At 72.3% G+C, this 55,951-nt stretch carries 53 protein-coding genes and 1 pseudogene; 26 read left to right on the plus strand and 28 right to left on the minus strand.

All coding sequences use genetic code 11. The annotated features are described in order from the left end of the window. Positions 1-98 precede the first annotated feature (98 nt). Positions 99-434, plus strand: coding sequence for a DUF6332 family protein (locus AB0C62_RS01855; protein WP_362969126.1), 336 nt, complete (start codon positions 99-101; stop codon positions 432-434). Here AB0C62_RS01855 and AB0C62_RS01860 read toward each other — a convergent pair. The 3 genes from AB0C62_RS01860 to AB0C62_RS01870 all read right to left on the minus strand — a co-directional run bounded on the left by AB0C62_RS01860 (position 395) and on the right by AB0C62_RS01870 (position 3,181). Further along, complete coding sequence (locus AB0C62_RS01860) at positions 395-1,060, minus strand: response regulator transcription factor (RefSeq protein WP_362969127.1); 666 nt, start codon at positions 1,058-1,060, stop codon at positions 395-397. The two genes, AB0C62_RS01855 and AB0C62_RS01860, sit on opposite strands and share 40 nt — an antisense overlap. Beyond that, the gene (locus AB0C62_RS01865; RefSeq protein WP_362969128.1) at positions 1,057-2,292 is read right to left on the minus strand and encodes a sensor histidine kinase; all 1,236 of its coding nucleotides are present in this window, start codon (positions 2,290-2,292) and stop codon (positions 1,057-1,059) included. Before AB0C62_RS01865 ends, AB0C62_RS01860 begins: the two co-directional genes overlap by 4 nt. A 178-nt stretch (positions 2,293-2,470) precedes the next feature. Then, on the minus strand, positions 2,471-3,181 hold the full coding sequence (locus tag AB0C62_RS01870; RefSeq protein WP_362969129.1) for a TetR/AcrR family transcriptional regulator: 711 nt from the start codon (positions 3,179-3,181) through the stop codon (positions 2,471-2,473). 227 nt (positions 3,182-3,408) lie between these two features. Between AB0C62_RS01870 and AB0C62_RS01875 the strand changes: the two genes are divergently transcribed. Further along, positions 3,409-3,858 carry a nitroreductase family deazaflavin-dependent oxidoreductase gene (locus AB0C62_RS01875; protein WP_362969130.1) on the plus strand — a complete coding sequence of 150 codons (450 nt, stop codon included), beginning with the start codon at positions 3,409-3,411 and terminating at the stop codon, positions 3,856-3,858. A 15-nt stretch (positions 3,859-3,873) separates the two neighbouring features. Here AB0C62_RS01875 and AB0C62_RS01880 read toward each other — a convergent pair whose 3' ends face one another. Continuing rightward, the gene (locus AB0C62_RS01880; RefSeq protein ID WP_362969131.1) at positions 3,874-5,196 is read right to left on the minus strand and encodes a geranylgeranyl reductase family protein; all 1,323 of its coding nucleotides are present in this window, start codon (positions 5,194-5,196) and stop codon (positions 3,874-3,876) included. Positions 5,197-5,379: 183 nt separating this feature from the next. Here AB0C62_RS01880 and AB0C62_RS01885 point away from each other — a divergent pair, with 183 nt between their 5' ends. Then, on the plus strand, positions 5,380-6,735 hold the full coding sequence (locus tag AB0C62_RS01885; RefSeq protein WP_362969132.1) for a dipeptidase: 1,356 nt from the start codon (positions 5,380-5,382) through the stop codon (positions 6,733-6,735). A 264-nt stretch (positions 6,736-6,999) separates the two neighbouring features. On the opposite strand, the gene AB0C62_RS01890 is transcribed toward AB0C62_RS01885, so the two are convergent. Both AB0C62_RS01890 and AB0C62_RS01895 read right to left on the minus strand, forming a co-directional pair. Then, complete coding sequence (locus AB0C62_RS01890; RefSeq protein WP_362969451.1) at positions 7,000-8,043, minus strand: NUDIX domain-containing protein; 1,044 nt, start codon at positions 8,041-8,043, stop codon at positions 7,000-7,002. Positions 8,044-8,176: 133 nt separating this feature from the next. Then, on the minus strand, positions 8,177-8,374 hold the full coding sequence (locus AB0C62_RS01895) for a hypothetical protein (RefSeq protein WP_355883619.1): 198 nt from the start codon (positions 8,372-8,374) through the stop codon (positions 8,177-8,179). A 328-nt stretch (positions 8,375-8,702) separates the two neighbouring features. Between AB0C62_RS01895 and AB0C62_RS01900 the strand changes: the two genes are divergently transcribed. Continuing rightward, positions 8,703-10,712: an NPCBM/NEW2 domain-containing protein gene (locus AB0C62_RS01900; RefSeq protein WP_362969452.1), complete on the plus strand. Its 2,010-nt coding sequence runs from the start codon at positions 8,703-8,705 to the stop codon at positions 10,710-10,712. Positions 10,713-10,784: 72 nt separating this feature from the next. Here AB0C62_RS01900 and AB0C62_RS01905 read toward each other — a convergent pair whose 3' ends face one another. After that, positions 10,785-11,738 carry an ROK family protein gene (locus AB0C62_RS01905; protein WP_362969453.1) on the minus strand — a complete coding sequence of 318 codons (954 nt, stop codon included), beginning with the start codon at positions 11,736-11,738 and terminating at the stop codon, positions 10,785-10,787. Positions 11,739-11,981: 243 nt separating this feature from the next. Between AB0C62_RS01905 and AB0C62_RS01910 the strand changes: the two genes are divergently transcribed. After that, on the plus strand, positions 11,982-13,064 hold the full coding sequence (locus AB0C62_RS01910; RefSeq protein ID WP_362969133.1) for a LacI family DNA-binding transcriptional regulator: 1,083 nt from the start codon (positions 11,982-11,984) through the stop codon (positions 13,062-13,064). A 119-nt stretch (positions 13,065-13,183) separates the two neighbouring features. Here the strand turns inward: AB0C62_RS01910 and AB0C62_RS01915 are convergent, their stop codons facing one another. The 5 genes from AB0C62_RS01915 to AB0C62_RS01935 all read right to left on the minus strand — a co-directional run bounded on the left by AB0C62_RS01915 (position 13,184) and on the right by AB0C62_RS01935 (position 17,911). Beyond that, a complete protein-coding gene (locus AB0C62_RS01915; RefSeq protein WP_362969134.1) occupies positions 13,184-14,488 on the minus strand; it encodes an aldolase/citrate lyase family protein in 1,305 nt (434 codons plus the stop codon). Positions 14,489-14,681: 193 nt separating this feature from the next. After that, positions 14,682-15,644: an electron transfer flavoprotein subunit alpha/FixB family protein gene (locus AB0C62_RS01920; protein ID WP_362969135.1), complete on the minus strand. Its 963-nt coding sequence runs from the start codon at positions 15,642-15,644 to the stop codon at positions 14,682-14,684. Between the two features lie 99 nt (positions 15,645-15,743). Next, on the minus strand, positions 15,744-16,529 hold the full coding sequence (locus tag AB0C62_RS01925; RefSeq protein ID WP_362969136.1) for an electron transfer flavoprotein subunit beta/FixA family protein: 786 nt from the start codon (positions 16,527-16,529) through the stop codon (positions 15,744-15,746). A 216-nt stretch (positions 16,530-16,745) separates the two neighbouring features. Then, positions 16,746-17,255 carry a flavin reductase family protein gene (locus AB0C62_RS01930; RefSeq protein ID WP_362969137.1) on the minus strand — a complete coding sequence of 170 codons (510 nt, stop codon included), beginning with the start codon at positions 17,253-17,255 and terminating at the stop codon, positions 16,746-16,748. A gap of 242 nt (positions 17,256-17,497) precedes the next feature. Then, a complete protein-coding gene (locus tag AB0C62_RS01935; RefSeq protein WP_362969138.1) occupies positions 17,498-17,911 on the minus strand; it encodes a thioredoxin family protein in 414 nt (137 codons plus the stop codon). Positions 17,912-17,986: 75 nt separating this feature from the next. Between AB0C62_RS01935 and AB0C62_RS01940 the strand changes: the two genes are divergently transcribed. Together AB0C62_RS01940 and AB0C62_RS01945 are read left to right on the plus strand one after the other, a co-directional pair. After that, entirely contained in the window at positions 17,987-18,403 is a 417-nt protein-coding gene (locus AB0C62_RS01940; protein ID WP_362969139.1) for a DUF4395 domain-containing protein, read from the plus strand. Positions 18,404-18,589: 186 nt separating this feature from the next. Further along, entirely contained in the window at positions 18,590-19,318 is a 729-nt protein-coding gene (locus tag AB0C62_RS01945) for a lysophospholipid acyltransferase family protein (protein ID WP_362969140.1), read from the plus strand. 40 nt (positions 19,319-19,358) lie between these two features. Here AB0C62_RS01945 and AB0C62_RS01950 read toward each other — a convergent pair whose 3' ends face one another. The 5 genes from AB0C62_RS01950 to AB0C62_RS01970 form a co-directional block, all read right to left on the minus strand. Beyond that, entirely contained in the window at positions 19,359-20,051 is a 693-nt protein-coding gene (locus tag AB0C62_RS01950) for a phenylalanine--tRNA ligase beta subunit-related protein (RefSeq protein WP_362969141.1), read from the minus strand. A gap of 13 nt (positions 20,052-20,064) precedes the next feature. After that, positions 20,065-20,637, minus strand: a complete 573-nt coding sequence (locus tag AB0C62_RS01955) for a transglutaminase domain-containing protein (protein ID WP_362969142.1) — start codon at positions 20,635-20,637, stop codon at positions 20,065-20,067. A 94-nt stretch (positions 20,638-20,731) separates the two neighbouring features. Next, positions 20,732-21,805, minus strand: coding sequence for a low specificity L-threonine aldolase (locus tag AB0C62_RS01960; protein WP_362969143.1), 1,074 nt, complete (start codon positions 21,803-21,805; stop codon positions 20,732-20,734). Further along, positions 21,802-22,557 (minus strand): SDR family NAD(P)-dependent oxidoreductase, encoded by a 756-nt coding sequence (locus AB0C62_RS01965; RefSeq protein ID WP_362969454.1) that lies wholly within the window; start codon positions 22,555-22,557, stop codon positions 21,802-21,804. The genes AB0C62_RS01960 and AB0C62_RS01965 overlap by 4 nt, the downstream gene beginning before the upstream one ends. 41 nt (positions 22,558-22,598) lie before the next feature. Next, on the minus strand, positions 22,599-23,996 hold the full coding sequence (locus AB0C62_RS01970; RefSeq protein WP_362969144.1) for a DUF6421 family protein: 1,398 nt from the start codon (positions 23,994-23,996) through the stop codon (positions 22,599-22,601). Positions 23,997-24,484: 488 nt separating this feature from the next. Here AB0C62_RS01970 and AB0C62_RS01975 point away from each other — a divergent pair, with 488 nt between their 5' ends. Next, on the plus strand, positions 24,485-25,168 hold the full coding sequence (locus AB0C62_RS01975; protein ID WP_362969145.1) for a glycerophosphodiester phosphodiesterase family protein: 684 nt from the start codon (positions 24,485-24,487) through the stop codon (positions 25,166-25,168). Positions 25,169-25,201: 33 nt separating this feature from the next. On the opposite strand, the gene AB0C62_RS01980 is transcribed toward AB0C62_RS01975, so the two are convergent. Beyond that, entirely contained in the window at positions 25,202-25,741 is a 540-nt protein-coding gene (locus AB0C62_RS01980; RefSeq protein WP_362969146.1) for a GNAT family N-acetyltransferase, read from the minus strand. Positions 25,742-25,811: 70 nt separating this feature from the next. Here AB0C62_RS01980 and AB0C62_RS01985 point away from each other — a divergent pair, with 70 nt between their 5' ends. Beyond that, positions 25,812-26,198: a VOC family protein gene (locus tag AB0C62_RS01985; RefSeq protein ID WP_362969147.1), complete on the plus strand. Its 387-nt coding sequence runs from the start codon at positions 25,812-25,814 to the stop codon at positions 26,196-26,198. 34 nt (positions 26,199-26,232) lie between these two features. Here AB0C62_RS01985 and AB0C62_RS01990 read toward each other — a convergent pair whose 3' ends face one another. Further along, complete coding sequence (locus AB0C62_RS01990; RefSeq protein WP_362969148.1) at positions 26,233-26,799, minus strand: MarR family transcriptional regulator; 567 nt, start codon at positions 26,797-26,799, stop codon at positions 26,233-26,235. After that, a complete protein-coding gene (locus tag AB0C62_RS01995) occupies positions 26,796-28,439 on the minus strand; it encodes an FUSC family protein (protein ID WP_362969149.1) in 1,644 nt (547 codons plus the stop codon). Before AB0C62_RS01995 ends, AB0C62_RS01990 begins: the two co-directional genes overlap by 4 nt. 359 nt (positions 28,440-28,798) lie before the next feature. Here AB0C62_RS01995 and AB0C62_RS02000 point away from each other — a divergent pair, with 359 nt between their 5' ends. The 4 genes and pseudogenes from AB0C62_RS02000 (at position 28,799) to AB0C62_RS02015 (ending at position 32,065) form a co-directional block, all read left to right on the plus strand. Continuing rightward, the gene (locus AB0C62_RS02000) at positions 28,799-29,404 is read left to right on the plus strand and encodes a DUF5134 domain-containing protein (RefSeq protein WP_362969150.1); all 606 of its coding nucleotides are present in this window, start codon (positions 28,799-28,801) and stop codon (positions 29,402-29,404) included. 106 nt (positions 29,405-29,510) lie between these two features. After that, a complete protein-coding gene (locus AB0C62_RS02005; RefSeq protein ID WP_362969151.1) occupies positions 29,511-30,446 on the plus strand; it encodes a M56 family metallopeptidase in 936 nt (311 codons plus the stop codon). 220 nt (positions 30,447-30,666) lie between these two features. After that, positions 30,667-31,370: pseudogene (locus tag AB0C62_RS02010) on the plus strand (phosphatase PAP2 family protein). Further along, positions 31,367-32,065 (plus strand): HAD-IA family hydrolase, encoded by a 699-nt coding sequence (locus AB0C62_RS02015; protein WP_362969152.1) that lies wholly within the window; start codon positions 31,367-31,369, stop codon positions 32,063-32,065. Before AB0C62_RS02010 ends, AB0C62_RS02015 begins: the two are co-directional and overlap by 4 nt. Positions 32,066-32,086: 21 nt before the next feature. Here the strand turns inward: AB0C62_RS02015 and AB0C62_RS02020 are convergent, their stop codons facing one another. Then, positions 32,087-32,332, minus strand: a complete 246-nt coding sequence (locus AB0C62_RS02020; RefSeq protein ID WP_081222954.1) for a DUF2630 family protein — start codon at positions 32,330-32,332, stop codon at positions 32,087-32,089. A 249-nt stretch (positions 32,333-32,581) separates the two neighbouring features. On the opposite strand from AB0C62_RS02020, the gene AB0C62_RS02025 reads away from it, so the two are divergent. Together AB0C62_RS02025 and AB0C62_RS02030 are read left to right on the plus strand one after the other, a co-directional pair. Further along, entirely contained in the window at positions 32,582-32,827 is a 246-nt protein-coding gene (locus AB0C62_RS02025) for a hypothetical protein (protein ID WP_362969153.1), read from the plus strand. A 160-nt stretch (positions 32,828-32,987) separates the two neighbouring features. Beyond that, the gene (locus tag AB0C62_RS02030) at positions 32,988-33,665 is read left to right on the plus strand and encodes a helix-turn-helix domain-containing protein (protein ID WP_362969154.1); all 678 of its coding nucleotides are present in this window, start codon (positions 32,988-32,990) and stop codon (positions 33,663-33,665) included. Here the strand turns inward: AB0C62_RS02030 and AB0C62_RS02035 are convergent. Next, a complete protein-coding gene (locus AB0C62_RS02035; RefSeq protein ID WP_362969155.1) occupies positions 33,653-35,155 on the minus strand; it encodes a hypothetical protein in 1,503 nt (500 codons plus the stop codon). The genes AB0C62_RS02030 and AB0C62_RS02035 overlap by 13 nt on opposite strands. A 193-nt stretch (positions 35,156-35,348) precedes the next feature. Between AB0C62_RS02035 and AB0C62_RS02040 the strand changes: the two genes are divergently transcribed. Next, positions 35,349-35,999: a DUF305 domain-containing protein gene (locus AB0C62_RS02040; RefSeq protein WP_362969156.1), complete on the plus strand. Its 651-nt coding sequence runs from the start codon at positions 35,349-35,351 to the stop codon at positions 35,997-35,999. 27 nt (positions 36,000-36,026) lie between these two features. Here the strand turns inward: AB0C62_RS02040 and AB0C62_RS02045 are convergent, their stop codons facing one another. Continuing rightward, positions 36,027-36,494: a DUF6214 family protein gene (locus tag AB0C62_RS02045; RefSeq protein ID WP_362969455.1), complete on the minus strand. Its 468-nt coding sequence runs from the start codon at positions 36,492-36,494 to the stop codon at positions 36,027-36,029. 213 nt (positions 36,495-36,707) lie between these two features. Between AB0C62_RS02045 and AB0C62_RS02050 the strand changes: the two genes are divergently transcribed. Together AB0C62_RS02050 and AB0C62_RS02055 are read left to right on the plus strand one after the other, a co-directional pair. Then, positions 36,708-38,054, plus strand: coding sequence for an FAD-dependent oxidoreductase (locus AB0C62_RS02050; protein WP_362969157.1), 1,347 nt, complete (start codon positions 36,708-36,710; stop codon positions 38,052-38,054). Between the two features lie 185 nt (positions 38,055-38,239). Further along, entirely contained in the window at positions 38,240-39,595 is a 1,356-nt protein-coding gene (locus AB0C62_RS02055; protein WP_362969158.1) for a nucleobase:cation symporter-2 family protein, read from the plus strand. Here the strand turns inward: AB0C62_RS02055 and AB0C62_RS02060 are convergent. Further along, positions 39,581-39,940 carry a helix-turn-helix transcriptional regulator gene (locus AB0C62_RS02060; RefSeq protein WP_362969159.1) on the minus strand — a complete coding sequence of 120 codons (360 nt, stop codon included), beginning with the start codon at positions 39,938-39,940 and terminating at the stop codon, positions 39,581-39,583. The genes AB0C62_RS02055 and AB0C62_RS02060 overlap by 15 nt on opposite strands. A 153-nt stretch (positions 39,941-40,093) precedes the next feature. Between AB0C62_RS02060 and AB0C62_RS02065 the strand changes: the two genes are divergently transcribed. The 4 genes from AB0C62_RS02065 to AB0C62_RS02080 all read left to right on the plus strand — a co-directional run bounded on the left by AB0C62_RS02065 (position 40,094) and on the right by AB0C62_RS02080 (position 45,805). Beyond that, positions 40,094-41,173 carry an NADH:flavin oxidoreductase/NADH oxidase gene (locus tag AB0C62_RS02065; RefSeq protein WP_362969160.1) on the plus strand — a complete coding sequence of 360 codons (1,080 nt, stop codon included), beginning with the start codon at positions 40,094-40,096 and terminating at the stop codon, positions 41,171-41,173. Between the two features lie 178 nt (positions 41,174-41,351). Continuing rightward, on the plus strand, positions 41,352-41,654 hold the full coding sequence (locus AB0C62_RS02070; RefSeq protein ID WP_362969161.1) for a hypothetical protein: 303 nt from the start codon (positions 41,352-41,354) through the stop codon (positions 41,652-41,654). A 209-nt stretch (positions 41,655-41,863) separates the two neighbouring features. Continuing rightward, positions 41,864-43,609, plus strand: a complete 1,746-nt coding sequence (locus AB0C62_RS02075; protein ID WP_362969456.1) for a phosphatidylglycerol lysyltransferase domain-containing protein — start codon at positions 41,864-41,866, stop codon at positions 43,607-43,609. A 120-nt stretch (positions 43,610-43,729) separates the two neighbouring features. Continuing rightward, on the plus strand, positions 43,730-45,805 hold the full coding sequence (locus AB0C62_RS02080; RefSeq protein ID WP_362969162.1) for a HEAT repeat domain-containing protein: 2,076 nt from the start codon (positions 43,730-43,732) through the stop codon (positions 45,803-45,805). Positions 45,806-46,002: 197 nt separating this feature from the next. Here AB0C62_RS02080 and AB0C62_RS02085 read toward each other — a convergent pair whose 3' ends face one another. Continuing rightward, entirely contained in the window at positions 46,003-46,581 is a 579-nt protein-coding gene (locus AB0C62_RS02085) for a hypothetical protein (protein ID WP_362969163.1), read from the minus strand. A 273-nt stretch (positions 46,582-46,854) separates the two neighbouring features. Here AB0C62_RS02085 and AB0C62_RS02090 point away from each other — a divergent pair, with 273 nt between their 5' ends. The 4 genes from AB0C62_RS02090 to AB0C62_RS02105 all read left to right on the plus strand — a co-directional run bounded on the left by AB0C62_RS02090 (position 46,855) and on the right by AB0C62_RS02105 (position 50,915). Beyond that, entirely contained in the window at positions 46,855-47,940 is a 1,086-nt protein-coding gene (locus AB0C62_RS02090; protein ID WP_362969164.1) for an exo-alpha-sialidase, read from the plus strand. 153 nt (positions 47,941-48,093) lie between these two features. After that, positions 48,094-48,771 carry a uracil-DNA glycosylase gene (locus AB0C62_RS02095; protein ID WP_362969165.1) on the plus strand — a complete coding sequence of 226 codons (678 nt, stop codon included), beginning with the start codon at positions 48,094-48,096 and terminating at the stop codon, positions 48,769-48,771. Next, on the plus strand, positions 48,768-49,865 hold the full coding sequence (locus AB0C62_RS02100; RefSeq protein WP_362969166.1) for a BadF/BadG/BcrA/BcrD ATPase family protein: 1,098 nt from the start codon (positions 48,768-48,770) through the stop codon (positions 49,863-49,865). Before AB0C62_RS02095 ends, AB0C62_RS02100 begins: the two co-directional genes overlap by 4 nt. 129 nt (positions 49,866-49,994) lie before the next feature. Further along, a complete protein-coding gene (locus tag AB0C62_RS02105; RefSeq protein ID WP_362969167.1) occupies positions 49,995-50,915 on the plus strand; it encodes a hypothetical protein in 921 nt (306 codons plus the stop codon). 196 nt (positions 50,916-51,111) lie between these two features. Here AB0C62_RS02105 and AB0C62_RS02110 read toward each other — a convergent pair whose 3' ends face one another. The 3 genes from AB0C62_RS02110 to AB0C62_RS02120 all read right to left on the minus strand — a co-directional run bounded on the left by AB0C62_RS02110 (position 51,112) and on the right by AB0C62_RS02120 (position 55,740). Beyond that, entirely contained in the window at positions 51,112-52,158 is a 1,047-nt protein-coding gene (locus tag AB0C62_RS02110) for a lactonase family protein (protein WP_362969168.1), read from the minus strand. A gap of 253 nt (positions 52,159-52,411) precedes the next feature. Beyond that, positions 52,412-53,479, minus strand: a complete 1,068-nt coding sequence (locus AB0C62_RS02115) for a nitric oxide synthase oxygenase (protein WP_362969457.1) — start codon at positions 53,477-53,479, stop codon at positions 52,412-52,414. Between the two features lie 773 nt (positions 53,480-54,252). Continuing rightward, complete coding sequence (locus AB0C62_RS02120; RefSeq protein WP_362969458.1) at positions 54,253-55,740, minus strand: FUSC family protein; 1,488 nt, start codon at positions 55,738-55,740, stop codon at positions 54,253-54,255. Positions 55,741-55,951 lie beyond the last annotated feature (211 nt).

The following is a 55,951-nucleotide window of genomic DNA, read 5'->3' on the forward strand; positions in this document are numbered from 1 at the left end:
CCGCAACCGACTGGGTTCGTGAGGACGCGGGTGCAAAAGACCGGTGCTGTGTCGCGGGGGGGCAGGCCCCGCCGGGCACCGCACGGTTGACTCGGGGGATGAGCAACAACGGGGAGCCCGACGACCATTGCCGCGGCACCGCGGACGGCGCGGGCGGGCGGCGCGGCCAGGCCGAGCGCGACGCCGTCACCGTCGAGATCGGATACGCCCTGGCCAGCGCGGCGTTCGTCGCAGCCGTCGCCTTCGGGGTCGTCGCCGGACCCGCCCTCTTCCTGGACCTGTCGCGGGGCACCGTACGCGCGCTCGTCACCTCGGGCGGCGGCCTGGCCGCCGCCGTGTTCGCGCTCCGGGTGGCCACGGTGCTGTTCCGTTTCCACGGCGCGGGCGCGGCCGCTCAGCCCAGCCAGCCCGGGCGCACCAGGCCCGACTCGTAGGCCAGGACGACCAGTTGCGCGCGGTCGCGGGCGCCCAGTTTCACCATCGTGCGGCTGACGTGGGTCTTGGCCGTGAGGGGGCTGACGACCAGACGGCGGGCGATCTCGTCGTTCGAGAGACCGATGCCCACCAGTGCCATCACCTCCCTTTCGCGGTCGGTGAGTTCGGCGAGCGAGGCGACCGATTCGGGTTCCTTCGAGCGCGCCGCGAACTCGGCGATCAGCCGCCGCGTCACGCCGGGCGAGAGCAGGGCGTCGCCGCCGACCACCGCCCGCACGGCGCGCAGGAGTTCCTCGGGCTCGGTGTCCTTGACGAGGAAGCCGGAGGCGCCGGAACGGATCGCCTCGAAGACGTACTCGTCGAGTTCGAAGGTGGTGAGCATGACGACCTTCACGTCCCGCAGACCGGCCTCTCCGGTGATGCGACGGGTCGCGGCCAGGCCGTCCAGAACGGGCATCCGGATGTCCATCAGAACGACGTCCGGGCGCAGTTCCCGCACGGTACGCAACGCCTCCTCACCGTCGGCTGCCTCCCCGGCCACCTCGATGTCCGGCTGCGCGTCGAGCAGGGCCTTGAACCCGGCCCGGACCAACGACTGGTCGTCGGCGAGCAGTACGCGGATCACCGGGCCTCCTTGGCCTTCCAGGGCAGCACCGCCAGCACACGGAACCCTCCGTCGTCGCGCGGTCCCGCCTCGATCGTGCCACCCAGGGCCGCCGCGCGCTCCCGCATCCCGGCCAGGCCGTTGCCGCTGCCGCCCGCTTCCACGCCGGTGGCCGGCCCGTCGTCGTCGATCAGCAGCCGCAGCACGTCCTCCACGTGATCGAGCCGCACGCGCGCGTGCCGCGACCCCGAGTGCCGTACGACGTTGGTGAGTGCCTCCTGGACGATGCGGAACGCGGCCAGGTCGGTCCCGGGCGCCGACGCGGGAGCCTCCCCCCGGACGTCGACCGTCAGGCCGGCACGCGCCGCCTGCTCGACCAGCTCGGGCAGCCGGTCGAGTCCGGGCGCCGGAGTGCGTGGTGCCTCGCCCGGCGCGCGCAGGGTGCCGAGCACCTGGCGCACCTCGCCGAGGGCCTCCTTGCTGGCCGCCTTGATGGTGGTGAGCGCGGTCCGCGCCTGCTCGGGGTCGGAGTCGAGGAGGGCGAGACCCACACCGGCCTGGACGTTGATCACCGAGATGCTGTGGGCGAGTACGTCGTGCAGTTCCCGGGCGATCCGCAGCCGCTCCTCGTCCGCGCGGCGCCGGGCCGCCTGCGCCCGCTCGGCCCGTTCACGGGCCCACTGCTCACGGCGCACCCGGACCAGTTCCGACAGGGCCACGACGGCCACCACCCAGGTCGCGACGCCGACCTCCTGCATCCAGGACGGCGGACGGTCACCCGTCGGCGGCAGCCAGCGGTACAGCCAGTGCGACACCAGCAGGTGCCCCGCCCAGAGCAGCCCGATGGCGGTCCAGGCGGCCTTGCGGTGGCCCGCGACGACCGCACTGAAACAGCCCACGGCGACGGGCAGGAAGACCGGCCCGTACGGGTAGCCCGCGGCGACGTAGACCAGGGCGACCGCGGCCGTGCCGAACGCGACCGCCACCGGGTACCGCTGCCGCCAGAGCAGCAGACCGGAGCCCGTCACCAGCAGCACCCGCGCGAAGACGTCCAGACCGAGCCGGTCGCCGTGCTGGGCGTGGGCGGCGAAGGTCGAACCGAGCAGCACGAAGGCGGTCAGCAGCAGCGTGGAACGCCACGGCCACCGCGCGCCGCGCCCCTCCTCGCTCCAGCGGTCCCACCCGGGCGGTCCGTGCCACCGCCACGGCGGACCACCCCCCGTCGGGGCCTCGGGCGTGCGCTGCTCTTCCATGACCGTCACGCTAGACGGCCGGGCACACGGGCGGCGTCCGCCGGGCGAGGTGATCACCCGTACTCCCCCAGGAGTACGGCACGACGCCCGACGGGAGTGCGACACCCGGGAACCGCCTCGACGGACGCTGGGTCGGCACCGGGTACGGCCCCGGCCCGGATCAGCCGTCCCGGGCGGTTCAGGCGGCGGTGCCCGGCTCCGGATGGACGAGGCCCACGTCGTGCGCGAGCCTCCCCACCGCCTGCCGGAAGAACGGCTCGCGGTCCTCGACGACCCGGTTGAACTGGCCGAACAGTTCGAAACCGATCAGCCCGTAGAGCTGCGCCCACGCGGCGACCAGCGGGACGATCACGTCGGGCGGCAGGTCGGCCGCGAGATCCGCCGACATCCGCCGCGCCTCGGCCGTCAGATCCGCGGGCAGCTTGGTACGGGCCACTCCCTTGCCTCGGTAGGCGTCCCGCACCACTCCGATCAGCAGCAGACCGACCCGGGAGGCGGCCGGCACGGTCTCCTGCGGCGCGACGTAACCGGGGACGGGCGACCCGTAGATGAGCGCGTACTCGTGCGGATGCTCCAGCGCCCAGCGCCGGGCCGCCAGACACACGGCGATCCAGCGGTCCCGGGGGCCGGCGTCGGCAACGGCGGCGTGCGCTCCCTCGGCAGCCTCGCCGAGGGAGTCGTAGGCGTCGATGATGAGGGCCGTCAGCAGGTCGTCACGGCTGGGGAAGTAGCGGTAGAGCGCCGAGGAGACCATGCCGAGTTCGCGGGCCACGGCCCGCAGGGAGAGCTTTGCGGCGCCGTCCGCGGCAAGCTGTCTGCGTGCCTCGTCCTTGATGGCCGCGGTGACCTCGATCCTGGCTCGGGCGCGTGCCCCTCGTGCGGTACTCATGTCGGGCAGTCTCCCACGTTTTCAGAGCAGTGCACACAAACGAGAGCAGCGCTCCGTGAGGGGATCACCGCTCCAGATCAGAACGGGCGCTCTAAATCGAGAGCGGTGAACAAAAACGAGAGCGGTGCTCTTGCTTTCGGTCACCCTTCTCCTGCAGACTTACCTCAAGCGAGAGCAGTGCTCACAAAAGAGAGCGGCGCTCCCACCATCGATCTCGAGGGGTCACCGTGTCGACACATGTCCAGAAGCCCGGCTGGTTCACCGTCAACGTCCTCAACCGTGCCGTGGCCTGGACGACCAGGCGGGGCCTCAGCGTCTGGGGTTCCCGGGTGCTGGCCGTCCGTGGCCGCAAGAGCGGTGAGTGGCGCACGACGCCGGTCAACCTGCTCACCGTCGACGGGAAGCAGTACCTCGTGGCTCCCCGCGGTCACGTCCAGTGGACGCACAACATGCGGGCGGCGGGCGGCGGTGAGCTGCGCCTCGGCAAGAAGGTGGAGCCCTTCACCGCCGTCGAGGTCACCGACGACGAGAAGGTCCCGCTGCTGCGCGCCTACCTCAAGCGCTGGAAGGCCGAGGTCGGTGTGTTCTTCGGCGGTGTCGGCCCCGACTCGTCCGACGAGGAACTGCGCCGCATCGCTCCCGACCACCCGGTCTTCCGGATCGCGGTCGGGAGCTGACGCCGGCCGACGCGACTATCCCTCCGCGGCCTTGGGCTCCGCGTCCTGGCCCTCGGCGTCCCGGCCCTCGGCGACCTTGGAGTCCGCGTCCTTGGCCTCGACGCCCTGCGGCACGCGGTCGAGAGCGCTCAGGGCACGCCCGACCATCGGACGCGACCGCACGATCTCGCCCAGCGTCGTGGAACCGCGGGTGATCCCCGCGAAGGCCTTCCACACGGGGCGGACACCGGTGAGCCCCGCGTGGAACACGCCGGGGCGGCGCTCGAAGGCGGCCAGCAGACGCTTGCCGACGCTCATCTCGACGCCGAGACCCGCCTTGATCGCGAACGCGTAGTTCAGTGCCTGGCGCCGGGCGTCGACGGCGTCGTGCGCCTCGGCGATCCGCACCGCCCACTCCCCCGCCAGCCGGCCGGAGCGCAGCGCGAACGAGATGCCCTCGCGGGTCCACGGTTCGAGCAGTCCCGCCGCGTCGCCGCAGACGAGCACCCGGCCGCGCGACAGCGGCGAGTCGTCGGCGCGGCAGCGCGTCAAGTGACCCGAGGAGACGGACGGTTCGAAGCCGGCGAGGCCGAGCCGGGCGATGAAGTCCTCCAAGTACCGCTTGGTGGCGGCCCCTTCACCGCGGGCGGAGATGACGCCGACGGTGAGGGTGTCCCCCTTGGGGAAGACCCATCCGTAGCTTCCGGGCATGGGGCCCCAGTCGATCAGGACGCGGCCCCGCCAGTCCTCGGCGACCGTCTCCGGCACCGGGATCTCGGCCTCCAGGCCCAGGTCGACCTGGTCGAGCTTCACCCCCACGTGTGCCCCTATGCGGCTGGCACTGCCGTCGGCGCCGACCACCGCGCGCGCCAGGACGGTCTCGCCGCCCTGCAGGACCACGGCGACGGTGCGCCGGTCCGGCACGGCCGAGCCGTGCTGCTCGACGCGGGACACCGTGGCGCCGGTGCGCAGTTCGGCGCCCGCCTTCTGGGCGTACTCGACGAGCTGCTGGTCGAACTCGGGCCGGTTGATCAGCCCGAACAGCATCTGCCGGGATCGCCGCGTACGGGCGAACCTGCCGTCCATCGAGAAGGTGACCGCGTGTACCCGGTCCTTGAACGGCAGCTCGAAGCCGGGTGGCAGGGCGTCCCGGGAGGGACCGATGATGCCGCCGCCGCATGTTTTGTAGCGGGGCAGTTCGGCTTTCTCCAGGAGCAGGACACTGCGTCCCGCGACCGCTGCCGCGTAGGCGGCCGAAGCGCCCGCGGGCCCCGCGCCGACGACTACGACGTCCCACACCTGCTGCCCGTCGTCCGCCGCACGCCGCACGTCGTCCGCCGAAGAGTTCTCGCTGCTCACGTTGGTCTACTGCTCCCAGTCCAGCCGTCTGCCGCACCTGTCCCCCGCATCCTACGGCGGGCATCGCCGCAGGCCACTGTGGGAGGATCGGCAGCGCACCCGTCCTGCACACCAGGACGTGTGCACGCATCACCGATCACTTGTACACAGAAGTACAACGTCGCACCTACGAGGAGCGTGCCCATGTCGTCGAATCCGGTCGCCGAGACCGTCGCCTCGCTCATGCCCCGGGCGAAGGCGGAGCTCACCGAGCTGGTGGCCTTCAAGTCGGTGGCGGACTTCGACCAGTATCCGAGGAGCGAGAGCGAGGGTGCGGCGAACTGGATCGCCGACGCGCTGCGTTCCGAGGGCTTCGAGGACGTGGCGCTGCTGGACACCCCGGACGGCACCCAGTCCGTGTACGGCTACCTCCCGGGCCCGGAGGGCGCCAAAACGGTTCTGCTGTATGCGCACTACGACGTGCAGCCGCCGCTGGACGAAGCGGCCTGGGCGACCCCGCCGTTCGACCTGGTGGAGCGCGACGGCCGCTGGTACGGGCGGGGCAGCGCCGACTGCAAGGGCGGGGTCATCATGCACCTGCTGGCCTTGCGCGCGCTGAAGGCGAACGGCGGCGTGCCCGTGCACGTCAAGGTGATCGTCGAGGGGTCCGAGGAGCAGGGCACCGGCGGCCTGGAGCGGTACGCCGAGGAGCACCCCGAGCTGCTCACCGCCGACACCATCGTCATCGGCGACGCGGGCAACTTCCGGGCGGGTCTCCCGACGGTCACCGCGACCCTGCGCGGCATGACCCTCGTACGGGTTCAGGTGGACACCCTGGAAGGGAACCTGCACTCGGGCCAGTTCGGCGGTGCGGCACCCGACGCCCTGGCCGCGCTGATCCGCCTACTGGACTCGCTGCGGGACCAGGACGGCTCGACGACCGTCGACGGTCTCGACGCCGACTCCGTGTGGGACGGTCTGCAGTACGAGGACCAGGCGTTCCGCGAGGACGCCAAGGTCCTCGACGGGGTGGAGCTGATCGGCTCCGGCACGGTCGCCGACCGCCTCTGGGCCCGTCCGTCCGTGACCGTCCTCGGGATCGACTGCCCGCCGGTCGTGGGCGCGACGCCGTCCGTGCAGGCGGGCGCCAGGGCGCTCGTGAGCCTGCGGGTGCCGCCGGGCGTGGACGCCGGCGAGGCGACGAAGCTCCTCCAGGCGCACATCGAGGCGCACACGCCGTGGGGCGCGCGCGTCAGCACCGAACAGATCGGCCAGGGCCAGGCGTTCCGCGCCGACACCTCCAGCCCGGCGTACGCGTCGATGGCCGCGGCCATGGCCGTCGCCTACCCGGGCCAGGAGATGCAGTCCTCGGGCATGGGCGGCTCGATCCCGCTGTGCAACACCCTCGCCTCGCTGTACCCGGAGACGGAGATCCTGCTCATCGGCCTGAGCGAGCCGGAGGCGCAGATCCACGCGGTGAACGAGAGCGTCTCCCCGGACGAACTGGAGCGGCTGTCCGTCTCCGAGGCCCTGTTCCTGCAGAACTACGCGGCGAGCTGACCCACGCGCCGGGACCGGAGGGCCCGCACCACACACCGCGGGCCCTCCGCGTTGCCTCGGCGGAGCACCGGACCGGCACCGGGGCAGCGCGCCGCGCCAACCGGCCGCGGCTGAGCCGCCGTTGCCGGCCGCCGTCCGTGCGGCGGCACCTCACCACACCGGGACGACGGCCCCGCCGCTCTGCCGTCGGGTCCCGGCGGGGGGCGGGGGCGGGATGCCCACGGCGATCCGGCCGGGGTGGCGGCCGGGGGCTCTCGTGCGGTGTCAGCCGAGGGGGATGCCGGCCTCCAGGTAGAGCGCGGCGCCGCGCTCGCGGGCACGCAGCGCCCAGCGGAGCCGTTCGTAGCGGACGGGCGGCAGGAGGTCGGCCGCCTCCTGCTCGGTGACGAAGCGCCACTCGCGCAGTTCGGGGCCCGGCAACAGCAGCCCGCGCGCGGCCTGTTCGTCGAGGCGGCCGCCGTCGAAGAGGAGCCGCAGGCCGCCGTAGCCGGGCGGCGCGGGAGACTCCCAGTCGATGACGAGGAGCGTGGGCACCTCGTCCAGGACGAGACCGGTCTCCTCGGTGACCTCGCGCATCCCGGCGCGGGCGGGGGCCTCTCCGGCCTCGACGACCCCGCCGGGGAACTCCCAGCCGGCCTTGTACGTGGGATCGACGAGCAGGAAGCGGTCGTGCTCGTCGAAGAGGAGCACCCCGGCGGCGACCGTCTCGGCGGTGGGTTCCGGGGTCTGCACGATGTCGCACACGGGCGCGTCCCCGGCGCGCACGGCGTCGGCGATACGGACGGCGGTGTCGTACGGGGTGAGCGCGCTGGTGTCCACGGGGTGGGCGTCGGCGGTGAGCCAGCCGAGCGCGGCCCGGTAGGGCTCGATGTGGTCGTAGGACCACTGGCGCACACGCGTCTCCCCCTCCCCGTCGGGCTCGGGGGGCACCTCGCGCCCGGCTATTCGCTCGCGCAGGATCGTTTCCGCCGGGGCGAGGAGCACGTGGTGCACGGGAATGCGGCGAGCGGCGAGGCCGCCGAAGATCTCGTCCCGGTACTCCTGGCGGAGCAGGGTCATGGGGACGACGAGGACGCCCCCCAGTTCGGCGAGCATCGCGGCCGCCGTGTCGACCACGAGTCGGCGCCAGATCGGCAGGTCCTGGAAGTCGCCGACCTCGGCGAGGTGTTTGGCGGGGAGCAGGTGCGTGAGTGCGCCCCCGACGACCTCGGGGTCGAAGAGCGTGCTGTTCGGGATCAGCTCGATCAGTTCCCGTGCGGTGGCGGTCTTTCCCGCACCGAACGCACCGTTGATCCAGACGATCACGATTCCCCCTCTTCTGTTGGCCCCCTGAGGCTTGCCCGCTCCACCCTGCCACGGAAACCAGCCGCTGATGAGGGGCCCAGACGGCGTGGCGCCGGTGTCCCCGCCCTGGGGACACCGGCGCCTGGGATCCGGGTGTTCAGCTGTTCTGGCCGCCCAGGGCCCCTTCGTCGACCGCCAGGCTGTCGCTGCCGACGGTGTGGTCGACGGCGCTGAGCGTGTCGTTGACGTTGAGGTCGCTCAGGGCGTCCGCGTCCAGGGCGTGCGACGGGGTGATCGCCGCGACGACGAACCCGGTGGCGAGGGAGGCGATGGCGAGCATGCTGCGCTTCTTCATGCCCGGTTCAACTCCGAAGGCGGGGAGGGGGTCACGGGTGGATCACCTTCCGCGTCCGGCCCCGGTGGCGATCGACGCGCGCCCTCGGCTCATCGGGTGATGCGATCACACACCTTCCAACAGAGTCCGACAGGTCCTACCGTAAACGCGCACCATTGTCGCGGACATGAAGAGACCCCAACTGTCGCGAGTTCGGAGGAACGTAACGATGCGTCACCTTCACACCCGCACCACCCCCACACCCACCCCCACGCCCCCGCGCACCCCCACGCCCACGAGAGCCCGAACAGCCCGCGCCGCTCGCGCGCCGCACCTGGGCCGCACCAGACTGGCCGCAGCGCTGGCCACGGGTCTGTTGTGCGCGGCCGGCCTGACCACGCCCGCGCTCGCCGCGCCGGGCGGCGCGACCTCGGCGGCCCCCGCCGCGCGGACCACCTCCCCCACGTCCGCGGACGGGCTCGCCCTCACCCCGCCGATGGGCTTCAACAACTGGAACTCCACGCACTGCCGGGCCGAGTTCGACCAGGACATGGTCGAGGGGATCGCCGACCTCTTCGTGGAGAAGGGGCTCAAGGACGCGGGCTACCAGTACGTCAACCTGGACGACTGCTGGGCGCTGCCGTCCCGGGACGCGAACGGCAAGCTCGTGCCGGACCCCGTGCGGTTCCCGGGCGGGATCAAGGCGGTCGCCGACTACGTGCACGCCAAGGGGCTCAAGCTGGGCATCTACACCAGCGCCGGCACCAAGACCTGCGACAGCGTCGGATTTCCCGGTGCCCTCGGCCATGAGTACAGCGACGCGCAGCAGTTCGCGGACTGGGGCGTCGACTACCTCAAGTACGACAACTGCAACAACCAGGGCGTGGACGCGAGATCGCGGTACACCACCATGCGCGACGCGTTGCGGGCCACGGGCCGGCCGATCGTCTACAGCATCTGCGAATGGGGCGAGAACAAGCCCTGGGAGTGGGCCTCGGACGTCGGGCACCTGTGGCGCACGACCGGTGACATCAGCGACAGCTGGGGCTCGATGCTCTCGATCCTCAAGCAGAACCTGCCGCTCGCCCCGTACGCCGGACCGGGGCACTGGAACGACCCGGACATGCTGGAGGTCGGCAACGGCGGCATGACGGACACGGAGTACCGCTCGCACTTCTCCCTGTGGTCGGTCATGGCGGCACCGCTGCTCATCGGCTCCGACCTGCGCACCGCCTCCGCCGCGACCTTCGACATCCTCGGCAACAAGGAGGTCGTCGCGGTCGACCAGGACCCACTGGGCAAGCAGGGCGCGGTCGTCTCCTCGACGGAGGGGCGCTGGGTCGTCGCCAAGGAGATGCGGGACGGGAGCCGTACGGTGGCGCTGTTCAACGAGTCGGGCACGGCGCAGCGCATCGCGACGACCGCGGCCGCCGTCGGGCTGCCGGGTGCGGACGCCTACACGCTGCGCGATCTGTGGCGGCACCGAAGCTCGAACACTGCGGGCACGATCGCGGCCACCGTCCCGGCGCACGGCACCGTCCTCGTCCGGGTCTCCGCGGACCCCGCATGGGCCAAGAACCCGCCCGCCGTCGAACTGGGCCTGGAGGGACGCCCGTTGGTCGAGGCGGGCAGAACGGCCACGCTGACGTCTGTGGTGACCGACCTCGGACGCACGTCCGCGACCCGGGTGGCGGTGACGCTGCGCGGCCCCGCCGGCTGGACGGTCGCCGCGACGGGTCCGACGACCGCGGCCTCGCTGCCCACGGGGCGCTCCCTGCGGACGAAGTGGCGGGTCACGGCGCCCGCGGGGACGGCGGCCGGGTCGTACGACCTCACCCTGAAGGCGGTCCACCGCTCGCCGACCGGGATCGTCGCCGACACCGAACTGCCGGTGCGTGCCTCCGTGGTGGTGGCTCCGCCGTCGGGCACCTCCGGGCTCGGGGACCTGCCCTGGCTCTCGACGACCAACGGCTGGGGGCCGGTCGAGCGCGACACGAGCAACGGCGAGGAGGGCTCGGGCGACGGAGGGACCCTCACCATCGACGGCGTGAGCTACGCCCGAGGACTGGGCGTGCACGCCGAGAGCACGGTCGAGTACTACACCGGCACGGCCTGCGAGCGGGTCACCGCCGACGTCGGGCTCGACGACGAGAAGGGCGCCAAGGGCACGGTCGCCTTCGAGATCTGGGCCGACGGCACGAAGGTCGCCTCCACCGGCGTCCTGACCAACGCGATGCCGGCGCAGGCTCTCACCGCGGACGTGACCGGCGCCCAAGTGGTCCGGCTGGTCGTCACGGACGGCGGCGACGGCATCGACTCGGACCACGCCGACTGGGCCGACGCGAAGCTCAGTTGCTGAGGTCCGTCGCCCTGTCCGGCCCAACTCCCCTATGCGAAGGGTGTCGTGGTCCCGGTGACGGGACCACGACGGTCAGACGTGGGCCGCGCCCGTGCTCGCCTTGCGGGTGAGCGCGGCCGAGGCGGCGCCGACCAGACCGGCGTCCGTGCCCATCAGCGCGGGCGCCACGGTCAGCCGCTGGACGAAGGAGAGCGTCGCGTAGTCGGCCAGCGCCTTGCGCAGCGGGGTGAACAGCACGTCGCCGGCCTTGCCGACGCCGCCGCCGATCACCGCGATGTCGATCTCCACGAGGGTCGCGGTCGCCGCGATACCCGCGGCGAGGGCCTGCGCGGCCCGCTCGAAGGAGGCCACGGCCACCGGGTCGCCCGCACGGGCCGCCTCGGCCACCGCTGCGGCGGAGGTGTCACCGTCGGGGCCGGGCTGCCAGCCGCCCTCCATCGCACGGCGAGCGATGTTGGGGCCGCTCGCGATGCGCTCGACACAGCCGCGGGAGCCGCAGGGGCAGAGATCGCCGTCCAGGTCGACGCTGATGTGCCCGATGTGACCGGCGTTGCCGGTGGGGCCGGGGTGCAGCCGGCCGTTCAGTACGAGGCCGCCGCCCACGCCGGTGGACACCACCATGCAGAGCGCGTTGTCGTGACCGCGGGCAGCGCCCTGCCAGTGCTCGGCCGCGGTGATGGCGACGCCGTCGCCGATCAGCTCGACGGGGAGTCCTCCGGCCGCCTTGGCGGCCCGCTCGACCAGCGGGTAGCCGCGCCAGCCGGGCACGTTCACGGGGCTCACCGTGCCCGCCGAGGCGTCGACCGGACCCGCGCTGCCGATACCGAGGGCACCGGCCCTGCCCCACAGCGGGGAGTCGGACAGCTCGCCGATCACGTCCTCGACGGCCCGCATCACGGTGTCGCCGTCCTCCTGCGCGGGCGTCGCGCGCTGCGCGCGCACCAGGATCCGGCCGTGGCCGTCCACCAGCGCTCCGGCGATCTTGGTGCCGCCGATGTCGAGCGCGGCCACGAGGTCGGTGTGCATCAGAGTCAGATCTCCCATGGGGTGTCGTGACGGACCCGCCGCGCCGCGGGTCCGGGTGCCTGTCTCCGGCCGAAAACCGAGCAGGATCGGACCCCGTCGTTCGCCGCGCGGCAGGCGTCCGCGGACGACGGGAACCGTGCGCCCTGGGGAAGACGCAGGCCGGAGATTGCGGTGGACAGTGTCTCCCGCATCTGACAACGTTGTCCAGGCTCTATGCTCGACGCCACATCCTCATACAACCCCATGGACCTACGCATCCCCGTGGACGACAGGACAGGACAGCACATCGTGGCCGAGACCGCCCGCCGATCCGAGAACCGCTACGGCAATCGTCCGACCATGAAGGACGTGGCGGCGCGTGCGGGAGTCGGCCTGAAGACGGTCTCCCGTGTGGTGAACGGCGAGCCCGGCGTCACCCCCGACACCGAGCGGCGTGTCCAGGAGGCCATCGACGCCCTGGGGTTCCGGCGCAACGACAGCGCACGGGTGCTCCGCAAGGGCCGCACCGCGAGCATCGGTCTCGTCCTGGAGGACCTCGCCGACCCCTTCTACGGACCGCTGAGCCGCGCGGTCGAGGAGGTGGCCCGGGCCCACGGCGCTCTGCTGATCAACGGTTCCAGCGCCGAGGACCCGGACCGCGAGCAGGAACTGGTCCTCGCCCTGTGCGCGCGCCGTGTGGACGGGCTGGTCGTCATCCCGGCCGGCGACGACCACCGCTACCTGGAGCCGGAGATAAAGGCGGGCGTCGCCACGGTCTTCGTGGACCGCCCCGCCGGGAGGATCGACGCCGACGTCGTCCTGTCCGACAGCTTCGGCGGGGCCCGCGACGGCGTCGCCCACCTCATCGCGCACGGACACCGCAGCATCGGCTTCATCGGCGACATGCCGCGCATCCACACGGCGGCCGAGCGCCTGCGCGGCTACCGGGCCGCCATGGAGGACGCCGGGATAGTCGTCGAGGACGGCTGGATGTCCCTCGGCGTCACCGACCCGCAGCGGGTGCGCGAGGCGGCCGAGACGATGCTCTCGGGCCCCTCCCCCGTCACCGCGGTCTTCGCCGGCAACAACCGTGTCACCGTGACCGTCGTCCGCGTGATCGCCGAACGCGGCCGTCCCGTGGCGCTCGTCGGCTTCGACGACATCGAGCTCGCCGACCTGCTGGAGCCGGGCGTCACGGTCGTCGCCCAGGACGCCGCCGCCCTCGGCCGCACGGCGGCCGACCGCCTCTTCCGCCAGCTCGACGGCACCCTGCTCGCCCCGGAGCGGATCGAACTCCCGACGCGGCTCATCACCCGCGGCTCGGGGGAACTGCGGCCCGTGCGCTGAGGGCGACGACGTCGAGCGGGACACGGCGAAGGCGCGGCACCTCTGGAGGTACCGCGCCTTCGGTGTCAACGGGGTTCACACCGGGCGGCCGATCGCACGCATGGGGGACCGTCCGCCTCCTACTGCCCCGAGATCGTCAGGTCTCCCCGTCGCGGCGACGCGAAGGCCTCCAGGTCGGCTCGGGTCTGACCGGTCGCGCGGGCGACCTCGGCGATGTCGAGGGCGCCGCAGTCGAGACCGCGCAGCAGGTAACCGCTGAGGGCCTTGGCGGTGGCGGGCTCGTCCATGACGTCGCCGCCCGCGTGGTTGGCGTAGCGGGCGAGGCGGGCGGCGGCCTGCTCGAAGCCCTCCCGGTAGAAGGCGAAGACGGCCGCGTAGCGGGTGGGGATGTGACCGGGGTGCATGTCCCAGCCCTGGTAGTAGGCGCGGGCCAGGGCGCGCCGGGTGAGGCCGTAGTGCAGGCGCCAGGCGTCGTGCACCTTCTGGGTGGTGCCGACGGGCAGGACGTTGGTGGAGCCGTCCGAGACGCGGACCCCGGTGCCCGCGGCGGCGACCTGCATGATCGCCTTGGCGTGGTCGGCGGCCGGGTGGTCGCTGGCCTGGTAGGCGGCGGAGACGCCGAGGCAGGCGCTGTAGTCGAAGGTGCCGTAGTGCAGGCCCGTGGCGCGGCCCTCGGCGGCCTGGATCATCCGGGCGACGGTCGCGGTGCCGTCGGTGGCGAGGATGGACTGGCTCGTCTCGATCTGGATCTCGAAGCCGATCCGGCCGGGCTCCAGGCCGCGCGCCTTCTCGAACTGCTCCAGGAGCCGGACCATCGCGGTGACCTGCTCGGGGTACGTCACCTTGGGCAGGGTGAGGACCAGCCCCTCGGGCAGGCCGCCGGCCTCCATCAGGCCGGTCAGGAAGATGTCGAGGGTGCGGATGCCCCGGTCGCGTACCGGTGCCTCCATGCACTTCATACGGATGCCCATGTACGGGGCGGCGGTGCCGTTCTCGTAGGCGTCGGCGATCAGCCGGGCGGCGCGGGCCGCCGTGGCGTCCTCCTCGGCGTCCGGGCGCGGGCCGTAGCCGTCCTCGAAGTCGACGCGCAGGTCCTCGACGGGTTCACGCTCCAGCTTCGCGCGGACGCGGTCGTACACGGGCCCGGCGAGTTCGTCGGACAGGCCGAGGACCGCGGCGAAGGAGGCGGCGTCGGGGGCGTGTTCGTCGAGGGCCGCGAGGGCGCGGTCGCCCCAGCTGCGGAGGGTGTCGGCGGCGAACGCGTCGCCGGGGACGTACACGGTGTGGACGGGCTGGCGGGTGCCGGGGTCCCCGGGGTAACGGCGCTCCAGTTCCGCGTCGACCGGGGCGAGGGAGGCGCTGATCTCCTCGCTGACGGCTCCCGCGAGGCTCGTCGCCACCTTCTCCTGCTGGCCCTGACCCATTCCACACCCTCCTGTTTTCCGCACTACGGAATCAACAATCCGTAGAGCGAAGTTATCCGGCGAGCTTCTCGCGGGTCAACACCCTCTTGGATCCTGGGACACGGCCGCGGCCCGCGCGCCCGGCCTCCCCAGGATGCACCGAGGCCCCCGGGACCGGCGCGCGGTCACGGGGGCCTCGTGGAGCACGGAGCGATCAGCCCTTGCGGGACTTGATCTCCTCGGTGAGCTGCGGGACGACCTCGAAGAGGTCGCCGACCACGCCGTAGTCGACGAGGTCGAAGATCGGCGCCTCGGCGTCCTTGTTGATCGCGACGATCGTCTTCGACGTCTGCATGCCCGCGCGGTGCTGGATCGCGCCGGAGATGCCGGAGGCGATGTAGAGCTGCGGCGAGACGGACTTGCCGGTCTGGCCCACCTGGTTGGTGTGCGGGTACCAGCCGGCGTCGACCGCGGCACGCGAGGCGCCGACGGCGGCACCGAGCGAGTCGGCGAGGCCCTCGATGACCGAGAAGTTGTCCGCGCCGTTGACGCCACGGCCGCCGGAGACGACGATCGCGGCCTCGGTCAGCTCGGGGCGGCCGGTCGACTCGCGCGGGGTGCGCGAGGTGACCTTGGTACCGGTGGCCTTGTCGGAGAACGAGACCGCGAGGGCCTCGACGGTGCCGGCGGCCGGCGCGGCCTCCACGGCGGCCGAGTTCGGCTTGACCGTGATGACCGGGGTGCCCTTGGAGATGCGGGACTTGGTGGTGTACGAGGCGGCGAACGCGGACTGCGTGGCGACCGGGCCCTCGGCGCCGGCCTCCAGGTCGACGGCGTCGGTGATGATGCCGGAACCGATACGGACCGCGAGGCGGGCCGCGATCTCCTTGCCCTCGGCGGAGGACGGCACGAGCACGGCGGCCGGGGAGACGGCCTCGTACGCGGCCTGGAGCGCGTCGACCTTCGGCACGACCAGGTAGTCGGCGTACTCGGCGGCGTCGTGCGTGAGGACCTTCACCGCGCCGTGCTCGGCGAGCGCGGCGGCGGTGTTCTCGGCACCGGAGCCGAGGGCGACCGCGACGGGCTCACCGATGCGGCGGGCCAGCGTCAGCAGTTCCAGGGTGGGCTTGCGGACGGCACCGTCCACGTGGTCGACGTAGACGAGAACTTCAGCCATGGGGATGCTCTCCTGCGGATTGCGAAGTCTGAGGGGCGGTAAGCGGGGTGGGCCTCGGCCGCTGTGCCGGTCCGGGGACGCGCCCCGGACCCACGGCGACTAGATGAACTTCTGGCCCGCGAGGAACTCGGCGAGCTGCTTGCCGCCCTCGCCCTCGTCCTTGACGATCGTGCCCGCGGTGCGCGCGGGACGAGCGGTGGCGGTGTCGACCTTGGTCCAGGCGCCTTCGAGACCGACCTCGTCCGCCTCGATCTCCAGGTCCTCGAGGTCCCAGGACTCCACCGGCTTCTTCTTCGCGGCCATGATGCCCTTGAAGGACGGGTAACGCGCCTCGCCCGACTGGTCGGTCACCGACACGACCGCGGGGAGGGAGGCCTCCAGCGACTCGGAGGCGGTGTCGCCGTCACGGCGGCCCGTGACCACGCCGTTCTCGACCGACACCTCGGAGAGCAGCGTGACCTGCGGGACACCGAGACGCTCGGCCAGCAGCGCCGGCACGATGCCCATCGTGCCGTCGGTGGACGCCATACCGGAGATGACCAGGTCGTAGCCGGCCTTCTCGATGGCCTTGGCCAGCACCAGCGAGGTCCCCACGGCGTCGGTGCCGTGCAGGTCGTCGTCCTCCACGTGGATGGCCTTGTCGGCACCCATGGACAGCGCCTTGCGCAGGGCGTCCTTGGCATCCTCGGGGCCGACGGTCAGCACGGTGATCTCGGCGTCGTCCGCGCCATCGGCGATCTGCAGCGCCTGCTCGACGGCGTACTCGTCGAGTTCGGACAGCAGGCCGTCCACGTCGTCACGGTCGACGGTCAGGTCATCGGCGAAGTGCCGGTCGCCAGTGGCGTCGGGCACGTACTTCACAGTGACAACGATCCTCAAGCTCACGCCGGCTCTCCTACTGCATCGTCATTTCTGGGCTGCCTTCTTTCAGGCAGCATAGGCGCCTGAAGCGGGCGATCCCGGTCGGGGCGGCCCGCGCTCCGAACGAAATATTACTCGCCAGTACATCCATTGGGTGCCCACTAAGCAAGCGCTTTGAACTGTGACCTTCGCAACGCTGTGTAACCGGTGAGTAGAACCGGCGAGTAGCGCTGCCCGACCTCAGTCGCGCAGGCCGTTGAAACGCCCCTGGTGGTAAAGGAGCGGGCCGCCCTCGCCCGAGGCGTCGCCGACGACGACCTCCGCCAGCACGATCCGGTGGTCCCCGGCCGGCACCCGCGCCACGACCCGGCACACCAGCCAGGCCAGGACACCGTCGAGGACGGGAACTCCCTCGGGGCCCTTACGCCAACGGGTGGGCGCGCCGAACCGGTCGGCCCCGCTCAGCGCGAAGGTGGCGGCCAGGTCCTGCTGGTGCTCGCCGAGTATGTGGACGCCGACGTGGTCGGACTCCGCCACCGCGGGCCAGCTGGAGGCACCGGTGCCGATACCGAACGAGACGACCGGAGGCGCGGCCGAGACCGAGGTGAGCGAGGTGGCGGTGAAGCCGACCGGGCCCCGTGGACCGGAGGCGGTGATCACGGCCACTCCGGCCGCGTGCCGACGGAAGACGGAGCGCAGCAGGTCCGGGGAGGCGAGACGGGCGGTGCCGAGGCCGGGGGTGGCCGACATGGAGTTGTCCTTCTGCGAGGGCTGACGTGGAAGTCCCACCGCCCGGGCGGAGCCGGGTGCGGGGAGGGGTCCGTGGCTGCTCAACAGCCCGGACAGCGCGCACTCGCGGTGCGGGCCAGATCCACTGGGAGACACTCGTGGAGAAGGAGTTCCGGGGGCATACGGTCAGGCTGACGATAGGTGGTGCGTGCAGTCAAGTGCGCACGGGGATCTGCGAGATGCCTCACCATGATCGCCACCGTTCAGACGGCCTCTCCCAGCGCGGCGATGACGTCCGCCTTGCGCGGCTGTCCCGTCGCCCGCCGCACGATCCGGCCGTCCGCGTCGAGGACGAGGACGGTGGGCGTCTTGAGGATGCCGAGATCGCGTACGAGGTCGAGGTGGTCCTCCGCGTCGATCTCGACGTGCGACACGCCGGGGACCATGTCGGCCACCTCGCCGAGGACCCGCCGGGTCGCCCGGCAGGGGGAGCAGAAGGCGCTGGAGAACTGCACGAGGGTGGCCCGTTCGCCGAGCCCCTCCCCCAACTCCGCCGCGCCGAGCAGTTTTCCGTCGTCGCGCCCGCGCACTGTCACCCTCCCGCTCCGCCGCCGGTGCAGCACTCCGTACACGCTCGCCAGCGCGAGCACCGCCAGGCACACCACAAGTCCGGTCATCACATGCACAAGCATTCATGAGACCGCATTGATTCCCGGCGTCGAGCACTGCCCGGCATACGGAATCCTTGAATCATGGACATTGATGTGAGGGGACCGCGTTTCGGCGCGGTCGTGACGACGGTCGTCCTGGCGGCCACGCTCATCACCGGGAGCACGTGGCTGCTGGCCTGGCAGACGCTGGCGTTCGCGCTGGGCGCCTCGGGCGGCGTGGCGCGCTCTCCGTACGGCTGGCTCTTCCGGAAGGTGGTGCGGCCGCGGCTCGGACCGCCGAAACAGTTCGAGGCGCCGGAGCCGCCGCAGTTCGCGCAGGCGGTGGGACTCGTCTTCGCGGTGGTCGGACTGATCGGCTTCACCGCCGGCCCGCAGTGGCTGGGTCTCGCGGCGACCGGGTGCGCGCTCGCGGCGGCGTTTCTCAATGCGGCGTTCGGGTACTGCCTGGGGTGCGAGATGTACCTGCTCGTGCGGCGCGTGACGGTACGCGCGGAGTAAAGGCGGGTTAAAACCCCGAGGTGGATCATGTGCGCGACGTGACAAGGATCTCGCCGTTCTCCGGCACCAGGACTGGCCACCCGTCCGTTCTTCGGGCACGATCTGCGCAATGCCGTAAACCTACGGCTGCGTAACTTTCCCGCCGGGAGCCCCCTTCCCAGGCAGAGAGAAGGGTCCACCCCGTCCATGGCAGAGCTTGTCTACCGTCCCGTCGTCGCCTTCGCCCAGACGCTGTTCAAGGCCTGGGACCTCAAGATCGACTGCCAGGGATCGGAGAACATTCCGCGCTCGGGCGGCGCTGTGCTGGTCAGCAACCACATCAGCTACCTGGACTTCATCTTCGACGGCCTCGCCGTCCTGCCGCAGAAGCGCCTGGTGCGCTTCATGGCGAAGGAGTCGGTGTTCCGGCACAGGATCTCCGGGCCGCTGATGCGGGGCATGAAGCACATCCCCGTGGACCGCGAGAAGGGCGAGACGGCCTATCAGCACGCGCTGGAGTCGCTGCGTTCGGGTGAGATCATCGGCGTCTTCCCCGAGGCGACCATCTCGCAGTCCTTCACTCTGAAGAGCTTCAAGTCGGGTGCCGCGCGCATGGCCCAGGAGGCCGGCGTTCCGCTCATCCCCATGGCGCTGTGGGGCACGCAGCGACTGTGGACCAAGGGGCACCCGCGCAACTTCAAGCGCAGCCACACCCCGATCACCATCCGGGTCGGCGAGCCGATGGAGGCCCCGCAGGACCAGTACGCGGGCGCCATCACCCGGCGACTGCGCGAGCGGGTCCAGGAGTTGCTCGAAGCGGCGCAGCGCGCCTATCCCGTACGCCCCAAGGGGCCGGACGACACCTGGTGGATGCCCGCTCATCTCGGCGGGACCGCGCCGACCCCCGAAGAGGTGCGCGCGGCCGAGGCCCGCTGAGCGGTTCTCCCGCGCGGTGCTCCCGCCGCGCGCCGAGGCGTCACTCCGGGGCGTGGACGGTGATCCGCGCCCCGGGGCTGAACTTCGCCAAGAGCTCGGCGAGTTCCGCGCCCGCGCTCTCGACGTCCGCGACGGGCATCGGAGCGAGGCTCTCCAGCAGGAAGACAGCCGAGGTCGACCGTTCGGTGAGCCGGGTGCGCGGTCCCTGGCGCCAGTTCCAGCGGCGGCAGGTGACGCCGGTGTCGTCGCGCCACACCACTTCGCCCGCGTCGGGGTGTTCGACGGTCTCCTCGCCGCCCGCCACGGTCACGAAGTCCTCGTCGCCGGTGGCGCGCACGAGGCGCATCGCACCCCGGATGTGGTCGGTGTCCTCGCCGCCGACCGGGATCAGGTGGGCCACGCTGATCGCGTTGTAGACGTCCACGAGGACGTTGATCCGCGGCAGGCCGGCGTCCGAGAGGGCGCGCTTGGCCAACGCCTCGGCGGAGTTGCGGGTGCGTGAGGGCTTGGAGCCGAACGCCGTGTACGTCTCCCGCCAGGCCGCCATGTGCGGGTCCTCCTGCGCAGGCCGTCCCCCCAGACGCTCGGCCAGCCTCCGGGCGGCGTCGTCGAGAAGAGCCGAAGTGCCGTCCGTGCTCGGCCCGTTCACCAGTCCGTCCGCCTCCACGGCGAGGTGGGTGAAGCCGGGCGCGAGCGCGCGCACCTCGTCGGACACGGTGAGCGTGAGAGTCATCGTCTGCCTTGCCTCAGAGTGCGGTGGGAAGCGTCCGCCACAGGGACGGCCGGTCCGGGGCTGCCTTCAGGACGCCGAGCACGGCCGGGTGAGGTTCAGCGTACAACACCGGGTAGTCCAGCTCATTGGACTCGGGATCGGGCGTGAAGGCCAGCCGTTCACCGTCGAGGGAGAACCGGGCGTCCACGCCCGGCTTGTTGCCGCGGGGGTCCTGACGGTGCCAGGCGCCGTGGAAGCGGACGGCGACCAGTCCGTGCACCTCGCCGAGCCGCTGATAGCAGAAGGCGGTCGGGATGTCCTCGGCGCGCAGCAGGGCGGCCAGCGCGTGGGCCTTGGCGTAGCAGATGCCGGTGCGCCGCTCCAGGACGTCGGAGGCGCGCCAGGTGACCCGCGGATCGCCGGAGTCCTGCGAGTGCGGGATGGTGTCGCGCACGAACTCGAACGCCGAACGCGCATAGGCATACGAGTCGTCCGCCCCGACGGCGAGCCGTGCCGCTGTCTCGCGGACGAGCGGATGGTGATGGTCGACGACCTCGTCAGCGGCCAGATAGGCGGACAGGTCGCTGGTTTCCTGGATCAGCTCCATACCCGCAGAGCATAGGAAAGCGATCACCCGCGAGTCAATGTATTTCCGGGTGACCGCATACCTATGCAATCTGAGGGAGGGGCGGACAGCCCGTCTAGCGCTGGGCCATCTCCTCTTTGAGCGCGGCGACGAAGCCGTCGACGTCGTCCTCGGTGGTGTCGAAGGCGCACATCCAGCGGACGTCGCCGGCGGCCTCGTCCCAGAAGTAGAAGCGGAAGCGCTTCTGGAGACGCTCGGTCACGTCGTGCGGCAGGCGGGCGAAGACCGCGTTGGCCTGCACCGGGTGGAGGATCTCCACCCCGTGCACCGCGCGGACGCCCTCGGCGAGTCGCTGGGCCATCTCGTTGGCGTGCCGGGCGTTGCGCAGCCACAGGTCCTTGGCGAGCAGCGCCTCCAACTGCACGGAGACGAACCGCATCTTGGAGGCGAGCTGCATCGACAGCTTGCGCAGGTGCTTCATGTGGCGGACGGAGTCGTGGTTGATGACGACGACCGCCTCACCGAACAGCGCGCCGTTCTTGGTGCCGCCGAGCGAGAGGATGTCGACGCCGACCGCGTTGGTGAACGTCCGCATGGGGACGTCCAGGGAGGCCGCCGCGTTGGATATCCGGGACCCGTCCAGGTGCACCCGCATGCCGTGCGTGTGGGCGTGGTCGCAGATCGCCCGGATCTCCTCGGGCGTGTACAGCGTGCCCAGTTCGGTGCTCTGGGTGATCGAGACGACCTGCGGCATCGCACGGTGCTCGTCGTCCCAGCCGTACGCCTGCCGGTCGATCAGTTCGGGCGTGAGCTTGCCGTCGGGCGTGGGCACCGTGAGCAGCTTGAGGCCGCCCATGCGCTCGGGGGCGCCGCCCTCGTCGACGTTGATGTGCGCGCTCTCCGCGCAGATCACCGCACCCCAGCGGTCGGTGACCGCCTGGAGGGCGACGACGTTCGCACCGGTGCCGTTGAAGACCGGGAAGGCCTCCGCGCCGGCACCGAAGTGGCTGCGGATGATGCCCTGGAAGTGCTCCGTGTAGTCGTCCTCGCCGTAGGCGACCTGGTGCCCGCCGTTGGCCACGGCGAGCGCGGCGAGCACCTCGGGGTGGGCCCCCGCGTAGTTGTCACTGGCGAAACCGCGGACGGCCGGGTCGTGATGACGCCGGGCGTCGGTCTTCGGAGGGTTCACGGCTTCTCGGTCAGCCACAGACGGTTTCCGTTCACTTCGGCGGCGGGCCGGTTCCAGACGTCGACGATGGACTCGGCCAGGTCCTTGACGTCCGTGAAGCCCGCGAACTTCGCGTTCGGTCGCTCGGCGCGCATCGCGTCGTGCACCAACGCCTTCACCACCAGGATGGCAGCAGCGGACGTCGCGCCCTCGCCGCCCTCGGCGATTCCGGCCTTGCGGAAGTAGTCCGCCATGGCGAGCGTCCACGCCTCGGCGGCGGCCTTGGCGGCGGAGTAGGCGGCGTTCCCCGCGGTGGGGTTGCTCGCGCCGGCGGCGCTGATCAGGACGTACCGGCCGCGCTCGCTGCTCTGCAGCGCCTCGTGGAAGGCGAGGGTGGTGTGCTGCACGGTGCGGATGAGCAGCAGTTCGAGCAGGTCCCAGTCGTCGAGGACCGTCTTGGTGAAGGTCTCGCTGCCCCGCCAGCCGCCGACGAGGTGGACGAGGCCGTCCACCCGACCGAAGTCCTTCTGGATGCGCGTCGCCCAGTCACGGGTCGACTGGAGTTCCAGCAGATCCACCGTGTCCCCGACGACGGTTGAGCCGCCGTGGGCGTAGCTGGCCGCGTCGACGGCCTCGGCCAGCCGCTCCGCGTCGTTGTCCGCGCCGATGACGGTCGCGCCGGCCTCGGCGAGCCGGAGCAGTGCCGCCCGGCCGGCGGGTCCACCCGCTCCGGCCACCGCGATCACCGCACCGCTGAGAGCCCCGTTCCCCATGGTCTTCGCCTCCTGAGCAATGATCTCGGTACCGCGGTCGGTCACGCGGCGATCCGCTCGGAGTCCGCCGCCGTGATGCCCTTGGTGGAGGCGATCACGTTCTTCAGCTTCTTGGCGAGCGCCTCATAGAACATGCTCAGGGGAAACTCGTCCGGAAGCACGTCGTCCACCAGCTTGCGCGGCGGCTGGGACAGGTCGAGGGCGTCCGGACCCTTGGCCCAGCGCGAGCCGGGGTGGGGTGCGAGGTAGGTGGAGACCAGCTCGTAGGCCTTGAACCAGTGGACGAGCTTCGGGCGGTCGATGCCGGCCCGGTAGAGGTCCTCGATCTCGCCGCACAGCTGGTTGGTGACCTGCGGGGCGCGCTGCCAGTCGATGTGCAGCTTGTTGTCGGTCCAGCGGACGACGTCGTGCTTGTGCAGGTAGGCGAAGAGGAGCTGGCCGCCGAGCCCGTCGTAGTTGCGGACGCGGTCGCCGGTGACCGGGAAGCGGAACATCCGGTCGAAGAGCACGGCGTACTGCACGTCACGGCCGTGCTGGTTGCCCTCGGCCTCCAGCTTCACGGCCTCCTTGAAGGCGGTGAGGTCGCAGCGCAGCTCCTCCAGTCCGTACATCCAGAACGGCTGGCGCTGCTTGATCATGAAGGGGTCGAAGGGCAGGTCGCCGTGGCTGTGGGTGCGGTCGTGGACCATGTCCCACAGGACGAAGGCCTGCTCGCAGCGCTGCTGGTCGTCCACCATGGCGGCGATGTCCTCGGGCAGTTCGAGGCTCAGGAGGTCCACGGCGGCGTCGGTGACGGCGCGGAAGCGGGCGGCCTCGCGGTCGCAGAAGATGCCGCCCCAGGAGAAGCGCTCGGGCGCCTCACGGACCGCGATGGTCTCCGGGAAGAGCACGGCCGAGTTCGTGTCGTACCCCGCGGTGAAGTCCTCGAAGGTGATGCCGCAGAACAGCGGGTTGTCGTAGCGCGTGCGCTCCAGCTCGGCCAGCCAGTCCGGCCACACCATGCGCAGGACGACCGCCTCGAAGTTGCGGTCCGGGTTGCCGTTCTGCGTGTACATCGGGAAGACGACGAGGTGCTGGAGACCGTCCTCGCGGGCCGCGGCGGGCTGGAAGGCCAGCAGCGAGTCCAGGAAGTCGGGCACGTGGAACCCGGCGTCGGCCCAGCGGCGCAGGTCCTTCATGAGCGCCTCGTGGTACGCCACGTCGTGCGGCAGCAGCGGGGAGAGCCGCTCGATCGCGTCTATAGCGCGTCGGACGGCCAGGTCGACGTCGGAGGCGTCGGGCGCGTCGTCCGCGTCGAAGTCGATGGAACCGTCCTTGGACTGCCAGGGCCGGATCTCCTCGACGGCATCCTTGAGCACGGGCCACGCCGGGTGCTCCACCACCCTCGCTACGGGAGGAACTCGATCCTCCACACCCACCTGCACAAGCATTTCCGTCATGTCCCACCCTCCACAGGAGAACCTCGCGTATGGACACCGTATGTTTGCGAGGTTCCTTCCCGCAAGAGGGAATCCGACAGATTATCCTGCGCACCCCTACCTTCACCGCTCTTTTTCCTGTCCGACACGACAAAGACGGCCGCATGTGCTCCAGCTTTCCGGCCGGCGGAACGGACCCGGCCACGGTCCTCGGAGGGAGCCGGGCGGCCAAGGCGCGGGGAGCCGAACTCCTCGGCGCGGCGCGGGAGTCGAGGGACGCGGGCGGATCTTCCGGGGGCGCGCGGGGCGGGCCCCGACAGGACGCGACCGGCGCCCCGGTGAGCCGTCCGCGGATCTGGGCAGTGTCTCCCCCGTCCGACACCCTCATTGCCCGGCGTAGGAACGGGTACATCGCACAGTCAGGCCATTAGGCTGCGGCCTTGCCGCGTGGGCGTCCCCGTCGGAACCACGCGCGAGCCGAGCCGCCGTCGACGGAAGCGAGTCGCATCTTGAACTTCCTCACCATCGGTCACCGCGGAGTGATGGGTGTCGAACCCGAGAACACTCTCCGTTCCTTCACCGCCGCGCAGGAAGCGGGCCTCGACCTGATCGAACTCGATCTGCACCTGAGCAAGGACGGCGCCCTCGTCGTCATGCACGACGCCGACGTGGACCGTACGACCGACGGCTCGGGGCCGATCGCCGAGAAGACCCTCGCGGAGCTGCGTGCGCTGGACGCGGGGCGCGGCGAGCGCGTCCCGGTCTTCGAGGAGGTGCTGGACGCCGTCACCTCGCCGCTGCAGGCCGAGATCAAGGATGTCGCGGCGGCTCGGGCGCTCGCCGAGGTCATCCAGCGGCGTGACCTGGTCGGCCGGGTGGAGGTGTCGTCGTTCCACGACGAGGCGGTCGCCGAGATCACCCGGCTGGTGCCGGGCGTCCGCACCGCGCTGATCGGCAGTCGCTACGGCGTCGACGTCGTGGACCGCGCCGTGGAGGTCGGCGCCGAGACCGTCTGTCTCAACATCCGCAGGCTGAGCCTGGAGGTCGTCGAGAAGGCCCGCGAGGCCGAGCTGCGGATCATCGGCTGGGTGGTCAACACCCAGGACCACCTGCGGCTGGTGCGCGCCCTGGAGCTGGACGGCGCGACCACCGACTACCCCGAGATCAAACGCACCGGCCGCTTCACCGCGTGAGGCCCGGGCTTCGGGCCGGCCGTCGGACAGGCCCTAGGCGAGGGGCTTGACCAGCAGTTCGAAGCACAGGTCGTCACGCTGTGGAACGCCGAAGCGCTCGTCGCCGTACGGGAACGGGGTCGTCCGTCCCGTACGGCGGTAGCCGCGCCGCTCGTACCAGGCGATGAGGTCCTCGCGCACGGAGATCACCGTCATGTGCATCTCGGTGACGCCCCAGGTCTCGCGGGCCGTGCGCTCCGCCTCGGCGATGATCACCTTGCCGAGTCCGCCGCCCTGGAGCGCCGGGCTGACCGCGAACATGCCGAAGTAGGCGTGGTCACCGCGGTGCTCCAGCTGGCAGCACGCGACGACCGTGCCGTCCCGCTCGACCTTCAGAAACCTGCTGTCGGGCGACTTGATGACGTCGAGGACACCCTCGGGATCGGTTCGCTGCCCCTCCAGGATGTCGGCCTCCGTGGTCCAGCCGGCCCGGCTGGCGTCACCCCGGTACGCCGATTCGATCAGCGCGACCAGGACGTCCACGTCGCTCTCCGTGGCGTCGCTGAAGGTCAGGCTGGTGGAGGCGGTTTCCATGGAGCGGTTCTCCGTTCGGTGGTGCGGCTCGTGCACGCCCGAGCGTAACCCGCCCCTATGATCCCGCTGCATGGTGCACGTACTGAGCAGCCGTATCCTTCTGCGCCCCACCGACCCCGAACGCTCACGCGCCTTCTACGGCGAACGCCTCGGACTGGCCGTCTACCGCGAGTTCGGCACGGGGCCCGAGCGGGGGACCGTCTACTTCCTCGGCGGCGGTTTCCTGGAGGTCGCAGGACGGTCCGAGACACCGCCCTCCCCCGCCCTGAAACTGTGGCTCCAGGTCGCCGACGCGGCGGCGGCCCACCAGGAGCTGGTCGCCGCCGGCGTCGAGGTGGTGCGGCCTCCGGTGCGGGAGCCGTGGGGACTGATCGAGATGTGGATCGCGGATCCGGACGGAACGGAGATCGTGCTCGTCGAGACGCCGGCCGACCATCCGCTCCGGTACCGGCCCTGACAACGCTGGGAGGGCTGCCGCGGCGCGGGTGGTCTCAGGCGCGCGGCAGACCCAGCCGGCCTTCGAGCTGGCCGAGCAACTCCCCGAGGAGCCCGGCCAGTTCACGCTGCCGTTCGGCGTCGATGCCGGACAGGACCGTGGTCTCGTAGGCGAGCTGGTCGGGGAGGATGTCGTCGACGAGGTCACGCCCCTCGTCCGTCAGCCGGACGTGCGCGACCCGGCGGTCACGGGTGTCGCCGCGGCGCTCGACCAGTCCGCGCTCGGTCAGCGCCTTGAGCCGCTTGGTGACGGCGGCACCCGAGGAGAACGTCTCGCGGGCGATGTCGCCGGGAGTCAGCTCGTGCCCGGTGCGGCGCAGTGTGCCGAGCACGTCGAACTCGGGGCGGGTGAGCCCCGCCCGGCGCAGCGGCGCGTCCTCTGCCTGCTGGAGGAGCGCGGCACAGCGGTTGACACGCCCGATGACCTCCATGGGTCCCGTGTCGAGATCCGGCCGCACCGTCTCCCACTGGCGCACGACGGCGGCCACCGTGTCGACGGGTACCGGCGGCGGTCCCGCCCCCGGGTCGCCGTCCGCCGCGCTCCGTCCGTCCGCTCTCGTCATGCCTGTGCGCCCTCCCGGCCGTGCAGTCCCTGGCGTCGTACCGTCGCCGCGAGGGTACGGTGTCCGTCCTGCTCGGCACGCATCACGCGCTCCTCGGGCAGGGCGCGCTGCCACCACTCGCCGGCCGCGGCGTCGGCCGTGGTGCGCAGGTCCACGACGGCGGCGGCCAGGTCGCGGCGGGCCGACTCCAGGGCGCCCGGGCCCGGCCGCTCACCGGTCAGCAGTCCGTCGGCGTGTTCCCGGGCGTGCTCGACGGCCGACAGCGCGTCCTCGATCCGGTCGCCGGCCCGCCGGTTGGTGACGGCGATCGCGGCGACGAGGCCGACCAGCGCGCCGACGAGGGTGTCCACGACCCGGTCGGTCATCAGGGCGGCGGTCTGCTGCGTGCCGGCGAACTCGGTGATCAGCAGGGCCATGGGCGTCACACAGATGCTGCCCAGCCAGTAGTTCCGGCCGATCAGCGCCTCGGCACCGAAGTTCAGCGCCAGACAGCACAGGACGAGCGCCGCCCGGCCGACGTGGGCGAGCGGGACGAGCGCGGCGAAGACGAGCACGCCGACGAGGTTGCCGACGACGCGCTGCACACCCCGGTTCCAGGTCAGGGTGACGTTGGCCTGGTAGAGCGAGGCGGCGGTGACCAGCGCCCAGTAGGGGCGGCCGACACCGAGGGCGAGCGAGGCGTAGCCGGCGAGGGCACAGCCGACGGCCGTGCGCAGGGCGACGGGGGCGAGCGGGCCGAGGCGCCCGAGCAGTGACCGTTCCCCGAAGGAGAGGGCCGCCTCCACACCGAGGAGTTCGTCGGCCGCCTCCCCGAGGTCGTCCGGGCGCGGTACGGGACCGGTGCCGGACAGTTCGCGGGCCAGCGCGCGCAGCCGTTCGGAGTCGGTGTCGGCGGGAGCGGCGAGCGCTACCTCGGCGCGGACGACGAGCCGTTCGAGGGCACGGCGGGGTGCCGAGCGCGCTCCCGTCGACAACAGCGACTGCCATGCGGCGTGCACGGCGGCGGCACCTGCGGCACGGGCCCGGGGGTCGTCCGGGGTCTCGGCGTACGCCGCCGCGGCGTTCAGCGCGTGCGCCGTGGCGCGTCGCTCCGGACCGTGCGGGCGGACGAGTCCCGGCGCCATACCGACGATCCAGGCCCAGGCTCCCGCGGCCGCGCCCAGCGCGAGGTGACCGGGCACCTGGCCGAGGTGCTGCGGCACGAACAGGGACGCCGAGGAGATGAATGCGAGGACCACGTGCCCGGGCGGGCCGACGCGGGTCGCGTCGCACAGCGTCTTCTGCGCGGCGGCGAGCAGAGCGCCGACGGTCACCAGCACGACGGCGTTCGCGGTGAGGGAGGCCGTGAGGAGCGCGACGCCCAGTCCGCCGAGCATCCCCAGCACCACCCGGGCGAGCACGCGGGCACGGGCCGCGTACGGGCGATTGTGGGCGTAGAGCGCGCACAGCGACCCCGCCATCGTGTACATCGCGAGATCCAGGCGCCCGAGTGCCAGCAGCGTGAGGTTCGGCGGGGCGACCGCGACGACGACGCTGAGGGCGGGCTTGAACCAGATGTCGGAGGGTCTGCCGAGGCGCAGGACACCGGCGAGCGGGAGGCGGGGGAAGCGTGAGGAGGTGGGGCGGGGCGCACTGCTCATGCCATAACCTTAACAGGTGTTTTACCTGTAAATTATCTGCATCGGGCCTCCCCCGCCCGCCTCCCGGCCATCTCCCCGCTCTGCTTCCACCGGGTCCGTCGGGCGCCCTGGGCTGCAACAAGCCCATCGGGGCGGGTCCGCGCACCCCCTGCGCGCTCCCCCTCGTACACCCTTGCGCTTGCTTGCGCCCCGGCCGGCCTGGGCATGCCCTGACCGACCAACCGTCTGTCTGCCTGCCTGTCTGCCTACCTATCCGTCCGTCCGTCCGATGCTGTGGCGCGGTGTCCGCCGTCGCGCCGCCCGGCGTCGGGTGTCCATCGTCCGTCGTGTGTGGCGTCGTCGAGCGGGGAGGCTCCACGGTGTACGAACCGGCTTCGCCCGGCTGGCTGCTCGTCGCGCTGTGTGCCGCCACCGGGGCCTACTGCCTGCTGCGGATGCGCAGCCCCGTCGAGGAACAGCGGCGCACCGCGGGCACCGAGGCGCTCATGGGGTTCGGCATGGCCGCGATGGCCGTACCGGCCGCGGTCGTGGAACCGCCGCGCTGGGCCTGGCTCGCCTATGTGACGGTGTTCGGCGCCGCCGCGCTGCGGAGCCTCTGGACCGCCCGGAGCAGCCCCCACCAGTTGCACCATCTGATGGGCGCGGTCGCCATGGTCTACATGGCGGCCGTGATGACCGTCGCGCCGGCCCACCACGCACACAGCCACGGCGGCGCGGGCGTCCCCCTCCTCACCGGAGCACTTCTCCTCTACTTCACCGGCTACGTCCTCCGGTCGGGCGTCCGGCTCCTGCCGCTGGCTGCCGCCGGTGGTGGCGGGTCCGGCGCCGGTGGCCCCCGGAGCCCCTCCGGCGCCGAGGGGTGGGGCGCGCGGCGTGCCGTCCGATGGGGGGACCGGCCCGAGCTCTCGCGGGCCTGCCGTCTGTCGATGGGGATCGCGATGCTGGCCATGCTGGTCACGCTCTGAGAGGCATGGTCCTGCGTCCGGCCGACGCTGTACGAAACCGTGGCGTACGTCACTTGCCGTCGCTGACCGTATCCAGCGGCGACGCCCCGCTCATAGGCTTCGGCCCATGATGGTCCCCGCGGCACTGTTGCTGCTCGGCGCCCTGGTCGCCGTGGTCGCTCCGCGACTGCTTGCCCGGGCGGACTGGCCGGACCGAGAACCGGTGGTCGCCCTGTGGGTCTGGCAGTGCGTGGTGGCGGCGGTTCTGCTGTGCTGCGTCCTGTCGATGACCCTGTCCGCGGCCGCCGCCTGGGCCGCCGTGCGCGGCCATGTCTTCGACGGCGCACCGGCCCCTGTCGTGGACGCCTACGCGCTGAGCGCGGGCAGCCCCTGGGCCGCGACGACCGCTGTGGCCCTCGCGTGCGGTGGCGCCTGGACCGCCGCGATGCTGGCCCGGGAGATCTTCCGGGCGCGGCGGAGGCGCCGGCAGAGCCGTCGCGAACTCCTCGTGCGGGCGCCGCTGTTGCCCGGTGAGGAGCCCGGTGCGGATCGTCTCGTCGTGCTGGAGGGGGAGCGTCCCGACGCCTGGTGGCTGCCCGGTGCCGCGCCCCAACTGGTCATCACCACTGCCGCGTTGCGGCGCCTGAAGGGGCGCCAACTGGACGCCGTGCTCGCTCACGAGCAGGGGCACGCGCGGGCTCGTCACGACTGGTTGCTGCACTGTTCGGGGGCGTTGGCGAACGGGTTCCCGCAGGTGCCGGTGTTCGCGGCGTTCCGCGACGAGATGCACCGGCTGGTGGAGCTCGCCGCGGACGATGTCGCGTCACGACGCTTCGGGCGCCTGACGATCGCGCTCGCGCTCGTCGAACTCAACGAGGACCGCGGGGTGTTCGGGCCGTGCCCGACCCCGGGGGCGCACGTTCCCCAGCGCGTGGACCGCCTCCTCACGCCTCGGCACCGGCTCACGGCGACACGTCGCCTCCAGTTGACCGCGGCCGCCGCGTTGGTGCCGGTGATTCCGGTGCTGGTGGCGTTCGTTCCGGGGTTGCGGGCGCTGGGCTGAACCCTTCCTTCGCCCCCTCCGCCCCTGCCCTTCCCCGTACCTGGGACTCCGCCCCAGACCCCGCTCCTCGAACGCCGGAGGGGCTGATTTTCTCTTCTCCGGTTTTCCCTCTGGGGCGAACCGGCCCAGGGCGACCCGTAGCTCCGGTGGCGAACGTGGCTCCGCCCCGGCGGGGTGCGTCGAGGTGAGGGTGAGGGACGTCGTCGGCGAGGATCGGTGGATGCGTCTCCCGCCCGACCCCCCGACCCGCACGGCGCTGATCACGGCGGCAGCACTGACCCCGCCCACGGTGGCCCTGCTCCTCGTGGCCGGGCCCTCTCGTGGAGGCCCCTCATGACCCTGGACGAGACCATCGCCCGCACCACGCACCGGTGGGCGGTCGACTCACCGAGCGCCACGCACGCGTGCCGGATCCTGACGGACTGGGTGTGGGATCCCTGGACCATGCGGGCGTTGTGCGCGGTGGCCGTGGTCTGGCTGGTCCGGCGCCACGCGGCCTGGGGGCTCGCGCTGTGGCTGGTGGCCACGTGCGTGGTCGGCACGCTGCTGCAGCAGGGGCTGAAGTGGGCGGTCGGACGCGAGCGGCCCGTCTGGCCCGACCCGGTCGACTCCGCCCGCTACGCCGCCTTCCCCTCCGGCCACGCCCTCACGGCCACCGTCGTCTGCGGCCTGCTGCTGTGGCTGCTCCACCGCTACCACGCCGGAAGCGCCGTGCGGCGTACGGCGCTGGCCCTGGCCGTCGTCAGTGTCGTGGGAGTCGGTCTGACCCGCGTATGGCTAGGAGTGCACTGGCCGTCCGACGTGGTGGGCGGGTGGCTCATCGGGGCCCTCGTCGTGGCCCTCGCCGGGGGCGCGTACGGGCGGTGGGGCGACCCGGGGCCTCTTGACCGGAGGAGACGACTCCCCGAAGGATTCCCCCCATGACCGTCAAGGGCGTGCTGTTCGACTTCTCCGGGACCCTCTTCCGTATCGAGTCCGCCGGCTCCTGGCTGCGCGCGGCCCTCGCCGAGACAGGGCACGAGTGGTCCGAGGAGGAACTGGCGCGCACCGCACGGGAACTGGAGTCGGCGGGAGCGCTCCCCGGTGGCGCCAAGCCGTCCGTGCCGGTGCCGGCGCATCTCGACGCCGTGTGGGCCGCCCGCGACCGGAGTGCCGCCGAGCACAGGGCGGCGTTCACCGGTCTCTCCCAACTGGTGTCCCTGCCCGGGCCCGGTCTCCACGACGCTCTGTATGAGCGTCACATGGCGCCGGCCGCCTGGACCCCCTACGCCGACGCGGCCGACGTGCTGGGCGCGCTGCGGGAGCGAGGTGTCGCGGTCGGCGTGGTCAGCAACATCGGCTGGGACCTGCGCCCCGTGTTCCGGGAGCACGGCCTCGACCGTTACGTGTCGGCCTACGTGCTGTCCTACGAGCACGGCGTCCAGAAGCCGGATGCCCGGCTCTTCGCGATCGCCTGCTCCGCGCTCGGCGTCGCGCCCGAGGACACCCTGATGGTCGGCGACGACCGGCGGGCGGACGGTGGTGCGGCGGCCCTGGGCTGCGCGGTGCACTTCGTCGACCCTCTGCCCGTCGCGGACCGCCCGGACGGGCTCCGCGCGGTGCTCGGCCTCGCGGACTGACGGACCGCCCGGAAGCCGGCCTCAGCCCAGATAGCCCTCGACCTGCGACGACGGCCTCGACTGTGCCTCGTCCGGGTTCTCGCCGAACTCGGACTTGGCGCGCCTCTGGCGCAGCAGGTCCCAGCACTGGTCGAGCTCGCGCTCCAGCTCCGAGAGGCGCGCGTGCTCCGTGGAGCTGTCGATCTCGCCCGCCGCCACGGCGTCGCGCAGCCGTCGCTCGTCGTCCACCATCGCCGTGATCCTGCTCAGGATCTGCTCTTGATCCATGTCCGTACGCCTCCTCAGGGCTCCAGGCCACTCTATGGAGGACGCGCGGGCTCGGCGAGCGATAGAAGTGGCCTCGGGCGACCTTCCCGAGTGCCAGGCGTCCCATCTGGGGCGATCGGCCGCGCAATGGATCACTCTCGGGCTTGATCGGCCAGCGATGGTCAAGCTTGGACCAAGACGGGTCAAATGACCCTAAATGCGGGAGACGTGGCTAGGTTGGCGCCTCCACCGCACTCTCATGAGGTCTCTTTGAAGACAGCACTCTGGATCCTCCTCGCCGGGCTGCTCACGTACGTCACCGGCGCCGCTCTGTACAACACCGCTCTCAGCCGTGACAGGGAATCCCTCGTCGGCAACGTGCTGCTGAGTCTGTCCATGGGCTGGTACACGGTCGGCAGTTGGCGGCGCGTCCTGCGCGGCGGCGGGTCCGCGGAGGAGGAGCCGATTTCGACCCCGGCGCAGACCGCCCCCGCGATGCAGGAAGTCGGTTCATGAGGGCACCGAAGGCGCGGCGCAGGTCGCTGCCGCGTCCGACCTGAGGCGATCCCCCGCGTCGCCCCAGGTCGGCGGCAGCCCGGAAGCGGCCCGCGGAGGGCCTCGGTCCGGACGCGTTGAGTATAGTTGGCTGGCAGCCAGTCAACGCAGGAGTTACAGCATGTCCCCGCGAAGCGCCTCGGTCAATGAAGAGTTGCGTCGGCGTTCCCGGGAGCGGCTGCTCCAGGCCGCCGTGGAGCTGGTCAGCGAGCGCGGCTACGACGCGACGACGCTCGGGGACATCGCCGACCGGGCGGGATCGGCCCGCGGACTGGTGTCGTACTACTTCCCCGGCAAGCGACAGCTCCTCCAGTCAGCCGTGCACCGACTGATGCACCGCACGCTGGAGGAGGCACTCGAACGCGAGCCGCGCACCGAGGACGGCCGGGAGCGGATGGCTCGGGCCATCGACGCGATCCTCGGTCTCACCCGGGACCAGCCGGTGCTCATGCGCCAGCACATGGCCGGACTGCTCCAGGCCGAGGGGTTCGTCCAGTGCCCGGAGCAGCGCCGGCTCTCCGAACTGCTCGGGGAGACCGTCGCCGCGTACGGCTCGACGCAGGTCACGGCGGACTACCCGATGCTGCGGGCGTTGCTCATGGGCGCGGTCTACGCGGCGCTGGTGCCGGGCGTGCCGATGAAGGTTCCGGTGCTGCGGGCGGAGCTGTTCAAGCGGTACCGGCTGGAATGGGAGTTGGGGGTTCCGCCCGACGCCGAGGCATCGGGCGGAACCCCCGGGACTGATCTGTCACGCTTCTTCGAGACCGGCCCGGAGCCGGAGGACGATCAGTCGAAGTAGTCCGGCTGCGTCTGGACGTTGAGCTCGCGCAGGTGGACCCGCTTGGCCGGGTCCGTCCGCCGGTCGCTGAGCTTCAGCACGTCGAAGCCCTTGGCGATGTCGTTCGAGTAGATGTAGCCGTTGTAGTAGTACGCGGACCAGGAGCCGCCGACCTGCAGGGTGTCGGTGGACAGCGGGCCGCGCTCGAAGTAGGCGATCTCCTTCGGCTTCGCCGAGTTCGTGAAGTCCCAGACGGAGACGCCGCCCTGGTACCACGCCTGGACCATGAGGTCCTTGCCCTTGACCGGGATCAGCGAGCCGTTGTGGGCCACGCAGTTCTCGGTGTCGGCCTGGTGGCGGGGAATCTTGTAGTAGCTCCGGAAGACGAGCTTGCGGTGGTCTCCCCTGCCGACGATGTCGTAGATGCCGTCGGCGCCGCGGTCGGGGCCGGTCGCCTCGTTGCAGGTGGCCGCTCCGCCGCCGCCCAACTCGTCGGTGAACACGACCTTGTCGGCCTTCTGGTTGAAGGTCGCCGAGTGCCAGAACGCGAAGTTCACGTTGTCCTGGACCCGGTCGATGACCTCCGGGTGCTCCGGGTCCTCGATGGAGAACAGGATGCCGTCGCCCATGCAGGCGCCCGCGGCCAGGTCCTTCGACGGCAGGACCGTGATGTCGTGGCAGCCGGTCGTCTTGGAGACACCGGGATTGGTGGGCGAGCCCGGGTTGCCGCCACCGTCGGGCCCCTCGCCCGGGAAGAGCACGGGGAAGTTCACCACGGCCGCCTTCTCGGGGGCGTTGCGGGGGACCTTGATGACCGAGATGCCGTCGTGCGGCGGTCGGCAGTCGGGGAAGGTGGCGCTCGGCGAGTACGAGGAGACGTAGACGTAGACGTTCTTGCGCTCGGGCACCAGCGAGTGGGTGTGCGAGCCGCAGGCGGTCTCGACGGCGGCGACGTACCGGGGGTTCGCCTTGTCGCTGATGTCGAAGATCTTCATGCCCTCCCACGACGACTTCTCGGTCGCGGGCTGCGTCGTGCTCGCGCACGAGTTGTCGCTGCGCGAGGAGTCGGTGGACAGGAAGAGCAGGTCGCCGGAGACGGACACGTCGTTCTGCGAGCCGGGGCAGAGGACCTGCGCGACGGTCTTCGGCGCCTTCGGGTTGCTGATGTCGAAGACGCGGAACCCGTCGTAGTTGCCGGCGAAGGCGTACTTGCCCTGGAAGGCCAGGTCCGAGTTGAGGCCGGTGAAGGCCTCCTTGGGGACGTTGGCCAGATGTTCGATGTTGTCGGAGTGGACGACCTCGTCGGTGCCGGGTATCTCTCCGCTCGCGATCGCCGCTCGCGCCTCGGCGGCTTCGCTGCCGGAAACCTGCTCCCGTGTGGTGGGGGTGTCCCCGGGGTCGGGGGTGGCGGACGCCGGGACTGCTGTGAACAACGCGGCCAGGAGTCCGGCCGCGGCCACGGCGACTCCCAGTTTTCTGCGCCGCGTTCGGGGGTGGTTCAACAGGGTCACTGTGTTCTCCCTTGTAGCCGTTCGCAGTCGAACGGTTCACGGACCCCTGAAGTATCGTCCTCACCATGTACAGATCAACAGATGGCAACGTACTCGTAATGAACGTTTTTGATCAGTCACGTTCGGAAGCGTGTTAGGACGGTCATCAACACCCTTGAGATGTCCGCCGATTCGTGCGCCACAGGAGGCCGCCGTGCTCGCTGGTCATGCGTCCCGTACGTCCCTGGTCGTGGCTGCGCTGGCCGTCGCCGCGCTCGCGCTGGCGGGCTGCGACTCCGACACCGACACCGGGTCCGCCGCGACGGGCGGGCCTTCGGTGATCGCGCCCGGCAAGCCGGGTGAGGCGGCGGAGACCCTGTCCGCGAAGGAGGCGGACGAACGGCGCTCCGACGACGACACCCCCAACACCGCCGACCTCGCCTACGCGCGGATGATGATCGCCCACCACACCCAGGCCCTGCGGATGGCCGAACTCGCCCCGGACCGTGCCGAGTCGGGCGCCGTCCGTCGGATCGCCGCACGGATCGCCGCCGCGCAGGGCCCGGAGATCGCCACCATGAAGAGCTGGCTGGAGGCGCACGACGGCGACGGCGCTTCCGCGGGCCACGATCACGCGGACATGCCCGGCATGGCGACGAAGGCCCAGCTGAAGGAGTTGCGCGCGGCCGACGGCAGCGCGTTCGACCGGCTCTTCCTCCGGCTGATGATCACCCATCACGACGGCGCGATCACCATGGCCACGGACGTCAAGGCGCAGGGCAACAACATCCAGATCGAGGAGATGGCCGACGACGTGATCGCGCAGCAGACGAGCGAGATCAGCCGGATGCGCGCGATGTCCTGACGGCCACGGCCCGGCGCTCCGCCGACATCAGCGACGGACGTGACGCGGCGTCAGCAACCCCGCGTCCCGCGCCCCGGCGATCAGCCGCAGGGACCTGCGGCGGCTGTGCCCGGTGGCGTCCATCACCGCGAGCACGGGGTCCACGCCCTCCTCCTGGGCGGCGCGGTACTCGTCGGCGATCAGCTGGCGGCCCTCGGCGCCACGCGGCCAGGCCGGCCGGGCCCTGCGCGCCTGACCCTCCTGGTCCGGGTCGCCGTCCGCGCCGAGCCTGCTTCCGCACGCCTCGAACAGCGGTTCCTCGATCCAGTCGGCGACCGTCGCGAGGTCGTCGAGCGAGAGGGGCGGCTCGGCCCGTACATCCTCGACCGACAGGCCCGCCTCCGCCAGCACGGCCAGCAGGTCGACGCGGGCGCCGTCGGCGAACGCCAGCCGGACATGGAACCAGGAGGTCGCGGTCTCGCCCTCCCGGACCTCCCAGGCGGGCCACACCGACACCGCGCCGTCCGCGCGGCACCGGTCGGACAGATTAAGGAACGATGCTTCTAGCACATACGGAACGTAACCGCATCATCACATTCCATACGAACGGACACGCGCGCCGCTGCCTCGCGCAGCACCCTGTCAGCGGAGCACCGGGGGTGCGATCCTGGAGGGACCAGCGCTCTCACGTCCGCGATCTTCCTGATCCCTCGGGTGAGGAGTTCCGCCGTGCTGCATGTCGCCGTCGTCGGCTCGGGACCCAGCGGGGTCTACAGCGCGCAAGGCCTTGTCCAGAGCGGTCCGCCCGACATCCGGGTCGATGTCCTGGACCGGCTGCCCTGCCCGTACGGCCTGGTGCGCTACGGAGTGGCGCCCGACCACGAGAAGATCAAGTCGTTGCAGAACAACCTGCGGGCCGTCCTGGAGGACGAGCGGGTGAGGTTCCTCGGCGGTGTCCAGATCGGCCCGGGCGGCATCCCCGTGTCACGGCTGCGGGAGCTGTACCACGCGGTCGTGTACTGCGTCGGCGCCGCCACCGACCGGCATCTCGGCGTGCCCGGCGAGGATCTTCCGGGCAGCTGGTCGGCCACCGAGTTCGTGTCCTGGTACAGCGCGCACCCCGACGCGGCGGTGGAGGAGTTCGTGCGGGACGCGCGCTCGGCCGTGGTCATCGGCGTCGGGAACGTCGCCGTGGACGTGACCCGGATCCTGGCGCGCGGCGCACTCGAACTCAGCCCCACGGACATCCCGGAGGCGGCGCTCGCCGCGCTGGCGGCCAGCGAGGTCACGGACATCAGCATGGTCGGGCGACGCGGACCGTCGCAGGCCCGCTTCACCACCAAGGAGCTGCGCGAGCTGGGCACCCTAACGGATGCCGAAGTGGTCGTGGATCCCGTGGAGTTGGCACTCGATCCGGCCTACCTCGACCCGTCCGGGCTGCCCGCGGCGCAGCGGCGCAACGTGGAGGTGCTGCGGGGCTGGGCGGCCGCGACGCCGCTCGGGCGGCCCCGTCGGATCCGCCCGCGGTTCTTCCTGCGCCCCGTCGAACTCCTCGCGGACGGCGGGCGTGTGGGGGCGGTGCGCTTCGAACGGACGGTTCCGGACGGGGCGGGCGGGGTCACCGGTACGGGCCGGTACGAGGAGATCGAGGCGCAGTTGGTGCTGCGTTCGGTGGGCTACCGGGGCATGCCGCTCGACGGACTGCCCTTCGACCCCCTCCTCGGCACGGTGCCGAACCTCGCCGGGAGGGTCCTGCGGGACGGCGCGGTCGTTCCCGGTGAGTACGTGGCGGGGTGGATCAAGCGCGGCCCGACCGGCGTGATCGGAACCAACCGGCCCTGCGCCAAGGAGACGGTGACCTCGCTGCTGGAGGACGCCCCCGCTCTCGTACGGCGGGAGGTCGCCGAGGGTCCCCTCGAAGGCCTGCGGGATGAGGGCGTACGGCCGGTCGAGTGGGCCGGGTGGCAGGCGATCGAGCGGGCCGAGGCGGAACTCGGTGCGCGGCTCGGCCGGGGCGTGGTCAAGCTGCCCGACTGGGACGCGCTGTGGGCGGCGGCGCGGGCCGCGAACAACTGACGGCCCGCCGCCGCTCCAGGGCTCCGCACGCCGCGCGGAGGCGGTCCCGGCCGGTTCGCGACCCATGACACACACCGGCAACAGACCCGAAATCAACAAACTGTTCAAGGCGCCTACGGTCTCGTGCTGTCCGGGCGTCGCGTGTCGTGCGGACGCCCCCTCTCCCCGCAGCTTCTGGAGTGCCCATGGCAACCACCGCTCCCGTGCATCCCGTAGACGAGGTTCCACCCGTACGCCAACTGGCCGCCTTCGGGCTCCAGCACGTGCTCGCGATGTACGCGGGCGCGGTGGCAGTGCCGCTGATCGTGGGTGGCGCGATGAAACTGTCGCCCGCCGACCTGGCGTATCTGATCACCGCGGACCTGCTCGTGTGCGGCATCGCGACGCTGATCCAGTGCGTGGGCTTCTGGCGCTTCGGGGTGCGGCTGCCCATCATGCAGGGGTGCACCTTCGCCGCCGTCTCGCCGATGGTGCTCATCGGGACGACGGGCGGCGGACTGCCCGCGATCTACGGGTCGGTGATCGTGGCGGGCCTCGCGATCGTCCTGCTCGCCCCGGTCTTCGGACGGCTCCTGCGCTTCTTCCCGCCGCTCGTCACGGGCACGGTCATTCTGATCATCGGCGTCTCGCTGCTGCCGGTCGCGGGCAACTGGGCGGCGGGCGGCGCGGGCGCGAAGGACTTCGGGGAGCCGAAGAACCTCGCCCTCGCCGGGTTCGTCCTGGCCGTGGTCGTGGGCGTGCAGCGGTTCGCACCCGCCTTCCTGAGCCGGATCGCCGTCCTCGTCGGCATCGCCGTGGGCCTCGCGGTGGCGGTGCCGTTCGGGTTCACGGACTTCGGCGGGGTCGGGGACGCCGACTGGGTGGGCATCAGCACGCCGTTCCACTTCGGGGCGCCGTCGTTCCACGCCTCGGCGATCGTGTCGATGCTGGTCGTGGCCTTGGTGACGATGACCGAGACGACCGGTGACTTCATCGCGGTCGGCGAGATGACCGACCGGCCCATCGAGCCGCGCACCCTCGCGGACGGTCTGCGGGCCGACGGTCTGTCCACGGTCCTCGGCGGTGTCTTCAACACCTTCCCCTACACGGCGTTCGCCCAGAACGTGGGTCTCGTGGGCATGACGCGCGTGCGCAGCCGGTGGGTGGTCGCGGCGGCGGGCGGCATCCTCGTCGTGCTCGGCCTGCTGCCGAAACTGGGAGCGGTGGTCGCCGCGATACCGGCGCCCGTGCTCGGCGGCGCCGGTCTGGTGATGTTCGGAACGGTAGCCGCGAGCGGACTGCGCACGCTCGCCGCGGTGGACTTCAAGGGCAACAACAACCTGACCGTGGTGGCCGTCTCGGTCGCGATCGGCATGCTGCCGGTCGGTGTGCCCGGGATCTACGCCCAGTTCCCGGACTGGTTCCAGACGGTCATGAACAGCGGTATCAGCGCGGGCTGCCTCACGGCGATCGCCCTGAACCTGCTCTTCAACCACCTTCCCGGCAGGGAGAGTCAGCCTGCGGCCGGGGCCGAGCCGGAGGCGGCCTCAGCGCCGGCCTAGCCGATCCGACTGGCGGGCCGCCGCCTCCAGGACGCGGCCGAGGAGGCCGGGGAACAGGGCCTCCAGGTCGTCGGCGCGCAGCCCGTTCATCTTCGCTGTGCCGCGGTAGACCTGCCGGATCACGCCGCTCTCGCGGAGGACCCGGAAATGGTGCGTCGTCGTGGACTTGGTGACCGGCAGCACGAAGTGGGAACAGGAGAGCTCGCCGCCGTCGGCGGCGAGCTCTCGCACCACCTGGAGGCGCATCGGGTCGGAGAGCGCGTGCAGCACGGACTCCAGCCGGATCTCCTCGGGCGCGGGATGCGGCAGATCACGCCCGCTGGGGGCGGGGGCGGCGGTCGTCACGGCGGCTCCACATCGTCCGGGGGACCTCGGTCCGGGTCCGGGCTCCACACCCGGAGCCCTCATAGTACGAGAATCGTCGTAGTTTGACACATGCCGTACTACGAGGCCTATCGTACGAGCCGTACACCGGCCCCGCGACGAATGGAGTCCGCCGTGAGCGCGCTCTTCGAGCCCTACGTCCTGCGCGACGTCACCGTCCCCAACCGGGTCTGGATGCCGCCGATGTGCCAGTACTCGGCGGCCCCGGAAGGCCCCTCCGTGGGCGCCCCGCACGACTGGCACTTCGCCCACTACGCCGCGCGCGCCACCGGCGGAACGGGACTGATCGTCGTCGAGGCGACCGCCGTCTCGCCCGAGGGCCGGATCTCCCCGTACGACCTGGGCATCTGGAACGACACCCAGGTCGAGGCGTTCCGCCGGATCACGGGGTTCCTCGCCGCCCAGGGCACGGTCCCCGCGATCCAGCTCGGGCACGGCGGGCGCAAGGCCTCGACCGACCGGCCCTGGAAGGGTGGCGCACCGGTCGGACCGGACGCCCACGGCTGGCGGGCGCTCGCGCCGAGCCCCCTCCCCTTCGACGACGGGCATCCGGTTCCGGACGAGCTGACGGTCGAGGGGATCCGGGAGATCGTCGGGCAGTTCGCGGACGCGGCCCGGCGTGCCCTCGCCGCCGGTTTCGAGATCGTCGAGATCCACGGCGCCCACGGCTATCTCGTCAACGAGTTCCTCTCCCCGCACTCCAACCACCGCACCGACGCGTACGGCGGCTCGTACGAGAACCGGACCCGGTTCGCGCTCGAGGTCGTGGACGCCGTGCGGGAGGTCTGGCCGGACGGCAAGCCGCTCTTCTTCCGTATCTCGGCGACGGACTGGCTGGAGGACGCCGGCTGGAGCGCGGACGACACCGTTCGCCTCGCGGGCACGCTGCACGAGCACGGGGTGGATCTGCTCGACGTCTCCACGGGCGGGAACGCGCCGGGCGTCCGCATCCCTGTCGGCCCCGGCTACCAAGTGCCCTTCGCCGCCCGGGTGAAGAAGGAGACGCCGCTCGCCGTCGCGGCGGTCGGCCTCATCACCGGGGTCGAGCAGGCCGAGAAGATCGTCGCCAACGGCGAGGCCGACGCGGTGCTGCTGGGCCGTGAGCTGCTGCGCAACCCGTCCTTCGCGCGGCTCGCGGCACGCGAACTCGGCGCGGAGGTCCACGTCCCGGAGCAGTACCACCGCTCCGTGTGACGCCGCCCGGCGCGAACTCCCCCTGACGCGCGGCTTGTTGGCATCACGTCCGACACGCCGGTGTGTGACGGGCGCGACGCCGGGTACCCGCGGAACACAATGGGAACAAGGCCACGCCGGGGCGACCCTACGTGCTGTAGGTTCCCCCGGGGAAAGCGTCGTACGTCAGGGGGAGCCTGTGAGGGAACGTGACGCCGGACGCACGGGGCGTGGTCCGGCGTCCGTGCTGGCACTGCTCGTGCCGAGTCTGGGGATCGCCGCGGTGGGCGTGTACCACCTGTGCGGATTCGACCTGCACGCCCTGCACGGGCGCCCACATCTGGGCGACGGGCTGACCATGGCCGGGGTGATCACGGCCCTCGTCGCGGCGGGTGCGGCGCTGGGCGACCTCCTGTGGTGGGCCACCACACGCGGCCGCCCCCTCGGTGAGAGCGGAGACCCCTGCCCGGGCGGGCAGTTGAAGAACCCCGGGCGCAACTGACGGACGCCGGGCGGAGCGATTCACACCACTCCCTTACCCCCGCGAACCTCTCCCACGTGGCGACAACCCGCCTCTTCCCTACACCATGTAGTGTTCCGCCCTCTGCTCGCACCGGTTCGCCCGGCCGCTCCCCAAGGTGATGCTCCACGGTGTCCGTACAACAGTCAGCGCCCGTCAAGGAACAACGGAACACCGGCGCGCGCCAGGGGGTGACCCCGCCCGGCCGCACGGGCGTCGGGCTCCGGCGGCGGGCCGCCGCCTCCACCGTCTGGTACCTGAGGCTGCTCGCGCTCCTCAACGTCGTCGCGGTGGTCTCGCTGCCGTTCGGCGAGGAGGTCCACGAGCACAACGCGGGCGAGTACTTCACCCCGTACCTGGCCACCGCCGGTCTCGTCTCGGCGGCGCTGGCCCTCTTCCTCGCGCTCGTGATGCGGCGCCGCAAACGCGCCGCGTGGATCTTCAACATGCTGCTGGCCGGACCGCTCCTCGTGCTCTACGGGGTGGCCCTGAGCCAGGAGCGCTACCGGCAGCACTGGTTCAACTGGCTCTCGGTGCTGCTCACCGCGCTCTTCGTCGGGGCCCTGGTGCTGGGCCGCAGGGAGTTCCACGCCGTCGGGGACCGCTCGAACCCCCGACTCGCGCTGGCCGTCGGCGCCGGCGGGCTCCTCGTCAGCGCCGCGCTCGGCACCGCGCTCGTGAGCGCCACCAACCGTGTCGCGGGCACCCCGCTGAGCGACCGCATCGCGTACACCCTCCTGCGCGGCGTCAGCGTCGGCCCGCTCGCCGACCGCTTCGACACCGTCGCCGCCCCGCGCTGGGCGGACGTCCTGATCAACGTCCTCATGGCCGGCACCTTCCTGCTGGTGCTCTACGCCTGCTTCCGCTCACCGCGCGGGCTCGAACTCCTCGGCGAGCAGGACGAGACGCGGCTGCGGGAGCTGCTGGCGCGGCACGGGGAACGGGACTCGCTCGGCTACTTCGCACTGCGTCGCGACAAGGCGGTCATCTGGTCCCCGAGCGGCAAGGCGGCGATCGCGTACGGCGTCGTCGGCGGCGTGACCCTCGCCTCCGGTGATCCGATCGGCGACCCGGAGGCATGGCCGGGCGCGATCGAGGCGTGGCTGCGGGAGGCGCGTCGGCACGCGTGGACGCCCGCGGTGATGGGCGCGAGCGAGGAGGCCGGAACCGTGTACGCCCGGCACGGCCTGGACGCGCTGGAGCTCGGCGACGAGGCCGTCGTCGACCGCGCCGACTTCACCCTGGAGGGCCGCGCGATGCGGGGCGTCCGGCAGGCGCACAACCGGGTCCGGCGCGCCGGCCACACGGTCCGTGTCCGGCGGCACGAGGACATCCCCGACGACGAGATGGCCGCCCTGACCGACCTGGCGGACCACTGGCGCGACGGGGAGACCGAGCGCGGCTTCTCGATGGCGCTCGGCCGGCTGGGGGACGCGGCCGACGGGCGGTGCGTGATGCTGGAGTGCCGGGACGGGAACGGGGTGCCCCGGGCCGTTCTGAGCTTCGTGCCGTGGGGCGTACGGGGGCTGTCCCTCGACCTGATGCGCCGCGACCGGAACTCCGACAACGGGCTCATGGAGTTCATGGTGATCGAACTCCTGCAGCGCGCCGAGGAGATCGGCGTCGACCGGGTGTCCTTGAACTTCGCGATGTTCCGGTCCGTCTTCGAGCGCGGGACGCGGCTGGGCGCGGGGCCCGTGCTGCGTCTGTGGTGCTCGGTGCTGACGTTCCTCTCGCGCTGGTGGCAGCTCGAGTCCCTCTACCGTGCCAACGCCAAGTACCGGCCGGTCTGGGAACCGCGCTATCTGCTCTTCCGAAAGAGCGCCGATCTCCCCCGGATCGGCATCGCCGCGGCGCGCGCCGAGGGCTTCCTCGCTCCTCCCGCACTCCCCCGATTCCCCGCGCGACGCCCGGAACGCCCCGGCCGACCGTCGTAAAGCGGCCTTTATCGCGGGAGTTGGCCGGGTTGTCACGGTCGACGTGGCGGCGCCCGGGCGTCACTGTCAGTGCCGTGGTGCACACTCGCGATCATTGGCCGTACGCCTGGGGAGGACGCCGTGTTCAGGGGGATCGACGAGGTCGACTGGGCCTCGATGGAGCATGCCTACGGAAGCGCCGCGGACGTGCCGGAGCTGCTGCGGGGCCTGGCCTCGCAGCACCCCCATGAGCGTGAGGCGGCGCTGGACGGGATGTACGGGGCGGTGCACCACCAGGGCGACGTGTACGACTCGACGCTCGCGTGCATCCCCTTCCTCTTCGCCCTCGTCCGGCACACCGGGCTTCCGGACCGTGGCGGCATCGTGGAGTTGCTCGCCAGCATCGGCGGAGGGGACGTCGACGACGAGCCCGCGGAGGCCGGCGGCGAGGGGGCCGGCGGTTCCCGCGTGGGCGAAGACCCGGCCGACCCGGACACGGAGGATCGGGCCGACGACAACTACGCCGTGGCGCGGGTCGCGATCCGGTCGGGCGCCGCGGTCTTCCTGGATCTCATGACGGACCGGGACCCCGAGGTGCGGCGCGCCGTGCCGACGGCGCTCGTGCGGTTCTCCGGGGCACCCGACCGCGTACTGACCCTGCTGATCGGGCAGTTGACGGACGAACACGACGACGGCGTCCGCCTCGCCCTGGTCGAGGGTCTCGGGCTGTTCGCCCGGCTGCACCCGGGCCTCTCCACCCCGGCCGTCGACCTGCTGGCCTCGCTCTGTGCCGCGCCTCACGAACCGGGGCTGCGGCTCGCCGCGCTCGGGCAGCTGGCCCTGTGCGCCCCCGACCGGTTGCCGGCCGACCTCGTGAGCACGGTCGTGGAGCTGCTCCACACCAGGTCGCGGCACTTCCGACCGTCGGGAGAGCCCACCCGGACGTCCACCGACACGCTCCTCGGCCGGCTGCGCCGCATGCGCCCGGCGGACGAGGAGGGCGCCCAGTTGCTCCGGACGCTGCACACCGCGCTGGGCGCCCGAACCGAAGACCGGATCGCCCTGCTCAAGGGACAGTTGAGCAGCACCGACACCGCCGACCGGTGCAACGCCGTCTGGATGTCGGCGGGGCTGTTCCGCGAATGGCGGGCCGCCTACGCGGAGCCGGTCGCGCTGATCGGTGAGCAACTGGTCTCGGACGAGGAGCAGTTGCGGCAGGCAGCCGTGTCCGTCCTGGAGTTCCTCTTCATCCTGGCGGAACCGGCGGCCGACCGCCTCGCCGCCCTCGTCGCGTCGGACCCTGACTCCTGGGGGCGCGGCAGGGCCACGCTGGGCGGCCCGCTCAGGGCGCTCGCCCGCACGGGGGACGCGCGCGCGGTTCCGGCGCTCGCCGAGGTCCTGCGGCAACCGTTCGTTCCGAACGAGACCGGTTACACCGTCCGGCACCTCGGCCCGGCCGGCGCCCCCCTGGCACCGCTGCTGCGGGAGCGACTGGCCGACGTCCCGCTCGACGACGCCGATACGTTCAGCCGGGCCGCTCCCCTGCTGTCCGCCCTCGGCGCCCTGCGGTACGCCGACGCCGTCCCGGAGGTGCTGCGGCTGTTGCACGGCACCCCACGTGACCTGCGTCTGCGGGACTCCCTCGTGCGGGCGCTGACCGAAACCCTCATCGCGTTCGGACCGGCCGCGCGCGAGGCGATACCCGCGCTGCGGGAGCTGCTGAGCGGCGAGAGCGCGGTGGCCGCCGCCGCCGCGCTCTGGGCCGTCGAGGGTGACGCGGAGACCGTCCTCCCACCGCTGCTGCGAGCGCTGGCCACCCCGGAACCCGCGGGCGACTCACGGACGGCCGTCTCCGCCCTGGCCCGCATGGGCCCCGCCGCGAGGGCAGCGCTTCCCCGGCTGCGGGACCTGACGGACTCCGCCGACCTGTGGGAGCGGACGGCGGCGGCCTGCGCCTTCTGGGACATCGCCGCCGATCCGACGCCGGTCCTGCCGGTGTTCCGCGACGCCTGGCGCCAGAACCCGTACGCCCGCGGCACCATCACCGCCTGCCTCGTCCGCATGGGTGACGCCGGCATCCCGGCCCACGACCTGGTCACCACGGAACTGGCCACCCCCCGCCGCCACCGAGCCCGCTCCGGCGGCTACGGCAGCCACGACGTCCTGGAGGACGAGACCTTGCTGCGGGACTGCCGGGCGGTGTTGGAGGGGTCGTAGGTGGGGGCCTCGACGGGCGGAGGCGGGCCGTGGGCCGCGTGCGCGGCGGCGGCGGGGCGGCCTTGCAGGCGGGCCCAACTGCGCGCGGGTCCGCGCCGCCGCGGGCGCCGTATGCCGGGGAGCGGCAGGCCTGTGCGTGGAGTGTCGGCGCGGGGTCTTCGTGGTGCGGGGAGCCCGGGAGGGCGTGGCGGGGACGGTCAGCTCGTCGTGCGGCCCCAGAGGGGGCCGATCCGCTGCCATTCCCTGTCCCACTGGTCCATGCGGCGCCGTTCCAGGCGAGTGCGGACGAGGCGGCCGGTGACGAAGGGGATGCCTGCCGCGCTCACGCCGACCAGGCCGCCGACCAAGGAGGCCCGGACGCGGGCCTGGACAACCGTGGCGGGTCGGCTGACGAGGCGGCCCTCGCGGTCGGTCCACACCGCCACCGGGGTACCCGCCGCACTGCCCGCGTGGACCCGGACCTGCCCGGAACGGAGCGCGCCGTCCGCCGTGGTCCAGCGGGCCGGCGCCCACACGACGCGAGCGCCGGACTCGGTCGCGCTCACGGGCGGCACGTCCTCGGTGAGCCGGGCGGTCACGGCGTGCCAGGCCGCCCGCTGCCGGGCGAGACCGTCCTCGACGGCCTGGGTGGCCGCGAGTCCGGTGACCACTCCGCCGAACACGGTGAACACCCAGGCGACGAGGAGGACCCAGCTCTCCAGGGCATCGCTGCGCCGCCGCAGCGGGTTGCGTCGCCACCGCCACAGCCACCTCTTCGGACCACGGAATGCCGCCATCAAGGGCATCCTCCTCACCACCGCGCCGACCCGCCACATCTCCCTCCCTTACGCGCCCGCTCCCCTCGATGCTCACGCGTTCGGGTCCGCTCGTCGGCCCCGGGTCCGTCGGGCCGCGCGGAGAGCCGTCCCCGGACCGGCCTCGGGGGTCCTTCGCGGGACGCCGACGCGACCCGTCCGACCAGCGCGGACGTGCGCGTCGCGGGTCGTTGTCGGTGCCGCGGTGCAGACTGGCCCGTAACGCAGACGACGAGGTCGCGGAGGTGACCGGACATGGTCGACGTACTTCTCACCGTGGGCACGCGAAAGGGCCTCTTCATCGGGCGGCGGCACGCCGGTGTCTGGGCGTTCGACGAGAGTCCGTACTTCAACGCGCAGGCCGTGTACTCGGTGGCGATCGACACCCGGGGCGACCGTCCGCGGCTGCTGGCGGGCGGGGACAGTGCCCACTGGGGTCCCTCCGTGTTCCACTCGGACGATCTCGGCCTGAGCTGGACCGAACCGGCGCGCCCCGCGGTGCGGTTCCCCAAGGAGACGGGGGCGTCGCTGGAGCGGGTGTGGCAACTGCATCCGGCGGCCGGCGAGCCCGACGTGGTGTACGCGGGGACGGAGCCGGCCGCGCTGTACCGCTCCACGGACCGGGGCGAGTCCTTCGAGCTCGTCCGTCCGCTGTGGGAGCACCCGACCCGTTCCCGGTGGGTGCCCGGCGGCGGTGGTGAGGGGCTGCACACGATCCTGACCGACGAGCGCGACCCGAAGTCCCTGACGGTCGCCGTCTCGACCGCCGGCGTGTTCCGCACCGGCGACGGCGGTGCGAGCTGGGAGCCCGCCAACTCCGGTGTCTCCGCGGTCTTCCTGCCGGACCCGGACCCCGAGTTCGGGCAGTGCGTGCACAAGGTCGCGCGCGACGCCGCGGACCCCGACCGCCTCTACCTCCAGAACCACTGGGGCGTGTACCGCAGTGACGACGCGGGCGGGCGGTGGACCGACATCGGCGCCGGCCTGCCGTCGACGTTCGGATTCGCCGCGGCCGCCCATCCGCACCGCGGCGACACGGCGTACGTCTTCCCGATCAACGCGGACGCGGACCGGGTCCCGGCCGGTCGGAGATGCCGCGTCTTCCGGACGTCGGACGCGGGGCGGAGCTGGGAGCCGCTCACGGCGGGGCTGCCCACGGAGGACCACTACGGCACGGTGCTGCGCGACGCCCTGTGCACGGACGACGCCGACCCGGCCGGCGTGTACTTCGGCAATCGCAACGGCGAGGTCTACGCGTCCGCGGACGACGGCGACTCCTGGGAGCAGCTCATCTCGCACCTGCCGGACGTCCTGTGCGTCCGCGCGGCGGTCATGGCCTGACGTCGGAAGGTCCCCGGCTCCGGGGGACGACAACGCCCCACGGGGAAGGGCACCTTGTCGGGCGAGGGTCCGATGTCGCGGCGAAACGGTCATCCGTGATCGGCCGACGGCACCGGTTGATCTCCGTCGCGGTTACGGCAGTAGGGTGACGCCGTGGCACCACGACCGTTGCACGAAATCGTCGAACCGGGCTGGGCGAAGGCCCTCGAACCCGTCGCCGGACGGATCGCCGAGATGGGCGACTTCCTGCGCGCGGAGATCGCCGCGGGACGCACCTATCTACCGGCCGGCGCGAACGTCCTGAGGGCGTTCCAGCAGCCCTTCGACGAGGTGCGCGTCCTCATCGTCGGGCAGGACCCGTACCCGACACCGGGACACGCGGTGGGCCTGTCGTTCTCGGTGGCTCCCGACGTACGTCCGCTCCCGCCGAGCCTGATCAACATCTACCGCGAGCTGACCACCGACCTGGGGCTCCCCCAGCCGTCCAACGGCGACCTCACCCCGTGGACGCGGCAGGGCGTGCTGTTGCTCAACAGGGCGCTCACCACGGCCCCCCGCAGCCCGGCCGCCCACCGCGGCAAGGGCTGGGAGGAGGTCACCGAGCAGGCGATCCGGGCGCTGGCCGCCCGCGGGCGCCCGCTGGTGTCGGTCCTGTGGGGCCGCGACGCCCGCAACCTCCGCCCTCTGCTGGGTGATCTGCCCTCGGTGGAGTCCTCGCACCCCTCGCCCATGTCGGCCGACCGCGGCTTCTTCGGGTCGCGTCCCTTCAGCCGTGCCAACGACCTGCTGGTCCGGCAGGGAGCCCAGCCGGTGGACTGGCGTCTGCCGTGACCTCCGGCGGTGGACGCGAGTCGCGGCAGGGCGCTGCGGGCCGTGCCGTCGTACTGGCCGTGGACTCGGGGGGTTCCGGGCTGCGCGCGGTCCTCGCGGCGCACGGGACGGTGTACGACCCCGGGATCGGCGCAGGTCAAGCAGGGCTCACGACCGCTCCGCCGATCGCGCTGAGTGAGCCCCTGACCTCCGGGGCACCGGTGCGCACCGGGCCGCGGGGGATCTCGGCCGGCCATCTGCTGGAGCAACTGCTGCCGATGGCGCGCCGGTTGATGGACGAGGCGGGTGCAGGGCGACTCGGGGCCGTGGCCGTCGGCGCGGCGGGCCTGGCGACGCTCGGTGACGAACTGCGGGACGAGCTGCCTGCCGCGCTGGAGCATGAACTCGGTGCAAGGCGGCTCGCGTTGGTGGCCGACGCGGTGACCGCGTACACCGGCGCGCTCGGTCCGCGGGCCGGTGCGGTGATCGCCGCGGGCACCGGCATGATCGCGATCGGGACCGACCTCACGTCGTGGCGCAGAGCCGACGGCTGGGGGCATCTGCTCGGCGACTGCGGCGGAGGCGCCTGGATCGGGCGAGCGGGCCTGGAAGCGGCTCTGCGGGCCTTCGACGGACGGCAGGGCGGTTCGACGGAGCTGCTGGCCGGGGCCGAGGAGATGTTCGGGCCGATGCCTGAGCTGCCGGGCCGTCTGTACCCGCGCACCGACCGGCCCGCCGTGCTCGCCTCCTTCGCACCGCAGGTCGCCGCCCGAGCCGGGATCGACCCGGTCGCCGCGGACATCCTGCGGTCCGCCGCACGGCACATGGCCGAGTCGGCTGCGGCCGCCTGCCCGGCCGGCGGCGAGCCGCTCCTCGCGCTCACCGGAGGTCTGTTCGGGATGGGCGAGCCGCTTCTCGCGCCGCTGCGCGAGGAGTTGGCCGCACGGGTGCCGCACGCGCGACTGGTGCCCGCCGCGGGCGACCCGCTCGGCGGGGCGCTCCGGATCGCCGTCGACCTGGCGGACGGCAGGCTCGCGCTCCCCCGGGACGACCGGATGTTGTACGTGGTGGCTGAAAAGCCCTATCCGGAAATCGATGCTCTGAATTCGGCGTAGGCCCGACAAGGGGATGAGTACCGATCACTTCTGATCGGTACGTAACTCATCAGACAAAAGCGGACGGATACCGCTCACCTGCACCCTCCCCGAACAGGGGAACCCCGGAAGCCAGTAACATGCGGCGCCATGAGCTCCCCCACTGGGCCCGCGTCCGGCCTGCCAGTACGAATGCCGCGACCCCGCCAGCCCGGGCGGCACCGCCGCCCGGAGCCCCTGGCGGCTCCCGAGGGCGCGCCCGCGCTCCTCCTCGCGGTGCCGGGCACCCCCAGCGCCGCCACGCGCAGCCTCGCCGAGGAGGTCGTGAGCATCGCGCGCTCCGAGCTTCCCGGCCTCGACGCCCGTATCGGGTACCTGGACGGGGACGACGAGTTCCCCTCGCTGCAGTCCGTGCTGGTCCACGCCTCCGAGGAGCGCTCCGCGCGCTTCGAGCAGGCCCGTGCCGCCGGTTCCGACGTGGCCGAGCCCGACGGGCCGGTCGCCATCGTCGTACCGCTGCTCGCCGGTCCGGACAACGCGCTGCTGCGCCGCGTCCGCCAGGCGGTCATGGAGAGTCGTGTCGCGGCCGAACTGACCGATGTCCTCGGCCCGCACCCGCTGCTCGCCGAGGCGCTGCACGTGCGGCTCTCCGAGGCCGGCCTGGCCCGCGCCGACCGCGCCCGCCTGTTCACCGTGGCGACCGCCGCGGACGGCATCGTGCTCGCCGCGGTGGGCGGCGAGGAGGCCGTTCAGGCGGCCGGCATCACCGGCATGCTGCTCGCCGCGCGGCTCGCGGTGCCCGTGATGGCGGCTGCGCTCGACGAGGAGGGCTCGATCGCGGCCATCGCCGAGGAGCTGCGCAACTCGGGTTCGCAGCAGCTCGCGCTGGCCCCGTACCTGATCGGTCCTGAGCTCGACCCGGGGCTGCTCGAAGCGGCGGCCAAGGAGGCCGGCTGCCACGCCGCCGAGGCCCTCGGCCCGTACCCGGCGATCGGCAAGCTCGCGCTGGCCCAGTACACGTCGGCGCTGGGTATCGCGCCGCCGCAGACCCAGGGCGCGCCGGTCCGCTGACCCGGCGCCCCACCCGTAGGTCCTCGTACGGCCCGTCCGGCTCGTGCGGCGAAGGGCCCGCTCCTGTGCCAGGAGCGGGCCCTTCCCGTGTCCATGGGGCGCCTTGGCGTCGTCGGGCCCGGGGTGCCGTGGGTCCTGTCGGTGGCCGTGTCCGGCACCCCGCGTCCCGCAGGCCGCCCCGTGCCGACGCGGTCGCTCAGCCGAAGACCACGCAGGACGCGGCGGGCGCCTCGACCGAGCCGCCGCGGCGCGGGACGCCCGTGTCCGGGTCGACGACGAACCAGGTCACGTCGCCGGAGCGCTCGTTCGCGGCGTACAGGAAGCGGCCCGAGGGGTCGACGGTCAGCGCGCGGGGCCAGACGCCGCCACAGGGCACCGTGGCGACCAGTCGGAGCCCCTCGCCCACCGCGTCGGGCGTGAGGACGGAGAGGACGTCCTGGCCGCGTGTGGCGGTCCACACGAAGCGGCCGTCGGGCGAGACGGCGATGCCCGACGGGAACGCATCACCGTCCGGGACACCGGACAGCACCGGCGTCTCGCCGACCGGACGCAGCGAGCCCTCGGCGGCGTCCCAGCGGCAGACGGTGACGGTCGGGGCGAGTTCGTTGAGGACGTAGGCGTGTTCGCCGCCCGGGTGGAACGCGAGGTGGCGCGGCCCGGAGCCGGGGCGCAGGGCGATCTCGCGGTGCACCGTGAGTTCCCCGCCGTCGAGGGCGCACACGCGGACGGAGTCCGTGCCGAGGTCGACACTCACCGCCCAGCGGCCGGTGGGGTCGGGCTGCACCTGGTGGGCGTGCGGGCCCTGCTGGCGCGGCGCGTACGGTCCCGAACCGGTGTGGCGGAGCACGCTGGAGGCGGACCCGGCGAGGCCGCCGCCGGGGCGGACGGGCACGACGGAGACGCTGCCGGAGCCGTAGTTGGCGGTCAGCACGTGTCCGTCGAAGAGGCTCAGGTACGTGGGGCCGCTGCCGCCGATCCGGGTCGGTGGGCCGGTCAGCTCCGGTTTGTCGGCGTGCACGCGGTAGGCCGCCACGGCGCCCTCGGCCGTCTCGCTGACGGCGTACAGGTGGTCCCCCGCGGGGGACACCGCCAGGTACGAGGGGTCGGGAACGCCGTCGACCGCGCTCAGGACGGTCAGCGCGCCGTTGTCCGGGTCCACGGCCGCGGTGAGGACACCGAGACCTCCCGCCGCCGTGAACGAGCCGATGTACGCCCTCTGTTGCCGCCTGCCGCCGCCTGTCACCGCTGTCCCCTCTCGGTCCCGCCTGCTCGGGGGGCGACGGTAGCAGCCGGGGTCCCGCGGTCTAGACCAGGGCCGCTGTACGGGCGCTCCCGGACGCCCGGTGTCCTGCCGGTGCGCATGCGGGAAACGGGTCGGGCTCGCACGCGGGAAACGGGTCGGGACGGCGCCCCCGCGGCCGGCGGCGCCGTTCGTCTCCGTGCGGACCGGCGGTGTCCGGGCCCACCCGATTCCGAGGCGCCCCACACCTGCCGCCTCACAAGTCGCCCGCTCCCCGGGCCCGTTCGAGCGCTTCCGGGTGGTGGACGTAGGCCGGGTTCCGTTCGACCGTCTCGTAGGTGCGGTGGAAGACCGGCGTGGCGCTGGCGGAGATCGGCGGCACGATCCACGACCAGTCGGCGCCCACCTGGCGGCCCTTGCGTTCCTCGCGGCCCAGGTGGGTGAGGAAGCGCCGGGACTCGGTGTGGTGGTCGGTGACGGTGACGCCGGCGCGGTCGAAGGAGTGCAGGACGGAACGGTTCAGCTCGACCAGGGCGCGGTCCTTCCACAGGGAGCGGTCGGTCCGGGTGTCGAGGCCGAGGCGCTCGGCGACGACGGGCAGCAGGTCGTACCGGTCGGTGTCGGCGAGGTTGCGGGCGCCGATCTCGGTGCCCATGTACCAGCCGTTGAAGGGCGCGGCGGGGTAGCAGATGCCACCGATCTCCAGGCACATGTCGGAGAGGGCGGGCACCGCGTGCCAACGCAGACCGAGCGAGCGCCACCAGGCGTGCTCCGGGTGCGTCAGCTCGACTTCGAGGACCGCGTCCTCGGGGAGCTCGAACCAGCGCGGCCGGGCGCCGGGCTCCTGAACCAGCAACGGCAGGACGTCGAAGGGGGTACCGGGGCCGCCGGGCCAGCCGAGCCGGCGGGCGGCGTCCGTGAGACCGGTGTTGCGCGGGTCGCCGGTCACCCCGCCGTCGGGGCGCGGGTAGCCGGCGTACCGGACGAGCTGTTCGTTCCAGATCCTGGGGGCGGGCCGGTCCGGCGCCTCGGGCGCGAAGACGGTGATGAGCGCCCGGATGCGGCCGTCGCGGGTGGCTTCGCGCAGGTGCTCCGCGCACTCCTCGGCGACCCCCTGCGCGTCCCGCACGTCCCTGCGGTCGCGCACGGTCAGCGAGTTCCAGTACAGCCGGCCGATGCAGCGGTTGGCGTTGCGCCAGGCGACCCGCGCGCCGAAGACGAGTTCGCTCGTGGTGTGCCGGTAGGTCCCCGAGTCCGCGATCTCCGCGCGGACGGCGGCGAGACGACCGGCCGGATCGCCGAGGCGCTCCTCGGCGTGGTGCAGGACGACGAACTCGGCGGCGGCGCGGAGCAGCTCGTGGAAGCCGGGCTCCGGCCGCTGCTGGACAAGGTCGGGAGCGGGTGCGGAAGTCGGTGCCGGATCGGTGCGGTACGTGTCCGTGCGCGCACCCGGGACGGTCCGGCCGCCCTCGGCGACGGGACAGCTCCGGGCCTCATGCGCGGGGCCTCCGGAGACTGGACGCCCCCGGAGTCCCGGGAGCGGTGTGGGCGGCACGGTGACCGGGCCGGTCAGCAGCCGGGCCATGGCGTCGAGCCGCGCGTGCAGGGTGCGGGTCCCGGTGGCCGCGCCGGGGCGGCGGGCGTCGAGCGGGACGACGGACACGGAGGCGCCTTCCGCATGTGGCGCGTCCGCGGGGGCTCCGGGCTCGTCGCCGTACCGGAGCCGTTCCAGCCAGCCGCCCGGCCCCTCGCCGCCGTGTGCCGGTGCCGGCCCGTCCGTGGCGTCCGGAGCGCCCACCGAGCCGCCGGCGCCCGTACCCCTCGTTTCGTCCCTGCCACCGGTGCCCGGACCGATCGGGCCGTCCGTGCCGCGCTCTTCGTGTCTGGTCCCGCGCGGGAAGTCGCGCATGGTGCCGCCCCCAAGAGATCCGCCCGCGGGCCGCTCCGGCACGGCCCGCGGTGTCCGTCCGATGGCCGCGGAGTTACCCGGCGGGTGTGCTGATCCACCCTGTACGTGGCCGGTAAATCTGCCCCATTCCGGGCATCGGTGTCCACCGAAACGGGACAGAACGCGAGGAGGCGCCGGGCGAGGGGGTGTCAGGCGCCGACAAGCCGGGAGCCCCGCAACGGCGTCGCCAGGTCGACGAGCGCCCGCTCCAGGCCGTGGAGATGGGCGAGCGCCTGCTCGGCCCCGGGGTGGTGTCCGGGAGCGCCGTGGTGGGCGTCCAGAACGCCTCCCGGCACCGCGCCGACCAGGGACTCCATCGCGATCTCGACCCGTCGGCAGGCCGCCGTGAGGCGGGCGTCGTGGGACGCGTCCGGATCGGCCGCGACGGCGGCGAGACCGCGTACCTCGCGGGCGCAGTCGTCGAGCAGGGCGAGCACCGCACGGGCCCGTGCCCTGCGTTCGCGCATCGGGTTGAGGGGGTGAACGAGGGGCGCGAGGGACATCCGCACGCGCCCCAGGAGTGCTTCGAGCTCCCCCGCACGCGGCGCGGGGTCGGCCTGCGCGTCGCCCGCCAGGCGCCGGGCCGCCGCCGCGGTGCACCCGTGCACGGCGTGCAGGGCCCGCTCGATCCACCGGTCGGTCACGGCGTGGGTCGTGATCGGCAGGACGAACGCCACCGCGAGGGCCGCGCCGAGCGCGCCGACGGCGGTCTCGGCGAACCGGAGCCCGAGCAGGCCCGGGTGGAGCACACCGAGCAGGCCGTACAGCAGGCCGGCCATGACGGTGACGAAGAACATCATCCAGCTGTACGACAGCGGCGCCGTGTAGAAGATCCCGAAGACGCACACGGCGACGAGCGCGGCGGTGGGCGCCGGCGCGCCGTGCAGCGGTACGGCGACCAGGAGTCCGGCCCCGATCCCGGCGACCGTGCCGAGGACCCGCCGGAAGCCGCGGACCAGCGTCTCACCGCGCGAGGCCGTGTTCACGAAGATCCACCAGGCGGTGCCGACGGCCCAGTACCAGCGGTCGTGCGAGAGCAACTGGCCGGCGACGAGTGCGAAGGCGCAGGCCGCGGTCGCCTGGAAGGCCTGGCGGGTGGCGGGGCGGGCGAGGCCGCGTCCGTCCAGCGGCGTCGGCGCCGCGGGCAGGGGGGTGCGCCGCTCCACGCACCAGGCGCCGAAGCGCACCGCCGAGGACGCCGCGAGCGACAGCACGACGGCCGCGTACAGCTGCGGGAGCTGGCCGGGCACGGCGTGCAGGAACTGGGTGGCGAAGAACATCATGAACGCGAAGATGCCGAGCGCGTGTCCGCGCGGCCCCCAGCGGCGGGCGTGGACCCCGACGAAGACGACGGCGAGCCAGCTCGCGTCGCGCAGCGTCGGCACGCCGTGCAGGGCGGTGGCGAGCGCGAGGACCGGCAGGCCGACGACCGGGAGCAGAGCGGTCGTGCCCGCCTGCCCACGGACCGTCGGGTCACCGACGGTGAACAGGGCGAGGAGCGCCGCGAGTCCGCCGGTGATGGACGCGGGGAGCGAGAGCCCGGCCAGCTCGCACAGGGTCACCGCCAAGCCGATCCCGAAGACCGCCCGGAGCGAGATCCGCAGCCGGAACAGTCCCGGGTCCGGAGCCATGAACATCTTCTTCACCGTCGGCTGCCCGCCCCCACTTCGCACTTCTGCACGGTTCGGTATGCGCGTCCGCGCATACGAAAGGCGCCGCGGGTCCGGTACGGCGACCTTGCCGTCCGGCGCTGCGCAGCGCCATGAATACACACAAGGTAAGCAGGCGCCCGCGAGTGGCTCAACCGGCTCGCCTTGGGCTGAGCCATTGGTACAGTCATGGCTGATC

The sequence above is a fragment of the Streptomyces sp. NPDC048643 genome, assembly GCF_040650615.1.
In the GTDB taxonomy this organism is placed as follows: Bacteria; Actinomycetota; Actinomycetes; order Streptomycetales; family Streptomycetaceae; genus Streptomyces.

Excerpts from the sequence above, each read along its gene's own strand:
- AB0C62_RS01855 (WP_362969126.1), top strand. The coding sequence starts at position 99 with ATGAGCAACAACGGGGAGCCCGACGACCATTGCCGCGGCACCGCGGAC.
- AB0C62_RS01865 (WP_362969128.1), bottom strand. The coding sequence starts at position 2,292 with ATGGAAGAGCAGCGCACGCCCGAGGCCCCGACGGGGGGTGGTCCGCCG.
- AB0C62_RS01870 (WP_362969129.1), bottom strand. The coding sequence starts at position 3,181 with ATGAGTACCGCACGAGGGGCACGCGCCCGAGCCAGGATCGAGGTCACC.
- AB0C62_RS01885 (WP_362969132.1), top strand. The coding sequence starts at position 5,380 with ATGTCGTCGAATCCGGTCGCCGAGACCGTCGCCTCGCTCATGCCCCGG.
- AB0C62_RS01895 (WP_355883619.1), bottom strand. The coding sequence starts at position 8,374 with ATGAAGAAGCGCAGCATGCTCGCCATCGCCTCCCTCGCCACCGGGTTC.
- AB0C62_RS01905 (WP_362969453.1), bottom strand. The coding sequence starts at position 11,738 with ATGCACACCGACCTCGTGGCCGCGCTCGACATCGGCGGCACCAAGATC.
- AB0C62_RS01910 (WP_362969133.1), top strand. The coding sequence starts at position 11,982 with ATGGACCTACGCATCCCCGTGGACGACAGGACAGGACAGCACATCGTG.
- AB0C62_RS01915 (WP_362969134.1), bottom strand. The coding sequence starts at position 14,488 with ATGGGTCAGGGCCAGCAGGAGAAGGTGGCGACGAGCCTCGCGGGAGCC.
- AB0C62_RS01920 (WP_362969135.1), bottom strand. The coding sequence starts at position 15,644 with ATGGCTGAAGTTCTCGTCTACGTCGACCACGTGGACGGTGCCGTCCGC.
- AB0C62_RS01930 (WP_362969137.1), bottom strand. The coding sequence starts at position 17,255 with ATGTCGGCCACCCCCGGCCTCGGCACCGCCCGTCTCGCCTCCCCGGAC.
- AB0C62_RS01935 (WP_362969138.1), bottom strand. The coding sequence starts at position 17,911 with ATGACCGGACTTGTGGTGTGCCTGGCGGTGCTCGCGCTGGCGAGCGTG.
- AB0C62_RS01940 (WP_362969139.1), top strand. The coding sequence starts at position 17,987 with ATGGACATTGATGTGAGGGGACCGCGTTTCGGCGCGGTCGTGACGACG.
- AB0C62_RS01945 (WP_362969140.1), top strand. The coding sequence starts at position 18,590 with ATGGCAGAGCTTGTCTACCGTCCCGTCGTCGCCTTCGCCCAGACGCTG.
- AB0C62_RS01950 (WP_362969141.1), bottom strand. The coding sequence starts at position 20,051 with ATGACTCTCACGCTCACCGTGTCCGACGAGGTGCGCGCGCTCGCGCCC.
- AB0C62_RS01955 (WP_362969142.1), bottom strand. The coding sequence starts at position 20,637 with ATGGAGCTGATCCAGGAAACCAGCGACCTGTCCGCCTATCTGGCCGCT.
- AB0C62_RS01965 (WP_362969454.1), bottom strand. The coding sequence starts at position 22,557 with ATGGGGAACGGGGCTCTCAGCGGTGCGGTGATCGCGGTGGCCGGAGCG.
- AB0C62_RS01970 (WP_362969144.1), bottom strand. The coding sequence starts at position 23,996 with ATGACGGAAATGCTTGTGCAGGTGGGTGTGGAGGATCGAGTTCCTCCC.
- AB0C62_RS01980 (WP_362969146.1), bottom strand. The coding sequence starts at position 25,741 with ATGGAAACCGCCTCCACCAGCCTGACCTTCAGCGACGCCACGGAGAGC.
- AB0C62_RS01985 (WP_362969147.1), top strand. The coding sequence starts at position 25,812 with ATGGTGCACGTACTGAGCAGCCGTATCCTTCTGCGCCCCACCGACCCC.
- AB0C62_RS01990 (WP_362969148.1), bottom strand. The coding sequence starts at position 26,799 with ATGACGAGAGCGGACGGACGGAGCGCGGCGGACGGCGACCCGGGGGCG.
- AB0C62_RS01995 (WP_362969149.1), bottom strand. The coding sequence starts at position 28,439 with ATGAGCAGTGCGCCCCGCCCCACCTCCTCACGCTTCCCCCGCCTCCCG.
- AB0C62_RS02005 (WP_362969151.1), top strand. The coding sequence starts at position 29,511 with ATGATGGTCCCCGCGGCACTGTTGCTGCTCGGCGCCCTGGTCGCCGTG.
- AB0C62_RS02015 (WP_362969152.1), top strand. The coding sequence starts at position 31,367 with ATGACCGTCAAGGGCGTGCTGTTCGACTTCTCCGGGACCCTCTTCCGT.
- AB0C62_RS02020 (WP_081222954.1), bottom strand. The coding sequence starts at position 32,332 with ATGGATCAAGAGCAGATCCTGAGCAGGATCACGGCGATGGTGGACGAC.
- AB0C62_RS02030 (WP_362969154.1), top strand. The coding sequence starts at position 32,988 with ATGTCCCCGCGAAGCGCCTCGGTCAATGAAGAGTTGCGTCGGCGTTCC.
- AB0C62_RS02055 (WP_362969158.1), top strand. The coding sequence starts at position 38,240 with ATGGCAACCACCGCTCCCGTGCATCCCGTAGACGAGGTTCCACCCGTA.
- AB0C62_RS02085 (WP_362969163.1), bottom strand. The coding sequence starts at position 46,581 with ATGGCGGCATTCCGTGGTCCGAAGAGGTGGCTGTGGCGGTGGCGACGC.
- AB0C62_RS02090 (WP_362969164.1), top strand. The coding sequence starts at position 46,855 with ATGGTCGACGTACTTCTCACCGTGGGCACGCGAAAGGGCCTCTTCATC.
- AB0C62_RS02105 (WP_362969167.1), top strand. The coding sequence starts at position 49,995 with ATGAGCTCCCCCACTGGGCCCGCGTCCGGCCTGCCAGTACGAATGCCG.
- AB0C62_RS02120 (WP_362969458.1), bottom strand. The coding sequence starts at position 55,740 with ATGTTCATGGCTCCGGACCCGGGACTGTTCCGGCTGCGGATCTCGCTC.